At 65.1% G+C, this 55,035-nt stretch carries 54 protein-coding genes and 1 tRNA gene (2 of these 55 cut by a window edge); 30 read left to right on the forward strand and 25 right to left on the reverse strand.

Annotation, left to right across the window (positions count from 1 at the left end):
- From ACSC1P_RS08160 to ACSC1P_RS08170, 3 genes are all read right to left on the reverse strand, one after another.
- Positions 1-1,135, reverse strand: the 5' portion of a protein-coding gene (locus tag ACSC1P_RS08160) for an AMP-dependent synthetase/ligase (RefSeq protein ID WP_435359645.1). 806 nt of this gene lie to the left of the window's left edge; the window shows 1,135 of its 1,941 coding nt (coding positions 1-1,135); it begins with the start codon at positions 1,133-1,135; its stop codon lies beyond the left edge, outside the window.
- Between the two features lie 102 nt (positions 1,136-1,237).
- The gene (locus tag ACSC1P_RS08165) at positions 1,238-2,143 is read right to left on the reverse strand and encodes an MBL fold metallo-hydrolase (RefSeq protein WP_435359646.1); all 906 of its coding nucleotides are present in this window, start codon (positions 2,141-2,143) and stop codon (positions 1,238-1,240) included.
- 59 nt (positions 2,144-2,202) lie between these two features.
- Positions 2,203-3,306, reverse strand: a complete 1,104-nt coding sequence (locus ACSC1P_RS08170; RefSeq protein WP_435359647.1) for an outer membrane protein assembly factor BamB family protein — start codon at positions 3,304-3,306, stop codon at positions 2,203-2,205.
- Positions 3,307-3,754: 448 nt separating this feature from the next.
- On the opposite strand from ACSC1P_RS08170, the gene serS reads away from it, so the two are divergent.
- Positions 3,755-5,107: a serine--tRNA ligase gene (serS, locus tag ACSC1P_RS08175; RefSeq protein ID WP_435359648.1), complete on the forward strand. Its 1,353-nt coding sequence runs from the start codon at positions 3,755-3,757 to the stop codon at positions 5,105-5,107.
- A 75-nt stretch (positions 5,108-5,182) separates the two neighbouring features.
- Here serS and ACSC1P_RS08180 read toward each other — a convergent pair whose 3' ends face one another.
- Entirely contained in the window at positions 5,183-5,587 is a 405-nt protein-coding gene (locus ACSC1P_RS08180) for a hypothetical protein (protein WP_435359649.1), read from the reverse strand.
- A 150-nt stretch (positions 5,588-5,737) separates the two neighbouring features.
- Between ACSC1P_RS08180 and ACSC1P_RS08185 the strand changes: the two genes are divergently transcribed.
- The gene (locus tag ACSC1P_RS08185; RefSeq protein ID WP_435359650.1) at positions 5,738-5,971 is read left to right on the forward strand and encodes a hypothetical protein; all 234 of its coding nucleotides are present in this window, start codon (positions 5,738-5,740) and stop codon (positions 5,969-5,971) included.
- Positions 5,972-5,993: 22 nt separating this feature from the next.
- Here the strand turns inward: ACSC1P_RS08185 and ACSC1P_RS08190 are convergent, their stop codons facing one another.
- Both ACSC1P_RS08190 and ACSC1P_RS08195 read right to left on the reverse strand, forming a co-directional pair.
- Positions 5,994-6,317, reverse strand: a complete 324-nt coding sequence (locus tag ACSC1P_RS08190) for a nuclear transport factor 2 family protein (RefSeq protein ID WP_435359651.1) — start codon at positions 6,315-6,317, stop codon at positions 5,994-5,996.
- A gap of 59 nt (positions 6,318-6,376) precedes the next feature.
- Complete coding sequence (locus tag ACSC1P_RS08195) at positions 6,377-7,264, reverse strand: redoxin domain-containing protein (protein ID WP_435359652.1); 888 nt, start codon at positions 7,262-7,264, stop codon at positions 6,377-6,379.
- A gap of 471 nt (positions 7,265-7,735) precedes the next feature.
- Between ACSC1P_RS08195 and ACSC1P_RS08200 the strand changes: the two genes are divergently transcribed.
- The 5 genes from ACSC1P_RS08200 to ACSC1P_RS08220 all read left to right on the forward strand — a co-directional run bounded on the left by ACSC1P_RS08200 (position 7,736) and on the right by ACSC1P_RS08220 (position 11,906).
- Positions 7,736-9,475, forward strand: coding sequence for a Rieske (2Fe-2S) protein (locus ACSC1P_RS08200; RefSeq protein WP_435359653.1), 1,740 nt, complete (start codon positions 7,736-7,738; stop codon positions 9,473-9,475).
- Positions 9,476-9,517: 42 nt separating this feature from the next.
- Positions 9,518-9,658, forward strand: a complete 141-nt coding sequence (locus tag ACSC1P_RS08205) for a hypothetical protein (RefSeq protein WP_435359654.1) — start codon at positions 9,518-9,520, stop codon at positions 9,656-9,658.
- Between the two features lie 53 nt (positions 9,659-9,711).
- Positions 9,712-10,128, forward strand: a complete 417-nt coding sequence (locus ACSC1P_RS08210; protein ID WP_435359655.1) for a hypothetical protein — start codon at positions 9,712-9,714, stop codon at positions 10,126-10,128.
- 70 nt (positions 10,129-10,198) lie between these two features.
- The gene (locus ACSC1P_RS08215) at positions 10,199-10,702 is read left to right on the forward strand and encodes a DUF367 family protein (RefSeq protein WP_435359656.1); all 504 of its coding nucleotides are present in this window, start codon (positions 10,199-10,201) and stop codon (positions 10,700-10,702) included.
- A gap of 244 nt (positions 10,703-10,946) precedes the next feature.
- Positions 10,947-11,906: a branched-chain amino acid transaminase gene (locus tag ACSC1P_RS08220; RefSeq protein WP_435359657.1), complete on the forward strand. Its 960-nt coding sequence runs from the start codon at positions 10,947-10,949 to the stop codon at positions 11,904-11,906.
- 9 nt (positions 11,907-11,915) lie between these two features.
- On the opposite strand, the gene ACSC1P_RS08225 is transcribed toward ACSC1P_RS08220, so the two are convergent.
- The 3 genes from ACSC1P_RS08225 to ACSC1P_RS08235 all read right to left on the reverse strand — a co-directional run bounded on the left by ACSC1P_RS08225 (position 11,916) and on the right by ACSC1P_RS08235 (position 13,913).
- A complete protein-coding gene (locus ACSC1P_RS08225) occupies positions 11,916-12,263 on the reverse strand; it encodes a nuclear transport factor 2 family protein (RefSeq protein WP_435359658.1) in 348 nt (115 codons plus the stop codon).
- A gap of 92 nt (positions 12,264-12,355) precedes the next feature.
- Complete coding sequence (locus tag ACSC1P_RS08230; protein ID WP_435359659.1) at positions 12,356-13,018, reverse strand: DUF502 domain-containing protein; 663 nt, start codon at positions 13,016-13,018, stop codon at positions 12,356-12,358.
- A 55-nt stretch (positions 13,019-13,073) separates the two neighbouring features.
- Positions 13,074-13,913, reverse strand: coding sequence for a proline dehydrogenase family protein (locus ACSC1P_RS08235; RefSeq protein WP_435359660.1), 840 nt, complete (start codon positions 13,911-13,913; stop codon positions 13,074-13,076).
- A 111-nt stretch (positions 13,914-14,024) separates the two neighbouring features.
- Between ACSC1P_RS08235 and ACSC1P_RS08240 the strand changes: the two genes are divergently transcribed.
- The 4 genes from ACSC1P_RS08240 to ACSC1P_RS08255 all read left to right on the forward strand — a co-directional run bounded on the left by ACSC1P_RS08240 (position 14,025) and on the right by ACSC1P_RS08255 (position 18,580).
- Complete coding sequence (locus ACSC1P_RS08240; protein ID WP_435359661.1) at positions 14,025-14,570, forward strand: CDP-2,3-bis-(O-geranylgeranyl)-sn-glycerol synthase; 546 nt, start codon at positions 14,025-14,027, stop codon at positions 14,568-14,570.
- A gap of 408 nt (positions 14,571-14,978) precedes the next feature.
- Positions 14,979-15,509 carry an orotate phosphoribosyltransferase gene (pyrE, locus tag ACSC1P_RS08245; RefSeq protein ID WP_435359662.1) on the forward strand — a complete coding sequence of 177 codons (531 nt, stop codon included), beginning with the start codon at positions 14,979-14,981 and terminating at the stop codon, positions 15,507-15,509.
- 290 nt (positions 15,510-15,799) lie between these two features.
- Positions 15,800-17,734, forward strand: a complete 1,935-nt coding sequence (gene thrS / locus ACSC1P_RS08250; protein ID WP_435359663.1) for a threonine--tRNA ligase — start codon at positions 15,800-15,802, stop codon at positions 17,732-17,734.
- 129 nt (positions 17,735-17,863) lie between these two features.
- Positions 17,864-18,580 (forward strand): phosphoribosyltransferase family protein, encoded by a 717-nt coding sequence (locus ACSC1P_RS08255; protein WP_435359664.1) that lies wholly within the window; start codon positions 17,864-17,866, stop codon positions 18,578-18,580.
- A 14-nt stretch (positions 18,581-18,594) separates the two neighbouring features.
- Here ACSC1P_RS08255 and ACSC1P_RS08260 read toward each other — a convergent pair whose 3' ends face one another.
- Entirely contained in the window at positions 18,595-19,221 is a 627-nt protein-coding gene (locus ACSC1P_RS08260) for a hypothetical protein (protein ID WP_435359665.1), read from the reverse strand.
- A 125-nt stretch (positions 19,222-19,346) separates the two neighbouring features.
- Here ACSC1P_RS08260 and ACSC1P_RS08265 point away from each other — a divergent pair, with 125 nt between their 5' ends.
- Positions 19,347-19,625 carry a hypothetical protein gene (locus tag ACSC1P_RS08265; protein ID WP_435359666.1) on the forward strand — a complete coding sequence of 93 codons (279 nt, stop codon included), beginning with the start codon at positions 19,347-19,349 and terminating at the stop codon, positions 19,623-19,625.
- Between the two features lie 126 nt (positions 19,626-19,751).
- Here ACSC1P_RS08265 and ACSC1P_RS08270 read toward each other — a convergent pair whose 3' ends face one another.
- Positions 19,752-21,671, reverse strand: a complete 1,920-nt coding sequence (locus ACSC1P_RS08270; protein WP_435359667.1) for a DEAD/DEAH box helicase — start codon at positions 21,669-21,671, stop codon at positions 19,752-19,754.
- 348 nt (positions 21,672-22,019) lie between these two features.
- On the opposite strand from ACSC1P_RS08270, the gene ACSC1P_RS08275 reads away from it, so the two are divergent.
- A complete protein-coding gene (locus ACSC1P_RS08275) occupies positions 22,020-23,468 on the forward strand; it encodes an NCS2 family permease (protein WP_435359668.1) in 1,449 nt (482 codons plus the stop codon).
- Here the strand turns inward: ACSC1P_RS08275 and ACSC1P_RS08280 are convergent.
- Positions 23,456-25,825, reverse strand: coding sequence for a DUF2298 domain-containing protein (locus ACSC1P_RS08280; protein ID WP_435359669.1), 2,370 nt, complete (start codon positions 25,823-25,825; stop codon positions 23,456-23,458). The two genes, ACSC1P_RS08275 and ACSC1P_RS08280, sit on opposite strands and share 13 nt — an antisense overlap.
- A 242-nt stretch (positions 25,826-26,067) precedes the next feature.
- Here ACSC1P_RS08280 and ACSC1P_RS08285 point away from each other — a divergent pair, with 242 nt between their 5' ends.
- Entirely contained in the window at positions 26,068-26,328 is a 261-nt protein-coding gene (locus ACSC1P_RS08285; protein WP_435359670.1) for a glutathione S-transferase N-terminal domain-containing protein, read from the forward strand.
- Between the two features lie 183 nt (positions 26,329-26,511).
- Positions 26,512-28,164 (forward strand): histidine kinase N-terminal 7TM domain-containing protein, encoded by a 1,653-nt coding sequence (locus tag ACSC1P_RS08290; RefSeq protein WP_435359671.1) that lies wholly within the window; start codon positions 26,512-26,514, stop codon positions 28,162-28,164.
- 20 nt (positions 28,165-28,184) lie between these two features.
- Here ACSC1P_RS08290 and ACSC1P_RS08295 read toward each other — a convergent pair whose 3' ends face one another.
- On the reverse strand, positions 28,185-29,186 hold the full coding sequence (locus ACSC1P_RS08295; RefSeq protein ID WP_435359672.1) for a transcriptional regulator: 1,002 nt from the start codon (positions 29,184-29,186) through the stop codon (positions 28,185-28,187).
- 402 nt (positions 29,187-29,588) lie between these two features.
- On the opposite strand from ACSC1P_RS08295, the gene ACSC1P_RS08300 reads away from it, so the two are divergent.
- The gene (locus tag ACSC1P_RS08300; RefSeq protein ID WP_435359673.1) at positions 29,589-30,878 is read left to right on the forward strand and encodes a TiaS agmantine-binding domain-containing protein; all 1,290 of its coding nucleotides are present in this window, start codon (positions 29,589-29,591) and stop codon (positions 30,876-30,878) included.
- 11 nt (positions 30,879-30,889) lie between these two features.
- On the opposite strand, the gene ACSC1P_RS08305 is transcribed toward ACSC1P_RS08300, so the two are convergent.
- The 4 genes from ACSC1P_RS08305 to ACSC1P_RS08320 form a co-directional block, all read right to left on the reverse strand.
- Positions 30,890-31,297: a DUF7994 family protein gene (locus tag ACSC1P_RS08305; protein WP_435359674.1), complete on the reverse strand. Its 408-nt coding sequence runs from the start codon at positions 31,295-31,297 to the stop codon at positions 30,890-30,892.
- A gap of 108 nt (positions 31,298-31,405) precedes the next feature.
- Positions 31,406-31,933 carry an NUDIX hydrolase gene (locus ACSC1P_RS08310; protein ID WP_435359675.1) on the reverse strand — a complete coding sequence of 176 codons (528 nt, stop codon included), beginning with the start codon at positions 31,931-31,933 and terminating at the stop codon, positions 31,406-31,408.
- Positions 31,934-31,948: 15 nt separating this feature from the next.
- A complete protein-coding gene (locus ACSC1P_RS08315; protein WP_435359676.1) occupies positions 31,949-33,067 on the reverse strand; it encodes a threonine synthase in 1,119 nt (372 codons plus the stop codon).
- A 41-nt stretch (positions 33,068-33,108) separates the two neighbouring features.
- Complete coding sequence (locus tag ACSC1P_RS08320) at positions 33,109-34,065, reverse strand: succinylglutamate desuccinylase/aspartoacylase family protein (RefSeq protein WP_435359677.1); 957 nt, start codon at positions 34,063-34,065, stop codon at positions 33,109-33,111.
- A 210-nt stretch (positions 34,066-34,275) separates the two neighbouring features.
- Here ACSC1P_RS08320 and ACSC1P_RS08325 point away from each other — a divergent pair, with 210 nt between their 5' ends.
- From ACSC1P_RS08325 to ACSC1P_RS08335, 3 genes are read left to right on the forward strand one after another with little or no spacing between them, the layout of a single operon-like run.
- Positions 34,276-35,622, forward strand: coding sequence for an MFS transporter (locus ACSC1P_RS08325; protein ID WP_435359678.1), 1,347 nt, complete (start codon positions 34,276-34,278; stop codon positions 35,620-35,622).
- A gap of 51 nt (positions 35,623-35,673) precedes the next feature.
- Complete coding sequence (locus ACSC1P_RS08330; RefSeq protein ID WP_435359679.1) at positions 35,674-36,573, forward strand: DUF7536 family protein; 900 nt, start codon at positions 35,674-35,676, stop codon at positions 36,571-36,573.
- Between the two features lie 39 nt (positions 36,574-36,612).
- Complete coding sequence (locus ACSC1P_RS08335) at positions 36,613-36,735, forward strand: hypothetical protein (protein WP_435359680.1); 123 nt, start codon at positions 36,613-36,615, stop codon at positions 36,733-36,735.
- 7 nt (positions 36,736-36,742) lie between these two features.
- Here the strand turns inward: ACSC1P_RS08335 and ACSC1P_RS08340 are convergent, their stop codons facing one another.
- On the reverse strand, positions 36,743-37,963 hold the full coding sequence (locus ACSC1P_RS08340) for a potassium channel family protein (protein WP_435359681.1): 1,221 nt from the start codon (positions 37,961-37,963) through the stop codon (positions 36,743-36,745).
- A gap of 506 nt (positions 37,964-38,469) precedes the next feature.
- Between ACSC1P_RS08340 and citZ the strand changes: the two genes are divergently transcribed.
- Positions 38,470-39,606 carry a citrate synthase gene (gene citZ, locus ACSC1P_RS08345; protein WP_435359682.1) on the forward strand — a complete coding sequence of 379 codons (1,137 nt, stop codon included), beginning with the start codon at positions 38,470-38,472 and terminating at the stop codon, positions 39,604-39,606.
- A 230-nt stretch (positions 39,607-39,836) separates the two neighbouring features.
- Positions 39,837-42,221 carry a PAS domain S-box protein gene (locus tag ACSC1P_RS08350; protein WP_435359683.1) on the forward strand — a complete coding sequence of 795 codons (2,385 nt, stop codon included), beginning with the start codon at positions 39,837-39,839 and terminating at the stop codon, positions 42,219-42,221.
- Here ACSC1P_RS08350 and ACSC1P_RS08355 read toward each other — a convergent pair.
- Both ACSC1P_RS08355 and ACSC1P_RS08360 read right to left on the reverse strand, forming a co-directional pair.
- Positions 42,138-42,329, reverse strand: coding sequence for a hypothetical protein (locus ACSC1P_RS08355; protein ID WP_435359684.1), 192 nt, complete (start codon positions 42,327-42,329; stop codon positions 42,138-42,140). The two genes, ACSC1P_RS08350 and ACSC1P_RS08355, sit on opposite strands and share 84 nt — an antisense overlap.
- A gap of 90 nt (positions 42,330-42,419) precedes the next feature.
- Positions 42,420-43,787, reverse strand: a complete 1,368-nt coding sequence (locus ACSC1P_RS08360; RefSeq protein ID WP_435359685.1) for an MATE family efflux transporter — start codon at positions 43,785-43,787, stop codon at positions 42,420-42,422.
- Between the two features lie 53 nt (positions 43,788-43,840).
- Here ACSC1P_RS08360 and ACSC1P_RS08365 point away from each other — a divergent pair, with 53 nt between their 5' ends.
- Together ACSC1P_RS08365 and ilvA are read left to right on the forward strand one after the other, a co-directional pair.
- Positions 43,841-44,245, forward strand: coding sequence for a gamma-glutamylcyclotransferase family protein (locus ACSC1P_RS08365; protein ID WP_435359686.1), 405 nt, complete (start codon positions 43,841-43,843; stop codon positions 44,243-44,245).
- A 234-nt stretch (positions 44,246-44,479) separates the two neighbouring features.
- Positions 44,480-45,691, forward strand: coding sequence for a threonine ammonia-lyase (gene ilvA, locus ACSC1P_RS08370; RefSeq protein WP_435359687.1), 1,212 nt, complete (start codon positions 44,480-44,482; stop codon positions 45,689-45,691).
- Between the two features lie 21 nt (positions 45,692-45,712).
- Here the strand turns inward: ilvA and ACSC1P_RS08375 are convergent, their stop codons facing one another.
- Both ACSC1P_RS08375 and ACSC1P_RS08380 read right to left on the reverse strand, forming a co-directional pair.
- Positions 45,713-46,036 (reverse strand): hypothetical protein, encoded by a 324-nt coding sequence (locus tag ACSC1P_RS08375; RefSeq protein WP_435359688.1) that lies wholly within the window; start codon positions 46,034-46,036, stop codon positions 45,713-45,715.
- 126 nt (positions 46,037-46,162) lie between these two features.
- Entirely contained in the window at positions 46,163-47,038 is an 876-nt protein-coding gene (locus ACSC1P_RS08380) for a hypothetical protein (RefSeq protein ID WP_435359689.1), read from the reverse strand.
- 80 nt (positions 47,039-47,118) lie between these two features.
- On the opposite strand from ACSC1P_RS08380, the gene ACSC1P_RS08385 reads away from it, so the two are divergent.
- The 4 genes from ACSC1P_RS08385 (at position 47,119) to ACSC1P_RS08400 (ending at position 48,325) form a co-directional block, all read left to right on the forward strand.
- Positions 47,119-47,550 (forward strand): PaaI family thioesterase, encoded by a 432-nt coding sequence (locus ACSC1P_RS08385; RefSeq protein ID WP_435359690.1) that lies wholly within the window; start codon positions 47,119-47,121, stop codon positions 47,548-47,550.
- Between the two features lie 52 nt (positions 47,551-47,602).
- Positions 47,603-47,983, forward strand: a complete 381-nt coding sequence (locus tag ACSC1P_RS08390; RefSeq protein WP_435359691.1) for a RidA family protein — start codon at positions 47,603-47,605, stop codon at positions 47,981-47,983.
- Positions 47,980-48,180 (forward strand): DUF7981 family protein, encoded by a 201-nt coding sequence (locus tag ACSC1P_RS08395; protein WP_435359692.1) that lies wholly within the window; start codon positions 47,980-47,982, stop codon positions 48,178-48,180. Before ACSC1P_RS08390 ends, ACSC1P_RS08395 begins: the two co-directional genes overlap by 4 nt.
- Before the next feature lie 63 nt (positions 48,181-48,243).
- A tRNA-Ser gene (locus ACSC1P_RS08400) sits at positions 48,244-48,325 on the forward strand.
- Between the two features lie 185 nt (positions 48,326-48,510).
- On the opposite strand, the gene ACSC1P_RS08405 is transcribed toward ACSC1P_RS08400, so the two are convergent.
- Positions 48,511-49,950: an FAD-binding oxidoreductase gene (locus tag ACSC1P_RS08405; RefSeq protein ID WP_435359693.1), complete on the reverse strand. Its 1,440-nt coding sequence runs from the start codon at positions 49,948-49,950 to the stop codon at positions 48,511-48,513.
- 133 nt (positions 49,951-50,083) lie between these two features.
- Here ACSC1P_RS08405 and ACSC1P_RS08410 point away from each other — a divergent pair, with 133 nt between their 5' ends.
- Complete coding sequence (locus tag ACSC1P_RS08410; RefSeq protein ID WP_435359694.1) at positions 50,084-50,809, forward strand: SOS response-associated peptidase; 726 nt, start codon at positions 50,084-50,086, stop codon at positions 50,807-50,809.
- Positions 50,810-51,025: 216 nt separating this feature from the next.
- Positions 51,026-52,669, forward strand: a complete 1,644-nt coding sequence (gene thsB, locus ACSC1P_RS08415) for a thermosome subunit beta (RefSeq protein ID WP_435359695.1) — start codon at positions 51,026-51,028, stop codon at positions 52,667-52,669.
- A gap of 132 nt (positions 52,670-52,801) precedes the next feature.
- Here the strand turns inward: thsB and ACSC1P_RS08420 are convergent, their stop codons facing one another.
- Together ACSC1P_RS08420 and lrp are read right to left on the reverse strand one after the other, a co-directional pair.
- Positions 52,802-53,110, reverse strand: a complete 309-nt coding sequence (locus tag ACSC1P_RS08420; RefSeq protein ID WP_435359696.1) for a thiamine-binding protein — start codon at positions 53,108-53,110, stop codon at positions 52,802-52,804.
- 221 nt (positions 53,111-53,331) lie between these two features.
- Positions 53,332-53,790 carry an HTH-type transcriptional regulator Lrp gene (lrp, locus tag ACSC1P_RS08425; protein ID WP_435359697.1) on the reverse strand — a complete coding sequence of 153 codons (459 nt, stop codon included), beginning with the start codon at positions 53,788-53,790 and terminating at the stop codon, positions 53,332-53,334.
- A gap of 125 nt (positions 53,791-53,915) precedes the next feature.
- Between lrp and glnA the strand changes: the two genes are divergently transcribed.
- On the forward strand, positions 53,916-55,035 hold the 5' portion of the coding sequence (glnA, locus tag ACSC1P_RS08430) for a type I glutamate--ammonia ligase (RefSeq protein WP_435359698.1). 233 nt of this gene lie beyond the right edge of the window; the window shows 1,120 of its 1,353 coding nt (coding positions 1-1,120); it begins with the start codon at positions 53,916-53,918; the stop codon falls past the right edge of the window.

Consider the following 55,035-nt stretch of genomic DNA (forward strand, 5'->3'; position numbering starts at 1 on the left):
CGACGTTCCCGCCGAGTGCGTCACGGACCTTTTGGAAGACGAGTTTGTCGGCGACGCGTGCTTTCGCTCGCAGGGCGACGCCGGGGTCCTCGGTCGTGTGGTACTCCTTGCCCACGTCGGTCGCCCACTCGAAGATGCGAGTGCGGGTCGAGGACGACTCGGCCTGCTCGCGGATGGCGTCGTATATCTTCTCGTACACGCGAGGCACGCTCGTCGCGCAATTCGGCTTGACCAGCGAGAAGTCGGCCTGCAGGGTGTCGGGACTCTCGGCATAGGCGACACAGGCACCGGCCGCGAACATCTCGAAGTGCCCGGCAAGGCGCTCGAACACGTGTGCCAGCGGGAGGAACGAGACGGTTCTGGTCGTCGCGTCGATGCTCGGGAGGTCGCTCTTGTCCGGACGCGGGCCGTACCGCTTCCGAATCTGGTTCACGTTCGCCCGGAAGTTGCCGTGGGTCAACTGGACGCCCTTCGGCTTCCCGGTCGTCCCCGACGTGTAGATGAGGCTCGCGAGGTCGTCCCACTCTCGCTGGTCTATCCAGCCCTGATAAGCCTCCTCGTCGAAGATTTCGGCCCCGCGGTCGTGGACCTCGTTCAGCGTGTAGATGTCCTCGCGGTCGTGGTAGCCCTCGATCCAGTCCATCACGACGATGAAGCCGAGGTCGAGGTCGTCTTCGACTTCGAGGACGCGGTTCATCGCGTCGGCGTCCTCCACGACGACACCATCGGCGTCGGGGTCGTCGAGCAGGTACTGGACCTGTTTCTTCGACGAGCCAGAGTAGACCGTCGTGACGACGGCGCCCGCTGCCAGTAGTGCGAAGTCACACTGTGCCCACTCCATCCGAGTGTTCGCGAAGATACCCACCCGGCTGTCGGCTTCGACACCGAGGTCACGGAACCCCGCAGCGAGGTTCCGCACGATAGAGCGCATGTCGTCGTAGCTGATGGCTCGGTACTCCTCGTCGGGCACCTTCGGGAGGACCGACTCGGTCATCGAGCGATGGTACACGCCGCCTTTGTACATCTGGGCCGGTCGCTCGGCGTGTCGCTCGGCCGCGTCCTCGAACATCCGGGCGAGTGTCGTCCGGCCGACGACCTCGTCCTCGTACTCCAGTTCTGCGTCCCGCCAGTTCATACCACGGGGCAAGGACGCAGGGGAGATAAAAACCAATGAACTATGTGTCGGTTTGTCCGCGTCGGCCCGCGACTGCCCACATCGGGCTCGCGCCCGATGCGCTCACTGCCCGTCCAGATACCGCAACACGCCGCGGACGTTCATCGCCGTCTCACCCGACGCCTTCTCTTCGCCCCAGACGTCGAGCAGTTCCGGGTCGTCGGCGAAGTGCGCGACGACTGCCTCGTCGTCTTCGAGCTCGGCACGGACCGCTTCGACGGTTCCGACCCACGACTGGAGTCGTTCTTCGTACGCGTCGAGCAGGTCGTCGGCTGGGGCCGGGCCGAAGTGTGCGAACAGGAGCGTCGACGGGTCGATTTCGCGGACCGTCTCCACGTCCGCGAGCGCCTGTTCCATGTCGAACTGCGGCGGCGGCGTCGTCTCGCGCACGTCGTCGATAGCTGGGACGTAGATACCGGCCGCGTCGGCGGTGAACACGGCGTCGTTGTCCGGGTCGTAGAAGACGTGCTGGTGTGGCGCGTGGCCGGGTGCCTCGGTCGCGTGCAGCGAGTGGTCGCCGAGTTTGATGACGTCGCCGTCTTCGAGCGCCTGGATGCGGTCTTCGGGGACCGGCTTCGGCTCGGTGTACCACTCTATCTGGTCGCCGACGGCCGACTTCGTGCCTTCCCAGAGTCGCGATGGGTCGACGAGGTGCCGGACCGCGCGCTCGTGAATCGCGACGGTCGCGTTCGGGCACGCCTCAGCGAGGTAGCCAGCCCCGCCAGCGTGGTCGAGGTGGACGTGCGTCGGAATCAGATATTCGACGTCCTCGCGTGCGATATCGAGTTCGTCCAGTGCGTCGAGGATGTACTCGTAGTTGGTGCCGATGCCGGTGTCGACGATGGCCGGCTGTGCCGCGTCGAGGATGTACACCGCACCGTACTCCGTGGTGCCGTACATGCCTGTATCGAGGTAGTAGCAGTCAGTACACTCGCCTGTCGTGACTTCCTGCATGTCGCCTGGGTCCATACCTATTCGCGCGCGCTCTGCGGGGAAAAAGTTTGACTCGGGGGGTGCAAGGCACGCCGTCAGGCTGTCAGCGCGACGACTGAATCGGCCCCCGTAACGGCGACGACCGCGCCGTCGAGCGTGACGACCGGATACTCGACGACTGCATCGAGGTCGACCGACCAGCGGACCGCGCCGCCAGTGAGCGCGACCGCGGCGACGCCCGACTCGGTACCGACGTACACCGCGTCGCCCGCGACGACAGGGACCGAGGCGGCACCCACGTCGGCAGTCCAGTTGCGCTCACCACCTGGCGCGAGCGACCGGAGGACACCGTCTTCACCAGTCAACAGTCGCGCACCGTCCGTGATTGCGGGCGAACCGAGGATGCTGGTCCCCGTCTCGATGTTACGAATCTGTTGGCCCGTCTCTGCGTCGAGCGCGAGCAGTGTGGACCCGACCGTGGTGAGGACGAGGTCGCCAGCGACGACCGGGTCACCGGGACGTCCCCCGACACTCGCGCGCCACGACACCTCGCCGGACCCGGCTTCGAGACCGAGCAAGTCACCGGCGGCGGTTCCGGTGTACACGACGCCCCCGAGGGCCGCCGGCGCAGTCACCGGTTCGCCGCCGAGCGACGACCGCCAGCGCTCGTTCCCGCTCGCGTCGACAGCCCGGAGCGTCCCCGATTCGGTCCCGACGTATGCCACTGGCCCCGTCGTCTTCACCGCCGTCACCAGTGGCGAACCCGCGTCGAAGGTCCACTGCTCGGCTCCATCTGTGGGAGAGCGCGACCGGAGCGAGCCGTCAGCTCCGGGAATCAGCACCCGCTGTGAGGCCGCCGCGAGGGTCGCACCCGGTACCGATTTCGCGGGCTTCGACCACGTGATGTCGCCACCGGCCGTGTCGACCGCGACCGTCGACTGAGCCGTCGGGACGAACGCTCGCCCGTGGGTCACGACCGGACCGGCCCGTGCTGCCCCGTCGAGGTCAGTCGACCACCAGACCGACGGCTTCTGTCGGGGACCGTGAGCACTGTCGAGGTAGCCCGAGTTCCGGGCGTCGACGCCCCGCTGTGGCCAACTGCCGCGAATCCGACCGTCACCGCCGGCCCCCGACTGCTGGCCGAGACAGCCAGTCAGTGCGGCCGTGGCGACCCCCGCAAGTACGTCTCGTCGGCGCATTCGTCTGAACGTCTGCCGGAGGGGACATGAATGTGCGCCGAATGGTCGGCTGGAACCCGAGCGTCTTTCGAGTCGACCCAACCGGCATGGCGCGGGTTGACCAACGTGTCGCGCCATCGGCGCGACCGTGAGGAGCGCGCGAGGGATGACGAGCAGCACGAACGAAGCGAGTGGTGTGAGGAGTCGGTTGGGGTGGTTGTGGCGAGGGACGGGAGGGGTGGTGCGGTCATGTTCCGCCAGCAGTCGGGAACTGCTCGTCGAACACGAGACCAGAAACGACGAGCACGAACACCACAATCGACGACTCACGAAACGACGACCGACAGCACAGCCGAACCCACAATAGGTTACATCAGACGTAAACGCTACTTCAAACGCACAGTCGCTTTGCCACGCGAGACCACGGTTCCGATACGGTTTTCCGCCGGCCTCGTGAACGATTCGGCAAATGCTTAACCGCCGGTACATCCGGGAGAATCCCGACGTGGTTCGCCAGAGCCTCGACCAGCGAGGCTACGACGTGGACCTCGACGAAATTCTCGCCATGGACGAGGAGTGGCGCGAACTCAAAGCCGAGGGTGACGACCTGCGTCACGAACGCAACGAGGTCAGCTCCAAAATCGGCCAGCTCAAACAGGAGGGCAAGGAGGAGGAAGCGCAGGAGGCCATCGACAGGTCCGGCGAACTCAAAGCAAAGCTGGAGGACATCGAGGACCGCACCGACGAACTCGACGAAGAACTCGACCTGCGCCTGCTCGAACTGCCCCAGATTCCGCACGAAGACGTGCCCGTCGGCGACGACGAGGCAGACAACGTCGAGGAGCGCCGCTGGGGCTTCGACGACCTGCGCGACCTGCCCGACGAGGTCACACCGCACTACGACATCGGTGAAGACTTAGACATCATCGACGAGGCACGCGGCGCGAAGGTCAGCGGCGCGGGCTTTTACTTCCTCAAGGGCGACGGCGCGCGACTGGAACACGCGCTCATCCAGTTCATGCTGGACGTCCACCGCGAGCAGGACTACGTCGACGTGTTCCCGCCGGTGCCGGTCAACTCCGAGTCGATGACCGGGACGAGCCAGTTGCCCAAGTTCGAAGAGGACATGTACGGCATCGAGGGCGACGACCTCTGGCTCTGCCCCACCGCAGAGGTGCCAGTCACGAACATGTACCGCGACGACATCCTCCTGCGCGAGGACCTCCCGCTGAAGCATCAGGCGTACACCCCGAACTTCCGGCGCGAGGCCGGTGAACACGGGACCGAGACCCGCGGCATCGTCCGCGTCCACCAGTTCAACAAGGTCGAACTGGTCAACTTCGTCGAACCCGACGAGAGCTACGACCGACTGGAGGAACTCACGACCGAAGCCACCGTCGTGCTCGAACGCCTCGGCCTTCCCTACCGCGTGCTGACGCTCTGTACGGGCGACCTCACCTTCGCCTCCGCGAAGACGTACGACCTCGAAGTGTGGGCCCCCGGCACCGAGAGCGAGGACGCCCCCGAAGGCCTCGGCGGCCGTTGGCTCGAAGTGTCCAGTGCCTCGAACTTCGAGGACTTCCAGGCCCGCCGCGCGGGTATTCGCTACCGGCCGGAACACCACGAGAGCGCGGAGTACCTCCACACGCTCAACGCCTCCGGCACCGCCGTCGGCCGCGTGATGGTCGCGATTCTGGAGTACTACCAGAACGAGGACGGCACCGTCGACGTGCCCGAAGCCCTGCGCCCGTACATGGGTGGACAGGAAGTCATCGAAGGCCACGAGAAAGTCGGTGAGAGCGCGCTCGGCAAGGGCGAGTAGGCAGACCCGCGTCGACTCTAAATCGCACGACTTCGTCCCGTTCGCGCGGAAGACATTCTTGAAGGTCCGTCGTAGTTACCGGCCAGGTAGATAGTTCCACGCGACTCCGACGACGATGGAGAGTCCACCACCACCGAACAGGAAGACCACGTAGACGAGCGCCATCGATTCGGCAGTGGACAGGGTGCCCGTAAAGAGTGGTATCGCCAGCCTTGCACCGAGATAGGTGAGCCCGAGTCCGAACAGCAACGCTAGCAACTGGACCGGGCGCGTACTGAAGACCGAGTCCAGTAGGTCACTCACCGTCAGCGAGTAATAACTCGAGAGAAAGAGTATCCCGACCCCACCGTGGAGCAGTGCCGCCTCCCGGGAGATCGTCTCGCTCTCCTGCCCGGTGACGACCAGATGGCCCAGTCCGAGCACCGCCACCAGTGAGAAGATGCCGCCGAGCAGGAGCGTATGGGAGTCCCCGTGTTCCATACACGATGGAGAACAGGAGCGCAGTAATATTTCAGAGACCATGAAATTTAGGTCGACGACGATTTTTACCGTCGACAGCAGACTGGAACCCTGGCGCGACCCACACGATGCCGATGCTTATCCCGGTAGGCGCCGAATCACGAACCGACAATGTGGGCACCCGTCTTGCAAATCGGTGCGGTAGAAGTCCTCGTCATCCTCGTCGTGTTCGGCTTCTCGGCCGCCGTCGTCTTCGTCGCGGCGGTCATCGGCCGCAGCGCGTTGTTCGGGGAGAACGAGGAATCCGTGCCAGAGAACGGGTCCGACCACCCCTACAGCGACGAGCGTGCGCCGGACGCGACCGACGCCCGAGAGGTGCAGGAACGCGAACACGACGACCAATAGCGAGTCTCCCTTTCTGCCGTCGCTATCGCGTGTACGTCTGCAGCGAGTGGATTCGCTCGCCATCGAGTTCGAACACGTCGACGAAGCGGACGAGCACCTCGTCACCCTCGACGACGCGACCCCTGACCGCGGGACCGTTCTCACCGTCGAAGACGGCGTCGAGTTCGTGATTCGTCTCCCGATTTGGGCGGTCGTCGCGCATGAACGCGACGAACGACTCGCGGTCGTCGAAGGCCCGGTCCGGTCGCTGCTGGGTGAACTCGGACGTGAGCACGTCGCGGAGGGCGTCGTAGTCGTGCTCGTCGAGGGCGCGGTAGTACGTGGCGACTGGCTCGGCGAGGTCCATACCCCCGCTTCGGTGGCGCGCGCAAAGAACGGTCGGGCTATCCGCGTCGTGGCCGCCCGCTACTCGAACGAGGTGTTCGGAAACAGACTGCTCGGCTTCCGCAGTGCCGCACCTGTCCCAGCGGATTCGTGCGGAGCCTCGGCGTCGCCGCGGTACTCGACGCCGAGTTCTCGTTCGTCCGCCGCGAAGTGTTCGGCCGAGGTCGCGTACCACTTCGCCGCACGTCGGTAGTCGTCGCTCCGGTCGCGTCCGGCCTCGGCGGCCGCTTCGACCTCGTCCGACTCCGAGAACCGCTTCGCGGAGCGGAAGCTCTCCGCCGCCGCGTCGAAGTACGCGACGGCTTCGTCGAAGCCGTCCTCGGCACCTTCCCACGCTTCTTCCTCGTAGAGCGACCACGCCGTCTCGAATCGCTCGCGGCCGCCGCGGTGGTGTTCGTAGGCCCGGGCGTACCGCTGGATTGCGGTCCGGTCGTCGCGCACGTCGTCGACCGCGGCGCGAATCTCGCCGAGGTCCGGCACCACGGTCTGGTCCTCGGTCGTCCACGCGTAGCGGACGCGCTGTCGGTCGTCGACGACGAACACGGACCGCTGAGGGATGTTGCGGTGGCCGCGCCAGTCGGCCATGCAGACGCCGTACTCCGCGGCGACCTCGCCGACTGAATCCGCCAGCAGCGGGTAGGTGATGTCGTTCGCGTCGGCGAACTCGCGGTGGCTGTACGCCGTATCGCCGGAGATGCCGAACAGCGTGAGGTCCGTATCGAGGTTGAGCAGGTCGATGTCCTGCATCGTACACAGTTCGGCGGTGCAAGTCGGACTGAAGTCGGCGGGGTAGAACACGAGCACGACGACGTCCTCGCGCAACGCCTCTGTCAGCGAGAACTCGTCCAGCGAGCCGCGCTCGACGCCGGGCAGGGAGAAGTCGGGGGCTTCTGAGCCAACCGAAAGCATGGCCGTCGGTTCTGTGTCAGTGAACTTAGCTCTGGTCGCCGTTTTCACTCGTTGCCGGAACGAGAGTCGGTAGTCTCTGTGCTGTCGCTTCGGTGGTTCTGCTCGGTGAACAGGTCGCGAATCTCGGACCTGCCATCGTCCCGTTCCCGTTCAACAAGCAGTTCACGAATCACGACGGTACATGACCGCCGCCACACCCTCCCCAACCGACTCCGGTCCTCGGCCTCCGGCCTGCGGTCCTCATCCCGGGTGAGAGCAAGCGCTCACTTGCCGTCGTTCGCAGGCTCACGACGACCTCGCGCGATACCAGTTCGCGGTCTCCGACACGCGAACCAGCGCGCACCATGCCGGTCGTTTGGATGACGTTTGCTCGTGAAAGCCCCACTCCACGTCGACGCAAGTTTCCCTCAACCAGCGTACAGTAACTCATTTCAGGGAACCGTTAACCCCGAACCGGCCCAACCTCGATGTATGGCAACGAGTGACGATACGTACGTCCCCATCGCGTCCCTCGACGACCTCCAGACCGAGGGCCGAAAGTTAGTCAACGAAGCCGGCCGCGCAATCGCCCTCTTCTACCACGAGGGCGAGGTTCGCGCCGTGGACAACCGCTGTCCCCACATGGGCTTTCCCTTGACCGAAGGCACCGTCGACGATGGCGTGCTCACCTGTCACTGGCATCACGCGCGCTTCGAGCTCTCCTGTGGCGATACGTTCGACCCGTGGGCCGACGACGTGCTGACCTACCCGGTCGAAATCCGCGACGGACAGGTGTACGTCGACCCGCATCCCGAGCCGGACGAACCACCGGCAGCGCACTGGGCGAACCGGCTCGAAACCGGTCTGGAGGAGAACCTGCGGCTGGTCGTGGCGAAGGCGACCATCGGCCTGCTGGACGAAGGCGTCGACCCGACTGACCCCATCGCACAGGGTGTGGAATTCGGCACGCGGTTCCGCACGATGGGGTGGGGCAGTGGCCTGACCATCCTCGCGGCGATGGGGAACCTCTTGCCCACCCTCGACGAGCAGGACCGAAAGCGCGCGCTGTACACCGGTCTCCGACACGTCGCGATGGACTGCTCGGGCGAAGCCCCGAACTTCGAACAGCCCTCGTTTTCGACCAGCGATGTCTCGCCCGAGCGCCTCGAATCGTGGTTCCGCGACAACGTCGAAGTCCGCGACTCTGACGGGGCCGAGCGCGTCCTCCGGACTGCCGTGGCGACCTGTGACCGCGAACAGGTCGAGCAGATGCTGTTCGCCGCGGCGACCGACCACCGCTACCTCGACACCGGCCACACGCTCGACTTCGTGAACAAGGCCGTCGAGACGCTGGACACGGTCGGCTGGGACGCCGCGGACGACACGCTGGCGAGTCTGGTCGACGCGCTGACGCAGGCAGAACGCAGCGAAGAGCGCTCCTCGTGGCGACAACCGGTCGATTTGGCGACGATGCTCGACGAGGCGTTCGACGAACTGGACGAGTTCGTCGCCGCTGGCGACGGAAAGTCGTGGACCGAACCCGACGACTTCCAAGACACCCTGCTCGGCGACGACCCGCAAGCAATCGTCGATGCACTTACGGAGGCCATCACCGCGGGCGCGACGACCGAGCAACTGGCCCACAGCGTGACCCACGCCGCGGTCACCCGAGTCGCCCGCTTCGGCACGAGCAACGAGTTCTCGGACTGGAACACGGTGCACCACACGTTCACATACTCGAACGCGGTTCACCAGGCGACCCGGCGCATCGACGCGACCGAACTGTACCGGGGCGTCTTCGACGCGGCGACGAACGTCTACCTCGACCGGTTCCTCAACACGCCACCCGCAGACATCCCGCAACCCGGCGAGAGCGACCGCGACCCCGGCGAGATTCTCGACGACCTCGCGGCGACGTTCGACACGGAAGGCGAGGTGAACACGGCCGGGAAACTCGTCGGTGAGTTCTTCGACGCGGGTGGCGACCCGTCCGACCTGAAGCGACGGCTCGGCCACTGCCTGCTTCGCGAAGACGCGAACTTCCACACGCTGCAGGCCGTCGAAGCCGGGTTCCGCCAGTTCGACCTCGCAGACGACGAGAACCGCGGCCGAGTCGCGATGGTCGCCGTCGCTCGCTACATGGTGGCGCACTTCCCGACCCGGCGCGAGGCCGAGCAGACGTACACTATCGCGTCGCGCCTGCTCCGCGGCGAGTCCATCCACGAGGACTGACGGAGGCGAACGTTTTTCCGAGGCACTCGACAAGTCTCGGCCATGATGTCGCTCGGCCAGAAAGTCGTCGCCTTCGCCACCATCGGCTTTCTGAACCTGCTCGTCCTCGTGTTCCTCGGCTGGTTCGTCCTGTTCTCGCTGGTGCCGTCACTCATGCTGGCGGCGGCCATCGCCAGACAGTGAGTGCGGCGACGACTGACGCGACGCTTTTGTTCCCCGCCTCCGTCTGCCCGGACATGCTCCGGTTCGAACTCGTCGGCGTCTACGGCGGCTGGGAAGCGGCCGTGACCGGGCCGTCAGACCACGTCCAATTCGGCGTCGTCACCGGCACCGACCAGCGCTTTCAGACCTACGGCTCGCTACACTCGCTGCTCCGCTTGTACGACCTCGCACATCTGGAGCGCGCCCAGCACCCACGATTTCTCGGCTACGAAGTGACCGACCTCGGGAGCGGAATCGTCGTCGACTTCCAACTTCACCAGGTCGAGACGACCTACGAGGAACTCCGCGAGGCATTGGAAGCGTTCTTTGGCGCAGTATTCGCCGAGCTCGACGACCAGACCGTCGGCGACCGCGACGACCACATCGACACCATCCACGAACGCGACGAGGTGCTGGTCGACCTCCACGACCTCCGCCAGCAGGTCAGGTGAGCAGGCACGGAACAGTGCCGCCGCTCGCCAGCCCGAGCCGTTTTTCTCCCTCGACTGGATACGCTCTCCTGTGAACCTGCACGTCCGCTACGAGGGCGACGACGACCCGAAGAAGTGTACGGCGCGCAAGCTCGCGCGGTTCGACCTCGCCGAGTTGCACCGCTCGAACCGGGCGACGCCGTACGGGGTCGTGCTCAATCCGCACGCCGAGCAGGCGCTCTCGCCGGCCGACGCGGACGTGACGAACGTCGTCGCGCTCGACTGCTCGTGGGAGACCGCCGAGGCAGCCATGTTCGAGATGCGCGGTGAACACCGTGCGCTCCCGTTCCTCGTCGCAGCGAATCCGGTGAACTTCGGCCGGCCGTTCAAGCTGACGACGGTCGAGGCGCTGGCCGCGGCGCTCTGCATCCTCGGGGACCGAGAGCACGCCGAAGAGATTCTGGCCAAGTTCAACTGGGGCGAGACGTTCCTCGAACTGAACGACGAACCACTGCGGCGCTACGCCGAGTGTGCCGACTCGACCGAGGTCGTCGCCGTACAGGACGATTATCTGGCCGACGAAGCCGAGGAGTAGTGTCGGCTCTGCTGGACCCGAAATGGGGGGCGAACAGGCGACGTGGCACGGAACACGCGAGGGGTCGCCGCACACCCGCTGACCCTCGCGTGGCGAGTGTTATTGCACGGCGACGCTGGCCGCGCCATCGTACTTGAACCGTTAGCCCGGGAACAGTAACTGGTGAGTGCTGTCGCCATCGGGCGATTCGTGCCGCGGCAAGTATCGCGGTATCTTTATTGCCGTCTCGTCTGCATTCAAGACTATGGCTACGTTCGACGAGATGCGCGAGGAGAACGACGCACTCGACACAATCTGGATGGACGGGGAGTTCGTTGACTGGGACGACGCGCAGATTCACGTGCTCTCGCACGGGATGCACTACGGGACTGGCGTCTTCGAGGGCGCACGCTGTTACGACACCGAGGAAGGCCCGGCACTGTTCCGCTGGGAAGAGCACCTCGACCGCCTGTACGCCTCCTGCAAGCCGTACGACATGGAGATTCAGCACGAACCCGAGGAACTGACCGAGGCGACGAAGACGCTCATCGCCGACCAGAACCTCCGCTCGTGCTACATCCGACCGCTCGCCTACTACGGCTACAAGAGCCTCGGCGTCTCGCCTGGTGAGTGCCCGACCCGAACGATGATCGCCGTCTGGCCGTGGGGTGCCTACCTCGGCGAGGACGCACTGGAGAACGGCATCAAGGTGAAGGTGTCCTCGTGGCGCAAGCACTCCTCCAGCCAGATTCCGACGAACGCGAAGACGACCGGTCTGTACGTCAACAGCCTGCTCGCCGGTGAGGAAGCCCGCCGCAACGGCTTCCGCGAGGCCATCGTCCTCAACAAGGAGGGCAACGTCGCCGAGGGTCCCGGCGAGAACATCTTCCTCGTCCGCGACGGCGAAATCTTCACGCCCGGACTGGCCGAGAGCATCCTCGACGGCATCACGCGTAACACGCTCATCACGCTCGCCGAGGAGGCCGGCTACGAGGTCCACGACGGCGCGACCATCTCGCGCGGCGAACTCCACACCGCCGACGAGCTGTTCTTCACCGGCTCCGCCGCGGAAGTCACGCCCATCCGGCAGGTCGACAACATCGAAATCGGCTCGGGCACCCGCGGCCCGGTCACCGAAGAACTCCAGCAGCGCTTCTTCGACGTGGTCCACCGCCGCACGGACGACCACGACGAGTGGTTCGACTACGTCGACGTCGAAGCGTAAGCCCGCTTCCTACGCTTCGCCGAGCCAGAGCCGCCGAATCAGCCCGTCTGTGACCTGATACACGGCGAGTGCGTCCATCGGTTCTTTCAGCCCGGTCACGTGTTCTTGATGAACGACGTATTCGCCGAGTGCGATGCTCGATTCAACCTCGCAGTGCAGGTCGGGCGCGTTCTCGAACAGGTAGCCGTACACCTCACGTAACTCGGCGTGTCCCGCAGCTTGTACCGCGCCGTCGTCGAGGTTTGCGGCGACAGCGTCTTCCGCGAAGGTGTCGAGAAACCCGTCGATGTCGCCGTCGTTGTACGCGGCCAGTTGCCGGTCGACGACCGCGTTCGGTGTGTGTTCGTTTTCTGTCATGCTGTGACGATGTGACTACAGGAGTGTGGCTCTTTGGGTGCGTGTCGTCTGGCAGCAACAGCCAGAATCGTTCGGTACCGTGAGAGGGTAGACTACTCGTCGTCGTCGCTACTGCCACCGGCCAGTTCCTCGATACCGACCTGTCCACCCATCCGGTCGGCGTCGCCGAACCCGGCAGAGAGAATCCGGGTGAGGGCGTCTTCGACCTTCTCGTCGGTTTCGGTGATTTCGTCGGGGGAGACTTCGATGACGAATCCGGTAGTGATGTTCGGTGCAGTCGGGAGGAAAATGACTTCGCGGCCGTCTTCGGTCGTCTTGCCGGTCTTGAACGCGGTCATGCGCATGCCGTCCCACGTCGTAACTTTCACCGGTGTCTGGAGGGCGTCAGTGCCGCCGAGGGCGGTTTCGGCCGCCATCTTCGACGCGTTGTAGACGACGCGCAGACCTGGGACGCGGTTGGCCACGTCGTCGATGATGCCTTCGAACATGCCACCGACGGCAGTCCGCATGAGGTAGCCAACGGAGAAGACGAGGACGACGAAGACGGCGAGGACCGCCATCACGCGCAGTGGCTGGACGAGGAATTCGGCGGTCTGCTGGGCCAGCCCAAACGTCATCAGCAGTTGCACGTCGATGACTCTCTCCGGCGTCACGGCTGCGATACGCGTGTACAACCACGCGATGACGAACAGCGTGACGAGGATGGGCAAGACGACGATGAGACCCGAGGCGAAGTCCCGCTTCCACGAGGACATATATGAGCGTGGTATCTGTCCGGGGGGTTATGGTTCTGTTCCTATGCGTCTGTGATTACCGCCCGAGGACGGCCCGAACCGCGAACGTCAGGTTCTCCTTTCGCTCGCGGACTCGGCGGTAGAAGTACTGGAACCACTTCCCGCCGTAGGGGGCGTACTGCCACACTTCGACGCCCGCTGCAGCGAGGTCGACCTGGGCGTCCTCGCGCACGCCCATGAGCATCTGTACCTCGTAGGGCGTGCTGTACTCCTCGTGCAGGCGCGCGGCGAAGTCTATCATCTCCGGGTCGTGGCTGCCGACCGCGACGCCGTCGTCGAAGTGCTCGAACATGTATTCGAGGAGTTTCTCGTACTGCTCGTCGACGCGGGACTTCTCCTTGTAGGCGACTTCCTTCGGCTCGTCGTACGCGCCTTTGACCAGTCGGACCTTCCCCGGCAGGTCGGCGAGACGCTCGATGTCGTCTTCGGTCCGATGGAGGTTCGCCTGCACGCAGATACCGACGTTGCCGTCGGTCTGCGTGGTGTACTTCTCGAACGCGTCGAGCGTCGCGTCGGTCGTGTGGCGGTCCTCCATGTCTATCCAGACGAAGGTACCGTGTTCATTCGCGCGCTCGACGATGTCGCCGAGCAGGTCGTCGAACACGTCTTCTCCGGCGTCCAGCCCGATTTGCGAGGGCTTGACCGAAATGCAGGCGTCGATGTCGCTCTGGCCGATGTCCTCGACCAGTTGGACGTACTCCTCGGCGTCTTCGGACGCCTCCTCGCGCGTCTCGTAGTGTTCACCGAGCAGGTTGAGGATGACGTTCACGCCGTCGGCGTTGAGCCGTCGCGCGTGGTCGATTGCCTCCGCTGGCGACTCGCCAGCGACGAACTTCGAGGCGATGGGGGGAATCATGTGATAGCCTGCGAACCGGCGATATAAGAGGGTTGATGGTCTGGGTCGCGGGCTTCGCGTCCCCGCGGTGAATCACCGGGCGTTAAGAGCCCCGGACTTTTTCGACTGCGTATGGACCTCGTGGCGACGGTCGTGACCGCGTTCTGGGCGATGCTCCCCGCATACGTCCCGAACAACGCGGCCGTCCTCTTCGGTGGCGGTGCGCCCATCGACGGCGGCCGGACGTGGAACGGGCGGCGGCTACTCGGCGACGGCAAGACGTGGCGTGGGACCGCGGGCGGGACGCTGACCGGCGTCCTCCTCGCACTGGGGCTGTCGGCAGTCGCCGAACCAATCGGTGAGGCAATCGGCGTGTCGCTCCCGACGTTCCCCATCCCGGTGGCCATCGCCCTGGCGTTCGGTGCGATGCTCGGCGACATCCTCGCCTCGTTCGTCAAACGTCGCACCGGTCGCGAACGCGGCGCGTCGTTCCCACTCCTCGACCAACTGGATTTCGTCGTCGTCGCGCTCGTGCTGACTGCACTCGTGGACCCGGCGTGGTTCGGCGAGGTGTTCACGTGGCCGGTCATCGCCACCGTCGTCGTGATGACGCCGTTGTTGCACTTGGGCACGAACGGCATCGCGTACGCGCTGCGGCTGAAAGAAGAGCCGTGGTGATCATCGACTGAGAGCGAGTTTGTTCTTTCCCGTGTGAACCGTACCATCGTTTCGTCTTTCTCTGTCGTTCGGGTCTGCTGGTTCAGCTAGTCGTTCCCGACTGCCGGCGGAACGTGACCGCTGTGTGCTTTCGTCGTCGGTACCGGTCTCTGTTTCGCACAACAGGTCACGACTGCCGGCGGAACACGACCGCACAGCCCCTCCCGCCCCTCGCCACATCCTCCCCATCCGATTCCTCACTCGCTCCGCTCGCTCGTCATCCCTCGCGCGACTACAACTCGTGGGCCTCGCATTCGCTCGGCCACACTCGCCAGCGCGCGCCAGAGTGTCTGTGAAGACATCGTCGGCCCTGTTTCTGTAGACACGAATCCACCGCGTTTATGCCCGGTCGTCACCCTGCTGTGAGCAATGGCGACCGAGGAACTCATCGCGGCCCTGAAGGCGGCCGACGCGGTCCAGTTCGGCGAGTTCGAACTGAGCCACGGCGGCACGAGCGAGTACTACGTCGACAAGTATCTGTTCGAGACGGACCCGACCTGTCTCGAACTCATCGCCGAGGCGTTCGCCGAGCGCGTCGCAGACTCCGACGCGAAGCTGGCCGGCGTCGCACTGGGCGGTGTTCCGCTCGTCGCCGCGACGGCACTGAAGGCGAAGCGACCCTACGTCATCGCCCGGAAGAAGCAGAAGGAGTACGGAACGGCCAACCTCGTCGAAGGGCGATTGGAGGAAGGTGAGGAGGTCATCGTCGTCGAGGACATCGCCACGACTGGGCAGTCCTGCGTCGACGCCGTGGAAGCACTCCGTGACGCTGGCGCAGAGGTCAACCGCGCGCTCATCGTCGTCGACCGCGAGGAAGGTGGCCGCGAAAACCTCGCCGACGCTGGTGTCGAGATGGAAGCCCTCGTGACCGCGAGCGAACTGCTGGCCGACGCCGAGTAGTCGGCGACCACGGGACGACGAACCGAGAGTCGCCGCCACCAGCAGCCAGCACCATCGGCTACCTGAAAACGCAAGCAAGCAAGCAGAACGGGCGCAGGAGATACTGTGTCAACCATTGACGCGGTAATACGGTCGCGCGAAGCGCAACCCTTTTCCCGGTAAGCCGGATATGAGATAGTACGATGGTAGGTGTCTGCTTTACAGGTCGGGTTACGACCCGCTAAATCATCACTTCACCTACCGATTCTCGCGTTGGCAGACACCGACCAGCTCGAGGAACGTCACCACCCATGTCTCAATCAGAACAACAGATAGCGGTAGTGCTGCCAGACGGTTCGGAACTCGCAGTCCCGAAAGGGGCGAGTGTCGAAGACGTCGCGTACGAAATCGGCCCCGGTCTCGGCAAGGACACGGTCGCCGGCAAGATAGACGGCGACCTCGTCGCCAAGGAGGCACCGGTCCACGATGGCGCAGCCATCGAGATCGTCACTGACCAGTCCGACGAATATCTGGACGTCATGCGCCACTCGGCGTCGCACATCCTCGCACAGGCCGTGCTCCGGCACTACCCCGACGCGAAGCTCGCCATCGGGCCGCCGACGGAGGAGGGGTTCTACTACGACTTCGGCGACCTCGATGTCGATTCGTCCGACCTCGCCACGCTCGAAGACGAGATGCGTGACATCATCGACGCCGACCTCGACATCGAGCGCGAGGAAGTCAGCTACGCCGAGGCACGTGAGCGACTCGCCGACGAGCCGTACAAACTCGAACTCCTCGACGAACTCGAAGAAGCGGGCGAGGCCGTCACCTTCTACAGTCAGGGTGACTTCTCTGACCTCTGTGCCGGCCCGCACGTCGGCTCGACCGGCGACATCGGCGCGTTCGACCTGCTCGAAATCGCCGGCGCGTACTGGCGCGGCGACGAGGAGAACGAGATGCAGACGCGTATCTACGGGACCGCCTTCGCCAAGGAGTCCCATCTCGAACAGTTCCTCGACCGAAAGGAGGAGGCCGAGCGACGTGACCACCGCAAAATCGGCGGCGAGATGGACCTGTTCTCGATTCAGGACGTGACCGGCCCCGGGCTTCCGCTGTATCACCCGAACGGAAAGACCGTCCTGCGGGAACTCGAACGCTTCATCGAGGAGATGAACCTCGACGCGGGCTACGAGTACGTCGAGACGCCCCACGTGTTCAAGACGGACCTCTGGAAGCAGTCGGGCCACTACGAGAACTACCACGACGACATGTTCCTGTTCGACGTGGGCGACGACGAGTACGGCCTGAAGCCGATGAACTGCCCGGGCCACGCGGCCATCTACCACGACCACTCGTGGAGCTACCGCGAACTGCCCATCCGCTACGCCGAGAACGGGAAGGTCTACCGCAAGGAACAGCGCGGTGAACTCTCCGGCCTGTCTCGGGTGTGGGCGTTCACCATCGACGACGGCCACCTGTTCGCCCGGCCCGACCAGATCGAGGTCGAAGTCGAGACCATCATGGACATCATCATGCAGATTCTCGACACCTTCGGGCTGGAGTTCGAAGTCGCGCTGGCGACCCGCCCCGAGAAGTCCGTCGGCAGCGACGAAATCTGGGAGCAGGCGGAAGAACAGCTCACCGCCGTCCTCGAAAAGCGCGACATGGACTACAAGCTCGAAGAGGGCGACGGCGCGTTCTACGGGCCGAAAATCGACTTCGCGTTCACCGACGCCCTCGGGCGTAAGTGGGACGGCCCGACGGTCCAACTCGACTTCAACATGCCCGAGCGTTTCGACCTCTCCTACGTCAGTCAGGAGAACGAGCACGAGCGCCCGGTCATGATTCACCGCGCGCTGTACGGCTCCTACGAGCGCTTCTTCATGGTGCTCATCGAGCACTTCGCGGGCAAGTTCCCGTTCTGGCTCGCCCCCGAGCAGGTCCGCATCCTGCCCATCTCGGACGACAACCTCGACTACGCCTACGAAGTCGCCGAGGAGTTCGGCGAGTTCCGCACCGAGGTCATCGACCGCGACGCGACCATCGAGCGCAAGATTCGTGGTGCGCACAACGACCGCGTCCCGTACATGATCATTGTCGGCGACAACGAGGAGGAAGACGGCACCATCTCCGTGCGCGACCGACAGGAGCGCCAGGAGTACGACGTGCCGCGCGAGGAGTTCCTCGCCCACCTCCAGAGCGAGTACGGCGAGAAGCGCGTCGAACCCGACTTCCTCGACTGAGGCTGGTCTTCGGCGGTTTTTGCCGACTTTTTTGTTACTCACCCTTGCCCAGAGGTATCCACCCCTGTGGATAGCTACATCCCACAGAGATTCGACGTATTCATACTTGTGCAACCGTGTAGGGTGGCCATGAACCGCGCAGAGAAGGCGGCGCTCCAGCTCCGTGCCGTCGACGTCCTCCAGATGTTGAAGGAGACGCGCACCTACGACGAACTGGCCGCACTGACGGGGCTACCCGCTGGCGACCTGAACCGCTACGTGAACGGGCACGTCCTCCCGAGTGCAGACCGTGCCAGAGCGGTCGTCGAAGGCGTCGGCCGCGACGAACTGGCCGAGGAACTCGGCGCGCGCATTCGGGTCGACGACGAGGGCTACGTAGACAACAGTGCGGCCGTGTTCGACCAGGCGTTTCTGGACCTCGTCGCACCGGTCGCGGCGGACGCGTTCGCGTTCGACCGGCCCGACGCCGTACTGACGGCAGCCACCGACGGTATCACCCTCGCGGCGTCGATGGCGAGCTACTTCGGCGCGGACTGTATCTACGCGAAGAAGTCGAAGGAGACCGCTGTCGAGGAGTTCATCGAAGCCCGTCAGCGACTCGCCTCGGGTATCGAACTGACCTACTACCTGCCCGAGTCGTCGCTCGATGCGGGGTCGTCAGTGCTGGTCGTCGACGACCTGATTCGCTCGGGTGAGACGCAGGAACTCCTGCTGGACATCGCCGACGAAGCGGGTGCAGACGTGGCGGGCGTGTTCGCGCTCATCGCCGTCGGCGAAGACGGGACCGAGCGGGCGGCGGAGTTGACCGACGCGCCGGTCGGGGCATTGGTCGAAGTCGAGCCCTGACAACCGGGTCCGGCTTACTGCTTCACTGCGACGTAGTTCGTGATGTCGTTGCCGGGTCGAATCGGGGCCGAGTCGACTATTTCGTACCCCATCGCCGCCAGTTGGTCTTCGACGGTATCACGAGAACAGCCGAGGTGTGGGTGTGCCTCGACCGTGAGGAGGCGTGGCTCGAACTCGATTGCTTCGAGAATCGGCAGTTCCGCTCCTTCGCAGTCGAGGTCGAGCACGTCACACGGCGGAATCTCGGAGGGAGCGACTGACTGCCCGTCTGGTGAACCGAAGATACGCTCACTCGACTCCGAGACTGGACCGACCGCGGCGGATTCGATACTCACCAGTTCCGCCACGCGATTCACCGCGACGGTTCGTTCCAGCAGGTATCGCATCTTCGCACTGGGTTCGTACACCGTCACGTCGCCCTCGAAGTGGGTCATCCGGGCTGCGACGACGGTCGTGGTCCCCCATCCACCACCGACGACCACGACCGAATCACCGCGTCTGACCCGTCGCCGGAGTGCTGAGACCACGGTTCCTTCGTGGTCTGGAAAGTCGTCCGATTCGTCGTCGAATTCTGTTCCCGGAACCGCGACGCCGTTCAGGACCCTCGTCCGTTCCGCTGGCTCCTCAGTCGCGTCTATCATGTTCGAGCATTACCCAAACGTGGGAAAAAGCGTTTTCCGCCCGTGTGAACACCCGTCACAAATCCCACTCGACCAGCGCTGCTCTGGTCCATATACTTATCATAGAAAAGATAATACAAGAAGACATGGACGGAGATGGCGGTGGTGGCGACGGATCGGACCTCGTAACGGAGGGGCGGACGGAAGACGGAGTCGTACGAGACAGGTGGAGCGACGACTCCACCGATTCCACGGAATCGAAACTCCAGTCACTTGGGTATCAAATCGGCGGTGGCGATGGGAGCAACGAGATGGGTGGAGAGACGGATACGTTGGCTGCCCTGATTGGGTCTAGCATCCTCAAGGTGACAGTGGCGCTCCTCAGCGTTGCTGGAGCGGCCCTTCTCTTACTGTATCTCCTGTGAGACCACGACCTTGACAGCCAAAACGTGGTGAGCCTGGGAGATGCAGGCTCTGTCTATCGGTCTTCTTCCGACCTCGCAACCAAACTCAGCAGAGATGAGGTGACGAAAAACACTACCTCTGCATCCTCACAAATCCCGCTCGACCAACTGCTCTCGCGTCTCCCGAATCACCTTCGCAACCCGAGAAACATCCTTGCCGTCATCTTCGATGTACTGCGCAAGCGACTCGGTCGCCGCGAGCAACCACGCCCCACGCTCCGCAATCCGGCGAACGTCGCCCGGCCCGACGCCATACCGTTCCGCAACTGCGTCGGCCTCGTCGCCCTTTGCCCACGCATCGAGCATGTGCGCCGTCTTGAACACGTCCAGCCACGACTGGAAGTCCCCGTCGAAGTCCATGACGGACTTGGCGAGTTCGTTCTCGCGGCGCATCGCAGCGTCCGTGAGGCGACCAGCTTCCTCGTTTCTGGTGTAGAGTTCGGGCATATCGGTCGTGTCGCAGACGAGTTCGAGGACGGTGAGTGACGTGATTCTGGGCAGGTCGCTGGCGCGCTCGATGGCGTCGATGACGGATGCGCCCGTCACGGGGTCGACGTACACCCGCGAAACGAGTTCGCCGAGTTTCGTCGCGTCGAGACCGTCGCGCCGGTTCAGCATCCCGGCCGCTTCGAGGTAGTCGAGCACATCGTCGACGACCGAATCGAGCGCCCGGCCGGTCTGCTGGTGGCCGTAGAACGTCTCGTCGAGCAGGTCGAGGACCTCGGTTCGGGAACTGGCGAACCCCGAGGCGACCGAGGAGAGGACGTGAGTTCGCAGGGCGCGCTCGCTGTCGAGTTTCGACGTGACGCGCTCTGGGTCTGCGCCGATGTAGCGGTCTCGCACAGTGTCGGCTTCGCCTGCACCCGCGACGAGCATCGCCTCGCCGTAGGGGTCGAGGTGGGGTCGCCCGGCCCGCCCGAACATCTGGTGGACTTCGAGCACGGGCAGGGGTTCCATTCCGCTCCCGTCGTAGCGTTCGTGGTCGCGGACGACGACCCGCCTGGCGGGGACGTTCACACCTGCGGCGAGCGTCGGCGTCGCGCAGATGACCTTCAGGTCGCGATTGCGAAACGCGTCTTCGACCAGTCGACGATGGTCGGCGGAGAGACCGGCGTGGTGGAACGCGACGGCGTTCGCGGCACACCGCGCGAGTTCCATCCCGGTGTCCGTGGCCGCGCTGACCCGCAACTCTTCGGCGACTTCCGGTGCCGAGTCGAACCACTCGTCGACGAACTCCGCGGCGAGTGCTTGCGCGGCCTTGCGCGAGGAGACGAACACGAGACATTGCCCGCCGTCTTCGATGGCCTCCCGAGCGAGCGCGATGGCTGGCTGGTCGCCGCCGGTGTCTACGTCGCGCGATTCCCCGTCGTCGAATGCGAGTACGTCGTCGGCGAACACGCCCGTCCGGAGGTCGACCGGCCGCCAGTCTGAGTGGACGAGTTCGGCGTCCAGCCAGTCTGCGATTTCACCCGCGTTGCCGACCGTCGCAGAGAGCCCGACGAGTTGGATTTCGGGCGTGAGCCGCCGAAGCTTCGCAATCGTGACTTCGAGCGTCGGCCCGCGCCCGTCGGCGTCGAGCAGGTGTATCTCGTCGACGACGGCGCAGTCGATGGCCTCGACCCACGCCGCACCGTTGCGAATCGCGGAGTCGACTTTCTCACTCGTGGCGACGACGATGTCGTGTTCGGCCAGTTCCTCGTCTGTCGCGTCGAAGTCGCCCGTCGAGATGCCGACCGAGATATCGGGCAGTTCGCAAAACTCGTCGTACTTCTCGGTCGCGAGTGCCCGCAGGGGGACGACGTACAGCGCCGGGCCGTCGCTCGTGAGCATCGCCAACTGCGCGACGAACGTCTTTCCCGAGGCTGTGGGGACCGCGGCGACGACGCGGCCGCCCTCGCAGACACCCGCGTCGACGGCCGCAGCCTGTGGCGGGTAGAGTGACTCGATACCCGCCGCGTGGAAGTGGTCGACGAATCGGTCGGCGAGAGGCAGGTCCGCGACATCCATTGCCATGGAGTTGTGCCCGATGGTATAAAAAGTCGAGTCGTGGTGTCAGTGTGAGAGGTTTCGGTCCAGTGTGCCAGTGCAGACCCGGAATGTGGCCTGTTCCGGCTGAACCAGCCTTCCGAATCGTTCGGTTGGTGTGATACGTCGCCCGAATTTGTCCCTGTCTCGGTCGTCACGGTGGCTGAGCGCGTCGAAGTGGTTCGAGTCGAGTCGGTCTGGCACCGGTCCATCGTCGACTCCAGATTCTCGCACGTAGTACACCGAAAATATTCACGATTATGTATACAACGGTGCTGAACTTCCGCAAGCCTTTAATTCATCAATTTGGTTGTTGGCCATACGTGTATCATGGGTTCCAGTGAGAGCACGGCGACGCAGTCAGAATCCACGGGAGGGGGTTCGAGCTGGTTCGCCGACTACTTCGGCTTCGCTGAGCACGGGACAGACCTCAAAACAGAAATCGTCGCGGGTATCACGACGTTCCTGACGATGAGCTACATCGTCGCCGTCAATCCGGCCATCATGGCGAACGCGGTGACCATTCCGGGCTACAGCACCGGGCAAGTCATCCAGATGCTGGCCGTTGTGACCATCCTCGCGAGCGTCACCGCGACACTCGTCATGGCGTTCTACGCGAACAGACCGTTCGCACAAGCACCGGGACTCGGCCTGAACGCGTTCTTCGCGTTCACCGTCGTCATCACCCTCGGGATACCGTGGCAGACGGCACTCGCCGCGGTGTTCGTCGAGGGACTCCTGTTCATCTTCCTCACGGCAATCGGCGCGCGTGAGTACATCGTCCGACTCATTCCGGAGCCGGTGAAGTTCTCGGTCGGGACCGGTATCGGCCTGTTCCTCGGCATCATCGGGCTACAGGCGATGGGTGTCGTCGCGCCCGACGAGGCGACGATGATCACGCTCGGCTCGCTCGCACAGAGCCCAGTCGCCATCGTCTCTCTCCTCGGACTGTTCCTCACGCTCGGCCTCTACGCCCGTGGCGTGCGCGGTGCCATCATCGCCGGCATCGGTCTCACCACGATAGCCGGATTCGCGCTCTCGTTCCTCGGCTACGGAGCCGGCGCGCTCTCGGGAGAGTTCATCACCGAAGGGGCGTTCAACGCAGGAGCGCTTCCAGCGGCGACGTACGACATCACGCCGCTCGCCGGCGCGTTCCTCGAAGGGTTCCAGAACGTCGAGGCGTTCACGTTCGCACTCGTCGTCTTCACGTTCTTCTTCGTCGACTTCTTCGACACCGCGGGCACGCTCGTCGGCGTCGGGCAGGCTGGTGACTTCCTCGACGAGGACGGCAACCTGCCGGACATCGACGAACCGCTGATGGCCGACGCGGTCGGCACCACCGCTGGTGGCATGCTCGGCACGTCGACCGTTACGACGTACATCGAGTCCGCGACGGGCGTCGAAGAGGGCGGTCGGACGGGCATGACGGCACTCGTCGTCGCTGGCCTGTTCCTCGTCTCGCTCGTGTTCGTGCCGCTCGCGGCGGCGATTCCGCAGTACGCCTCGCACCTCGCGCTGGTCGTCGTCGCCATCTTGATGCTCAGAAACGTCGTCGAAATCGAGTGGGACGACCTCACCCACGCGGTGCCGGCCGGGCTCACCATCATGGTGATGCCGTTCACCTTCTCCATCGCGTACGGTATCGCAGCGGGTATCCTCAGCTACCCCATCGTGAAGACGGCCGCGGGCCGCTACGACGAGGTCAGCGCCGGCCAGTGGGTGCTGGCCGTCGCGTTCCTCGGCTACTTCATCGTCCGCACGGGCGGCTACCTCGCCTGAGACCGCTCCCCTTTTTCGGGCGGACAGGTTACGTTCGCAGCGGCGCACATCGTCGTCTCGTCCACGGCGTAGATGACTACGTCTCCACTCTCGTGGGCGACCGAGATGCCCTGCTTTTGCGCGAAGGCGTGCCGGCCGACCACGTCGTCACCGCTGCCAGCCTGTTCGTACCGGCTCCGTTCCTGCGGCCCGACGTAGATGTAGCGCACGTCGTACTTCGCCAGCAGCCGGGCCGACTCGGACCACTCGCCGGCGTACATGGTCGCGGTGTCGCCGATTCGCTGCCGGAAGGCCTCGACACCACGATAGCCGGCTTCGTGCTCCCAGCCGACGACCGTCGGCAAGCCGGTCAGGGCCGACGGCGCGGACTGCCACTGGTAGGTCTCGCCGCTCCCTTCAGTGAGAATCGTCGGCGTCCCCTCGCGGTCGTTCAGCCACTCGATGGCGGTCGCCTCGTCCGAGTGGTACACGCCGACGAATTTCGTGGCGTCGAGCGTCTGGTCGTCGAGGCTCTCGCCCTCGATTCGTGGCTGGACGTTCTGTGTCCCGACGAGGACCGGGAAGGCGGCGGTGGAGACGAGGAGGACGACGAGCACCACCGCGCGCAGGGCCGTCGTCGGTTCTCTGAGCGGTAGTCGTCGCGTCGGTGACTCCGTTGCGATGGCGGCTCGTATACGACCGACCCAGCCAGCGAAGACGGCACCGCCGGCGAGCCCCCAGAGCACCCACACCTGCAGCGAGACCTTGTACACCGTATTCCAGCGTAGGTTCGCGCCGAGTGGCCACACCCGTGCGTAGGCGAGTTCGATGACGAGCAGCAGGCCCGCACCCGCGACGACGAGGACGTTCGCGTAGTCGTGGTCGACCCGCGAACAGACCCAACCGGCGAGGACGAGTGGCCCGACGAGCGTGAGTGCCGGGAAGGAGACGAACAGGCCCGCCAGTGCGGCGGCGGCGAGACTGGCGACGGCCACAGTCCGTGTGCGACTCGCCCCTGCCCACGACCCGAGTCTCGGCAGCAATCCGCCGAGGAACGGGACGAGGAAGACACCCCACGCGATGCCGAAGGGAACGAGCGCGCTCCGGTCCGGCAGGAAGCCGACACCGCGGCTGATGGGTGTGTGGTCGAGGAGGAACGGTGCGGCACTAATCACGGCACCGACCCCGACTGCGCCAGCGACGACACCAGCCACGACGAGTCTGGACGACTCTCGGACGAGGCGATTGTCGCTCACGAGCGAACCGAGTCGACCCGATTCAGAGCGCGACGCCAGCGGGTGGTCACCCGAGAGCGCGACGGTGAGGAAGACGAGGCCGAGCGCGGTCGGCACGCTCCAGAGGTTGGTCAGCGCGAGGATGCCGGCGACCGGTGCGACGGGAGCCAGCGAGAGCCAGCGACGCTGACTGTCTGCCGGCGCGCTCCACCAGGCGAGACAGCAGCCGACCACGAGCAGGGTGAACACCGGCGCGACGACGTGGGCGTGCAGGTCGCCGTTCACGTACTCCCACGACGGCGAGACGACGAGCGTCCCGTCGAGGACGTAGCGCGTGTGCCAGTCGGACCAGTTCGCCAGCCCGACGGTGTCGTGGTACGCCGCGGGGTACGATTGCCGGATACCGGCGACGACCGCCCGGCCGTACTCGACACCGAACGAGTCCGGAAGGAGCCCGAAGAGGAGTCGCAGAATCGGCGCAAGGTTGTTCCCGAACGCGACGACGAACGCGGCGAGCACGCCAGCGACTCGTCGAGAGTGGCCGCGCATCGTTCCGAGCCAGCCACCCAGTCCGTACGCTCCGGTGGCGATGCAAGCGAAGAACGTCGGGAGGACGAGGTTGTAGGCGTACTTCGCCTCGACGCCGGAGAGCATCGACAGAATGCCAGCGACGAGGTGTGCACCGTAGTAATAGCGCACTCGCTCACCGGCGAACCAGAAGTCTTCCGGAGGGAGGTACTCAGCCCGCGGAATCGCTTTGAGTAGCCCGTAGTCGAGGAACTTCTCGCCCCCTTGTGGGATGACCGCCGGGTCGGCGAGTCGAACGACGAGCATCGCGACGAAGGCGATGGCGAACACCACGGCTGGTTCGAGGGCGACACGACGGGGCGGCAGCGACGTGACTCGCATCGCCAAGACGCTCAGTGCGGCGAGGACGACCACACCGAAGACGGCCGTCCACAGCCCGAAGGTGACCTGTCCGACCCAATACGTGACGAACGTCACGACGGCGAGCGAACAGGGGAGTGCGAGGGCAGCACCACGGTCCGGTGCGCGATGGAAGACGACCGCGGCGAGGGGGTAGCCGACGAGCGTACACAAGGCGACGACGACGAGCCACGCCACGAGTGGGCGTAGCAGCACGTCTATCTGACATATCTACCGAAGTTACAAGTGTCTTCTGTACCGACGGCGATGGCCGTCGGTTTGTCAGTCTATCCCACTTCGAGTCGGTCGCGCTGTTCCACCACGGGTTGGTCACGCTGTCCCACCGCAGGTCGGTCGCGCTGTCCCAGCGAAGGCCGGTCGCTCCGGCCGGTGGTCTGGCGTGCGACGTACACAGGACCGGGTCCCTCTTTATGTCGGCGGACCTATCGCCGCCCACGATGCCGAACCTCGAACTGTACGAACTGCCGGGTTGCCCGTTCTGTGCGAAGGTGAAGTCGAAACTCGACGAGTTAGACCTCGAATACGTCTCTCACGAGGTACCACGGTCGCACGGCGAGCGGACCGACGTGAAAGAAGTCAGTGGCCAGACAGGTGTACCCGTCCTCGTCGACCCGGACAACGGGGTCGATGGCATGCCCGAATCGGACGACATCGTCGCTTACCTCGAACGAACCTACGGCGACGGTGCAAGCGCCTAAACTCGCCGAATAAGAATCACCGACTACCGACCGCACGGGCGACTGGTAGTTGCCGCTATCCGTGCGTATCGAGCCAGTAAGTTGATTATTCCGGCCTCGGTAGCACTGTGCGATGTGGCCACCTCGCAAGTGTGAGTGTCCCTCGAACCGCGAGTTGGCTTCGCCGTATCTACCACGAGAGTCATGGCAGGAGTAAACCCGTACTTCGGGTCGCTGGTCGTCGTGACCATTCTCCTCGTCTCCATCTTCGTCGTCGGCTGGCAACGCCGAGACGAACCGGCCGTCGAACCGTTCCTCGTCTTGACGGCCGGTGTCGTGCTGTGGACCGTCGGCTACGCCCTCGAAGTGCCGACCCAGACACAGCAGGCGTACCTCGCCTACGACCAGGTGATGTGGCTCGGCGTCGTCCTCGTTCCCCCAGCGTGGCTGGTGTTCACACTCGACTACACTGGCCGGGAGTCCGTGCTGACCAGACCGGTGCTCGCCGGACTGGGGGCGGTCACGGTCCTCGATTACACCCTCTACACGTGGAATCCGAACGGCGCGTACTACACCGTCGAGTCGTTCGCGGCGGCACCACCAGTCGCCAACATCGAGTTCGTGTTCGGCCCGCTGTTCTGGATTCACCTCGTCCTCCTCTACGTCGAAACACTGGTCGGTGCCGCACTGCTGGTCGAACTGCTACTCACCTCGACGGTGTACCGGCGTCGTGCTCTCGCCTTGCTGGTCGTCGTCGCCGCACCGTCGATTGCGAACCTCGTCACCATCTTCGACCTCGTCCAGACACCGCTCGACATCACGCCGTACTCGTTCGCCGTGTCCAGTCTCGCGGTCGGCTACGTGCTGTTCGACCAGCAACTGTTCGACAGCCTCCCCGTCACGCGGGCGCTCACCGACGAGGCCATCGTCGCCGCGCTCTCCGGCGGCATCGTCGTAGTCGACGCCGAGGAGCGCATCGTCGACTACAACGAACCCGCGGCCGACCTGGTCGAAAACGGTGCGCCCGTCCACGGTACCGACCTGTGTACGATTTTACCGGCAGTCGCCGACACACTCGACGAGTCGGCCGAAGCACACCGGAGCGTCGACACCGTCATCGGCAGCGGCAGTCGCCACTACGCGGCGACCGTCTCCACGGTCGAGCGACGGGACGGGACCGCGGTCGGGTACGTCGTCTCACTCCACGACGTGACCCAGCGGGTGCTGCGCGAACAGCGCCTCGACGTACTCAATCGCGTCCTGCGACACAACGTGCGACAAGAGGCGACGCTCGTCCTCGGCCACACCGAGGGGATGGCCCCCGAGCAAGCCGTCGTCGTCAACGACGCCGTCGAGAACCTCGTCGCCCTCAGCGACCGTGCCAGACAGGTCACGGCTGCGCTGGACGAAGACCACGACGGCCAGCACGATGTCGTCGACCTCGTGCCGACCGTCACCGATGCCGTGCAGGCGGCCCGTGACAGCCATCCAGACGCAGTCGTCACGGCCGCGTTGCCAGACACTGCCCTGGCAAGCGCACACCCAGCAACCCGACGCGCCATCGACGAGGTACTGGACAACGCCGTGCGACACGACCCCGAACCGACGCCGAGCGTCGACGTGTCCATCGACGTGACCGGCGAGGTCGTCACCGTGAGCGTGGCCGACGAGGCCCCGCTCATTCCCGAGAGCGAACGAACCGTCCTCCGCGACGGTGGGGAGACGGCACTCGAACACGGTGACGGACTCGGCCTCTGGCTGGTCAGCTGGATCGCCCGCTCCTCGGGCGGTGACGTGCAGTTCGACCGGACCGACCGGGGGAACGTCGTCCGCCTGTCGTTCCCGGTCGCGTCCTGACTGAAAAGCGTGTCAGAACCTTACGCGGGTTCTTCTTCGACCTCGGTCCGCTCGCGGATGAGGTCTCGCAGCTCGTCGGCGTCGCGCAGTTGTTCGACCTCCTCGCGCTCGATGATGGCCGTGCCGTGGACCGACGTGCGCTTCGAGCGGTCGACGAAGTAGACCGAGCGCGTGCGGGTGATGTCCCCGATAGAGGACATGATTCTGGCCCGTTTCTCGGCGGCCTTGGTGAACGTCGAGTTCCCGGTGAGGATAGTGTCCTCTCGGACTTCGCGCTCGGTCACCGGCCCCTCGTCGGCCTCGCTGTCCTCGCTGACGGTCTTGAACGGCGAGCGAAGTGTCGGGTGAACGTCGAAGCCGACGCGGGTCATCACCGTCACGATGGGTTCGTCGTCCGGGTCCGCCTCCGGGTCGTCCGGCGTCGGTTCGGCCTCGCGCACGTCGTCGGCCCCGTCGAGCACGTCGACCGGCGCGGTCAGCGGTGCGTCGAACAGGTCTTCTAAGCGCATCGCCACCTCGACCGAGGCGTTCATCCCGTCCTCGTACTTGGAGACGGTGCGCCGGGAGACACCGAGTTCTTTGGCTAACTGCCCGAGGCTCATGTCGTTGGCCTCGCGCTCGTCGGCCAGCAGGTCGCCGTCGAGTGTGACGTACAGTCCACCCGGTGCCGCGTAGATGAGCGGCGGGACGTTCTCGACGAACAGCGATACGGCCGTGTCCGGTGCTAACACCGGCACGCCGTGTCTGAAGTACGTGACGTCGGATTTCAGGTCCTCGTCGCGGCTCCGGAGTCCGATGACCAGCGGCGTCGCATCGAGGTAGTGTCCCAATCGGCGCATCTCCGCGCCCGTCGCCGCGTCGAAGGCATCGACGTTCGACAGAATCTTCAGCAGGAGCAACTCCTCGCCGCGGCGTGCCGCGAGGTCGAAACTCTTGGGACGAATCGAACACCGGTCACTCACGAGGAAGCCCGCGTCTTGCAGCATCGCCGTGAGGTTCCCGACCAGTGCATCCCGAGACATACGGGAGTGTAAGCGATTCCTCGCATATAGGTGTTGTGTCGTCGATAGTCGGGTCCCTCGGGCGGTTTTTGGCCGGTTTAGCGGTGTGAGCGACAGGTGAATCCGAGGTACTCGATGGCGCATCGTTTCCGGTGCAAAAGTGGCCGACGCAATCACTGTGGCGCGCGCTGGTGAGCGTGTCGAAGACCGCGAACCGGTATCGCGCGAGGGATGACGAGCGAGACGAAGTCGAGCGAGGAATCGGATGGGGAGGGTGTGGCTGCGGTCATTTTCCATCGGCAGTCGTAAACTGCTTCGCGAAACGACCGGTTACGACGGCGACCACACCGATTGGGGCTACTGAAGCAACAGACGCAGATAGAGTCGAAACCGAGAAACCGACCCACTTCTTCACACCGACCAATGACGGTCATCGGCCTCGACGATACCGACTCGCGCACCCGCGGGATGTGTACGACCTACGTCGCGAACCGGGTCGCCACGCGCCTCCGCGACGACGGTGCGAACGTCGAGCGCCTGCTTCTCGTCCGGTTGAACCCTGCTGTGGAGTTCAAAACGCGCGGCAATGCGGCACTCGCGATTCACACCGATGCCGACCCCGAAACCGCCGAGCGAGTCGCCCGCGAGGAACTCGACAAAGCTGCCGAAGTCGACGACCCACGAACGAATCCGGGGCTGGTCGTCGCGCCCGACGCACCCGAAACGGTCCCCGACGCTGTCGCCAACTTCGCCCGAGACGCCCTCCGCGAGATTCTGCCGGTCGAACGAGCCACCGAACTGGCCGACGAGGCTGGCTACCGACACGCTGGCTGGAAGAACTCGCAAGGAATCGTCGGCGCACTCGCTGCAGTCGGCGCGTGGGCCGCCTTCGACGACTGGACGTACGAACACATCAGCTACCGCGAACCGGACCGCTGGGGCACCGACCGCCACCTCGACTACGACTCGCTGTTCGACGCCGCAGACGAGCAGTACCCGAAGGCGTGGGACACCGTGGACCGCGTCGAAGGCGAGGCGGTCTGCGTGCCGCACACGCCGTGTCCCATCCTGTACGGGATTCGGGGCGACGACGCCGAGGCGTGCCGGAATCTCGCCGGTGCAGTCGACAGCGAACCAGTCCACGATTCCGCGCTGTTCGTCACGAACCAGGGGACCGACGCGCACCTCGCGCCGGGCGAACTCGGTTCACTGGCCGAAGACCGCGCCTATCGCGTCGCCGGAACCGTCGCTACGGAACCTGAGACGCGCCGCGGCGGCCACGTGTTCTTCGAACTCGCGGAGGACGCCGACGGCGACGGCAAGTCCCCACAGTCGATTCGCTGCGCCGCTTTCGAACCGACGAAGCGATTCCGTGACCGGGTTCGTGCGCTCCGCGAGAACGACCGACTCACCGTTTGCGGCGAAGTGAGCGACGGGACACTCAAACTGGAGAAATTCGCGGTCCGCGAACTGGACGAGACCGAACTGACGACGCCAATCTGTCCCGACTGCGAGCGAACGATGAAGTCCGCCGGACGGAATCAGGGCTATCGCTGTCGGGACTGCGGGACGAGTGCGCCTGGCAAGGTCGAGAGTCCGGTCGCACGCGACCTCGAAATCGGCTGGTACGAGGTGCCGCCGTGTGCCCGGCGACACGTGGCGAAACCACTCGTCAGGGGTGGCTTCGACGCGCCGACGCACCACGAGCGGTGAGAACGCCCCCCTCAGACGCCGAGTTCCCGGTCCACGTCGATCTCGATGTTCACCCGGTCGCCACCGCGAAGCAGCATGTACGAGAAGTACGTGAGCGAGAACAGGATCGCCAGCCCACAGACGAGCATGAGCAGCTCTTCACCCGACGCCGTTCCCGAAACGAGTGCCGAGGCATACTGGAGCGGAAGCGAGAGGCCCGACACGAGGAATCCGATGGCGAGGAAGTGTCGCCACGAGACGGCGAGAGGACCGACAGTGAGTTCGGCGACAGTGCCCGCGAGGAGTCCGCACACACCGGCGAATGCCATGATGCCGATACCCGGCTGGCTGAGTGTCGCTTCGAGGCCGAAGATGGCGAGGAAGACACCCACCAGTCCCAGACACAACAGTCCCCAGTAGCGGAAATACGACTGCTTCATACGCTTCGTTCGACAGGACTGCCCGTAAGTGTTAGTGCCGAATCCGGGACGAGAACGAGTGACAGCACCCGGAAACCCTTCGTGACTCCACAGGAGAGCGGCCGACGGTCACTGCCCGAGCAGTGACCAGGCCGCCTCCAGTCGCGCCGCGTGGTCGCCGTGCAGCTCATGCTCACTTGCAGCGAAGGACTCGGGCGTGAACCAGTCGACTGCTTGGACTTCGGACACGACCGTCGGCTCGCCGCGAACTCGGTCGGCCGAGACCGCGAAGCCGATGGAGACGATGTGTTTCCCGTCGCCGTGGGCCTCCGCGAAAGTGTCGAGTAAGGTGAGGTCGGCCGGGTCGACTTCGACGCCGGTCTCCTCGCGGAGTTCTCGGGCCGCAGCGACCGCAGGTGCCTCGCCGACTTCCATGTGCCCGCCGGGGACGGCCCAGTCGCCGACGCCCGGTGGGACACCACGCTGGGTGAGGAGCACGCCCTCGTCGCCGACGACCCCGACACCGGCACACGGCGCGGGGTTGTGCCAGACGACGCGCTCGCAAGCCGAACAGAAACGACGGTCACGCCCGTCGACGCGTCGCTCGGTGAGTTCGTCGCCACACTGTGGACAGAACGATGCAGGATACGAGGCCATAGCACTGGAAACGACTCAGAGCGTCGTCAATCCGCTGCCCGTCAGCGGGACGACGACGTCCTCGTCCTCGTCGATGACGCCGAGTTCGCGGTACTTCGTGAGCGCCGCAGGTGCGACGGCGCAGGTCGGTTCGACGTAGAAGCCGCGGCGATGCAGCGCGTCGAGCGTGTTCTCGACGATGTTCTCGCCGAGTGCGATGCAGTCGCCGCCGGTCTCGCGGATGGCGTCGAGCAACTGATTTTTTCGAGCGGGTTCTCGAATCTGGATGCCGTCGGCCATCTCGTTGGGTTCGTCGTCGCCGCGTTCCTCCGCCTCGACCTCGCCGTGGAAGGTGTCCGCGATGGGGGCGTATCCCGCGGCCTGTGCGCCGAGAATGCGCGGCATCGAGTCGATGATACCTGCTCGGTTGAGTACGTCGAAGCCGCGGTAGGCCCCGAGCAGGAGCGTGCCGTGCCCGACCGGAGTGACGAGCACGTCCGGAACGTCCCAGTCGCGCTGTGCTGCGAGTTCGATAGCGAACGTCATCGTCCCGGCGTAGAACGCGGGGTTCCAGGCGTGGCTGGCGTACCAGCCTTCGCCTGCTTCGACGGCGTCGACAGCGGCGCGGGTCACGTCTTCTCGGCTACCCTCGACGCGAACCGGTCGGGCACCGGCGCGCTGGATGGTCATCAGCTTCGACTGCTTCACGTCGGCGGGGACGTACACGTCTGCCTCGATGCCGGCACGGGCGGCGTACGTCGCGATTGCTGCACCTGCGTTCCCTGAAGAGTCCTCGATGACTTTCTCGACGCCGAGGCCAGCGGCGCGCGAGAGTGTCGTGGTCGCACCGCGGTCCTTGAACGAGCCAGTGGGCGAGACGTACTCCAGTTTGAACTCGGCGTCCCAGTCGGGGGCGTCGACGAGCGGCGTGAAGCCCTCGCCCAATGTGACGCGCTGGTCGACCGGCAGGAACTCGTGGAACGTCCAGAGACCGCGTCTGGTGTCCAGTTGGCTGACGGGAAGCGGATTGCCGTCGGGCAGCGGCGGCATCTGGAGGTCGAGCGCGTGGCCGTCCGTCAGACAGCGCCACGGTTCGGCCGCGCCTGCTTCGTACTCGGTACCACACTCGGGACAGTAGAGATGCTGGGTCGTCATGTCGTCGTAGTCGTCGGTAGTCGTCGATGGTCGTCGTCTCGTCAGTAGTCGTCGAGGTCGGTGCCGACCGAGCAGACGTATTCGCCGGTCGCGACTTGCGGGAGTCGGCGGGTCCGCCAGAAGATGCCGTCGGAGTCCGCGGTGATTTCGGCCTTGCGCTGGCCGAAGGCGTCGGTCACGCGGAAGATGGTGTCACCGCGTTCGACGTGCTCGCCGAGGTCAGGCAGGAACTCGACCAAGCCACCCGCGGGCGAGCCGTACTGGTCGAAGCTCTTGGCTCTGGTCTGCGTCTCGACCGCCGCCTCGTCGTCGAGGAAGTCGTAGTACCGCAGGACGTTGAACACGCCCTCGACGCCGAGACGGATACTCTCGTGGTCGAAGCCGACCGTGCCGCCGAGTTCGGGGTCGATAGTCGGAATCCCCTCGTCCGGGCCGGCGCGAGCGAGTTGCCCGTCCGGTCCCTTCTGGTCGAGTATGTGGCCCGTGCCGAACACCTTCGCCAGTTCGAGACACTGCTGGTGGAGGCGGTGTCGCCGGCCACAGCGAACTCGCGTCTCGTTTATCATCCGGCTGTCCGACCCCTGATGCAGGTCGAGGATGAGGTCCGCGTCGCGGGCCGCGTCGAACGTCGCCGCGGCGAGTCGCTCCGACGACGTGCCGTCGTGGTCGCCGGGGTAGGTCCGGTTCAGTTTCGTGTCGTCGATGGGGTTGCGGTGGGAGTCTATCTGGAAGCCGTGGTAGTTGACGATGCCGACGATGCGAATCTCGCCAGCCAACTCCGTCGGGTCCAGTTGCGGGAACACCTCCCGTATCACGCCCACACCGTTCAACTCGTTACCGTCACTTACCGCCTGCACGTACAGCGTCCGCCCGTCCCGCTCGCCGTTCACGACGGCGACAGGGAGGCCGACCGGGCTGCCGTCGCGGGTCTCCCCGACGGTGAGCCGACCCGTATCGACCTCGCCGGGTTCCGCGCTCGCGCTTCCCAAGGTCGTCATTGCCCTACAGATAGGTCGGTCTCCTTTTAGGTGTTCGGACTACCGGCCGACATGGCGGCCATCGATGAGTATGGTGAGCGGACACCCACGAACGAATCAGTTCGGCCCCCGCCGACGTTCGTCATCGACAGGCCAGTCTTCGAACGCGATAATAGCCCACAGTAGCCACCGACCGAACCGATTTTGGTCTCGTCGGTCCCACAGTCTCGCGTGCCTGAGAGTGACACACCCGGGGCGTTCACGTACTTCAAGCAGTTCTTCGCGCTCGAACGGGACGTGTTCGTCCTCTCCGTAGCGATGTTCGCGTTCAGCCTGGGCTTCCAGATGACCGGCCGATACATGGGCGAGTACATCTACGCGCTGGGCGGCACCTCGCTCGTCGTCGGCCTGTACGGGAGCTTCGGAAACCTCATCTCGGCGGTGTACCCCTACCCCGGCGGAGCCATCTCCGACCGAGTCGGCTCGCGGACCGCGCTGACCGCCTTCGGCTTCGCGTCGGCGCTCGGCTTCGGTGTCTGGCTGCTCGCACCGAACCTCGCACTCGGCCCAGTGCCGGCGTGGGCGTGGCTGTTCGTCGGCCTGCTGCTCGCGCAAGCGTGGAAGTCGTTCGGACTGGGCGCGACGTTTGCCATCGTGAAGCAGGCCGTCGACCCGGACCGCCTCGCCACCGGCTTCGCCAGCACGGAGACCTTTCGGCGCGTGGCCTTCCTCGTCGGGCCACTGACTGCCGCCGGACTCGTGGCCAGATACGGCTTCGACCTCGGCTTTCGGTACGTCCTCGCGGTCGCACTCGTCGTCGCGCTCGTCGCCACGGTCTGTCAGTGGTTGCTGTACGACGCCGAAGGCGATTCCTTCGGGAAGGAGTTTGAGGGGGTCTCCCAGATTCGTTCCGACCTCGCAGGCCTCCCTGACCCGCTTCGGCCACTGCTCGTCGGCGACACGCTCGTCCGGTTCGCCAACGGGATGGTGTACGGCTTCGCCGTCATCGTCATCACGCGCTACCTCGAAACGGACGCGACCGTCTTCGGCGTCTACCTCTCACCGGAGGCACTGTTCGGCGTGTTCGTCGCCGTCGAGATGGCCGTCGCCCTCGTGACGATGGTGCCCGTCGCCAACCTCGCCCGGCGGGTCGGCCTCGTCCCCGTCGTCGGCCTCGGCTTCTTCGTATACGCCGTCTTCCCGGTGATGCTGGTGAACGCCCCGAATGGTGGCCTCACCATCGCGGGAACCTCGTTCTCGGAAGCGGTCGTCGTCGGGGCCATCTGGGCCTTCTCTGGACTTCGATTCGCCGGACTCCCGGCGCACAAGGCACTCATCGTCGGGCCCGCCGAGAAGGACGCCGGAGGCCGCGTCACGGGGTCGTACTACCTCGTCAGGAACGCCATCACGATTCCGAGCGCCTTCGTCGGCGGTGTGCTGTACGGCATGGCCAACGTGACGCTCGCTGGAGCGACTGTCACTGGGCCACAAGTCGCGTTCACGCTGGCGACCGTCGTCGGCCTCGTCGGGACGGTGTACTTCCTGTGGCGTGGTGAGGAGTTCGCCGCGTACGCCTGAACGGAGTTCCAGACCGACGCGAATTTGTGCCTCTCGGCCTAACCCTCGCGCGTGAGTGAGAACACCGACGTGACCGACGACCGCCCGGACCGCCCACCTGCTCTCCGATTCTTCGAGGCGCTGGGCGTCCGCCGACACGCGAAGTGGGGGCTGTTCAGTGGCGTCGTCCTCGCGTTCGTCCTCGTCGTGTTCTTCGTCGTCCTCCCGTCGCTCCAGTCGGACGTACAGCCGAGAACCGACTCGCCGGCGCTGTTCGCCGTCCTCGGCTTCGTCATCGTCGTCTCGACGGCCCTGTTCGTCACGACCGTGTTGACCGCGCGAACCGTCGCCGGGTACGTGATGTCGCCGCCGAAGTGGATTCGGCGGGCAGGGATTGTCGGCGCACTCGGCGGGGTCGTCTGGGTCGGTCTGGCTGCCCTCGCCTCGACCGCCGTGGCCGCGGGGTCGGGGCCGAGCGCCGGGCTACTCTCGGCCACCTCGCTCCTGCTCGCGCCCGGCATCTGGGCGGTGTACACCCGACTGAAGTACGATACGGGCGACCTCGCCAAACTCGCCGTCGTCGCTTCCGGAGTCGGCCTACTCGGTGTCCACGCCGGGGCACTGCTTGTGGCCGACCCGGTGTTGTCGACGACCGCCTCGCCGCTCGTGACCCCGTTCTCGGTCGGGCTCGGCCTGTTGCTCGTCGGGACGGCGACGTTCGGGCTTGTCGCACGCGAGGCACTCGGCACGGTCGCACTGGTCGCCGTCGGCGCGTGCGTCGTCTCGGGTGTCGGCTTCGGCCTCGTCGCGGCCGATGTCGCTGGCGGTGGTAACTGGCTCGCGTTGCTTACGGTGCCGCCGGTCGGCCTCGCGTGGCTGGCACTCGGCATCGGCTGTCGCAGTAATTCGGTGCCTGCCGGGTGGTCGCCAGACGATGAGCGAGACGAGTCGCTGGGGCAGTTCGTCGACTGACCTGTCCGAAATTTTACTGTGGGGGGTCGTAGTGAGAGCATGGCTCCCGCGTTCCTTGGCGGCGGCGGTGTCGTCTCGGTAGAATTTCTGGTCCTCCTCCTCAACGTCGTGTTCGTCTACTTCCTGTATCGAGTGTACACGGCGTTTCGTCGACGAGGGTAGAACCGGACTACTCGAAGTCCTCTAAGGAGTCGTCGCCCGCGATTTCACCGAGTCGAGTCGCCCCGGCCCGGGTGCCCTTCGCGATGAACACGTCGCCCGCGTGGAGTCTGGTTTGTGGCCCGGGCGAGAGTTCCCACTCGTCGCTGTCGGCCCCGGTGTGGCGCACCGCGATGACGCGCATCCCGGTCTCGGTCTTGACCATCTGCTCGCCGAGCGTCGTCCCGGCCAGCGGCGCACCCTGCCCGACCGTGAGTCGGACGATGACCTCGTCGGACTCGAAGACGGCCTCGGCGACGACCGGGTGGGTGCCCATGCCGCGCAGGACGCCCTCGGCGATTTCCAGTGCCGCGTCCGAGATGACCTCGGTCGACTCGGCGAGGTGCATCAACCCGCGGAGAGCGACCGGGTCGTCGACCCGGCTCGCGGCCTGTAACACCCACGCCTCGAATCGCGATTCGAGTGCATCGACCTCGGCTTCGAGTTCGGCGACCTCTTCGGCCAGCGCGTCGCTGTCGTAGAGGACAGAGCTGTAGGCCACGTCGACCGCGAGTTCGCTCATGTTCTTCATCAGGACGATGGAGTGGACCGCCCGTTCGAGGTCGTCGATACCGGGTTCTTCGACATCGGGCGCGACGAACTCCGCGCCAGTCGCGGTTTCGTACACCGCCGCGACGTTCTCCTCGGTTCCGCGGAGCAACAGCACGTCGCCCGTGGCGAGGGTCGTCTCGGGGCCCGGACTCAGCAACCAGTCGCCGTCAGAGCGGCGCAGCGCGATGACTCTGACACCGGTTTCGGTCTCCAGATTCAACGCGCCGAGCGTGTCGCCGACGAACCGTGAGTCGGTGTCGAGGCGCGCACGAAGCACCGTCTCGACCGCCTCGGGGAGACTCGTCCGAATCGCATCGGGCAGGCCCATCTCTTCTAAGACGACCTTCGCGATGTCGCCGGTCGCATCGCTGACTTTCTCGGTCGCGCCGACGACGCCGAGGACCGGTGCGAGTTCCTCCGCGTCTTCCGGCGAGCGCGCCGCCATCATGAGGCTCATCCGGGCGCGCATCTGGAGCACGTCCATCCGGTCTTCGAGTTCGAGGACCTCCTCCGCGACCTCACGACTCCCCAACAACACGGCCGAGAACGAGAGGTCGATCATCAACTCGGCGGTGTCTTTCATCTCCGCGAGCACTTCCTTGACGCTCACGGGTTCGTACTCCACGTCGCCCTCGTCCATGGCGCGACGTTGGCCCGGCCGCGAGAAAAGCGTTGCCCGGGGCCGACTACCGGGGGGTTCCGAGCCGCGCAGCCACTGTATCATGTCGTGAAAGGAGGCTTGCAGGTGGCTTGACCGTATCGCCGGTCGACCCGTCGGCGTCGACTGGTTGACGAACTATCGTCGACGACGGAATCGAACCGACCGCTCTGGCGCGCGTGGACGAGCGAGGCGAGTGCAGCGAATCGGTTGGGGAGGCTGTGGCGGCGGTCATCTACACCAGCACTCGTGGCCCACCATCCAGAACCACGGACGGTAGCCGTAGAGCCAGAACCGATAGCCTCGAAGCAAACGGGATAGCAACAGCGGGAGGCCATCGAATCGACACCGATCCAAAACGGTGACTGTGCGCCACATACCCACGCCAGAAACCAGCAACATAGACCGCGAAACCCCGGAAATCGCCGGTTCGCAGGAAGGGCCGTAAACGGCAATGTTTTTTGGGGCAGGTCTGCAAGCCTCAACGTATGTCTGACGACCTCAAAAAAGGGCTGGAGGGCGTTCTGGTTGCCGAATCCGAACTTAGCTTCATCGACGGCGACGAGGGCCGCCTCATCTACCGCGGGTACGCGATCGAAGACCTCGCCCGCGACGCCAGCTACGAGGAGGTCCTGTACCTCCTCTGGCACGGGAAACTACCGAATCGCTCGGAACTGGACGAGTTCACAGCGACGATGGCCGAAGAACGGCACATCGACGAGGGCGTCATGGCGACGGTTCGCGAACTCGCCGAACAGGACGAAGAGCCGATGGCCGCGCTTCGCACGACCGTCTCGCAGCTCTCGGCGTACGACCCCGACGCCGAGGCCGACGTGACCGACGACGATGCAAACCTCCGCAAGGGACGACGCATCACCGCGAAGATTCCGACCATCCTCGCCGCGTTCGTCCGCGTCCGCGACGGTGACGACGTGGTCGAACCGCGCGACGACCTGAGCCACGCCGCGAACTTCCTCTACATGCTGAACGGCGAGGAACCGGACGACGTGCTCGCCGAGACGTTCGACATGGCGCTCGTACTCCACGCCGACCACGGCCTGAACGCCTCGACGTTCACCACGATGGTCATCTCCTCGACGCTCGCCGACCTGCACTCGACGATTCCTGGCGGCATCGGCGCGCTCTCGGGCAGCCTGCACGGTGGCGCGAACCAGGACGTGATGGAGGCACTGCTCGAACTGGACGAGTCCGGCAAGGACCCCATCCAGTGGGTCGAAGACCGCCTCGACCGGGGCGAGCGCGTCCCCGGCTTCGGTCACCGTGTCTACAACGTGAAAGACCCGCGCGCGAAGATTCTCTCCAGCAAGTCCGAGGAACTCGGGAAGGCTGCGGGCACGAGCCAGTGGCACGACTACTCGGTCAGCATCGAGGAGTACCTCGGTGAGGAGAAGGGCCTCGCGCCGAACGTCGACTTCTACTCCGCCTCGACGTACTACCAGATGGGCATCCCCATCGACATCTACACGCCCATCTTCGTGATGAGCCGTGTCGGCGGCTGGATTGCGCACGTGTTCGAGCAGTACGACGACAACCGTCTCATTCGGCCGCGGGCGCGCTACGTCGGTCCGTCCGACGCCGAGTTCGTTCCCGTCGACGAACGATAGACGACAGTCACCCGCCGCCCAACTCTCCGCGAGGAGGAAACGGAGCGAAGCGACGTTTCCGACGAGCGTTTTCGGACGACGTTTTCACGAAATCGAGCGTTCGACCCTCGACATCGAGGGTCCTCACGCCCGGCAGCAAATTCGATGTCGCGTGACACGACGGTGGCCGAAACCACTTAGTCGGAGAGTGTCGTGTTGTTGCCATAGTTATCCGAACACAGGAGCGCAACATGGGCGACCCAGCCAAACTGGTCGTCTGCTGTGTCGACGGCGACGAGGCCCGACGGGCCAAACTGGCCGACGCCGTCGTCGACGCTGCTGGCGACACGACCGACGTGTCGGTGCTGTCGGCGGGAACGGCCGATGCCGCGGCCGACCTCGTCACAGACCCCGTAGAGCGAGTGCACTGCGTCCTGAGCGCCGCACAGCTCCCGGATTCGTCGGCAATCGGGTGCGTGGACGCAGTCCGAGCCGACACTGACGTGCTCCCGGTAATCGTCGTCGCGCCAGACCACCTCGTGGTCGCCGACGAGGCGCTCGCGGCGGGTGCGACGGACGTCGTCGCCGGCGGGAGCGAGCAAGCCAGACGACTCGCCGCTCGCCGGGCAATCGCTGCCGGGCGTGAATTCCGCACCAAGCGACAGGAGCCAAAAGAGACGCCCGTCGACAGTCTGTTCGAGAACACGAGCGACGCCATCGTCGTCGCCGACCTCGACGGCGACAGCGCGTCCATCAGGCACGCGAACGACGCTTTCGCCGAGATGTTCGGCGGCGACTCGGCCGAGCTGGCCGGACAGGACATCGACGAAGTCGTCCATCCACCGGACCGCCGTGATATCGGCTACGAACTCAATCAGCGCGTGGCCGACGGCGAATACGTCGAGACGGAGGGGAAGCGAATGACCGTCGATGGGGCACGCGACTTCTTACTCCGGAGTGTCCGACTCGGCGACGGCAGCGACCGGGCGTACTTCGTCTACACCGACATCACCGAGCGGAAGCACCGAGAGAAAATTCTGCACCTGATGCACGACGCGACGCGGGAGATGATGGTCGCAGAGACCAAACCCGACGTGGCCAAGCGGGCGGTCGCGACCGGGCTGAACGTCCTCGGTCTCCCGAAGACGACGGTGTACCTCGTCGAGGGTGGCCGACTCGAACCGGTCGGGACGACCTGCAGCGACGGGCCGACGCCGATTCGTCTGGACCGCGAGACGCCACTCGGTCGGCAGTTCGCGACGAACGAGACCAGTGTCTGTTCGGTCGCTCGTGGCGAGGACGAACGGACGGTCCTCGTCGTCCCACTGGGCGACCACGGCATCCTCGTCGCTGGCGACCTCCCACAGGACTCGGTCGACGACGCGACCGTTCAGGTCGCCGAGTTGCTGGCGACACACATCGTCTCGGCGCTGGAACGGGCCGAGCGCGAGGACTTGCTGCGCGAGCGCGAGGACGAACTCAAACAGCAGCGCGACCGCTTCGCGGCACTGTTCCAGAACGTCCCCGACCCGGCGGTGTCGTACGTGTTCGACGCAGAGGGCACGATGCAGGTGACGGCGGTCAACGCCGCGTTCGAGGAGGTGATGGGCTACGACGCCGAGACGGTCGTCGGCAGCGACCTGGACGGGTTCATCGTTCCGCCCGGCGACGGCGACGAGGCGACCGGACTCAACGACGACTTGATCGCCGGGAACTCGATGCACGTCGAAGTCAGACGCCAGACCGCGAGCGGGGTCCGAGACTTCATCCTCCACGGCGTCCCGGTGACCCTCGGCGAGCGCAGCGTCTTCGGCTTCGCCATCTACTCCGATACGACCGAACAGAAAGAACGCGAGCGACAACTCCGTCGCCAGAACGAACGACTCGACGAGTTCGCCAGTATCGTCAGTCACGACCTTCGGAACCCGCTGACGGTCGCGCGGGGCCACCGCGACCTCGTCGCGGCCGAGGTCGACCACGACTCACTCGACGAAATCGCGTGGGCGCTCGGCCGAATGGAGACGCTCATCGAAGACGTGCTCACGCTCGCCAGACAGGGCAAGTCCGTCGAGGACCCCGAACCGATTTCGTTCGAGCGCGTCGTCACGGGAGCGTGGGCCGCCTGTGACACGCCCAGTGCGACACTCGACCTCGACGGCGAGTTCCCCAGCGTGTTGGCTGACGGTGAGCGACTCGCCGCGCTGGTCGAGAACCTCGTCCGCAACGCCGTCGTCCACGGGCGCGAGGACGCGACGGTGACGGTCACGAGACTGCCTGACGGGTTCGCCATCGCGGACGATGGTTCGGGCATCCCCGACGACGAGGTCGACGTAGTGTTCGACCAGGGATACACGACGGCGACGGAGGGGACTGGGTTCGGCCTCGCTATCGTCGAAGACATCGCCAAAGCGCACGACTGGACGGTCGAACTCGACTGCGAGGTCGACGGTGCGCGATTCGTCTTCTCCGGCGTCGAGTGGTGTGACGATGCGGGTACGTCGGCGGAGCCGGCAGAACCGACGACGCCAGTCGAACCGGAATCGCCGGGGGAGTCAGCCGAACCGGCGGTAGACGGTGGCACCGACGGCGAGGACGACACACCCGGCGGCGATGACGAGCGGGATGGGGCCGTCTGAGGACTGGAAGTCCCACCCGAGAGCGACCCAGCCGAGGAGTGCGACGGCGAAGACGAGCAGGCCGACGTACTGCAGTGTCTGGGAGTCGCTTCGGCCAGCACCCGGCATCAGCCAGTCACCTGCGTTCGGGGGCGGCAGTCGATGGACATACGTGAGAACAAATAGTGTCCAGAATAATTAATTTTCTGTATTTTTATATCAGTCGGTCGCACTCCCACGCTCGGCCATCATGCTCGCGGCGCGACTCGCCCAGTTCCCGCGCCAGAAGCCGACTGTGACGACGAGGCCTGCCAGCCCGTAGTAGCCGACGATGCCGCCGTAGGCACCGAGGACGCCGTAGTCGAGCGTGATGCCGACGACGTAGCTGAAGCCGAGGAAGAAGACGAGCAGGCCGAGCACGCGGCCGACGAACGGAAGGCGCGTCTCGCTCCCCCCTTGTAGACAGCCCGAGAAGACAGTGAAGGCGACGAGACCCGGCGCGGCCAGTCCATAGGCGCGGGCGAAGCCGACCGCGTAGTCGACCGTCGCCGGGTCACGCGTGAACACGCGGACGAACACCGGTGCGCCGACGACGAGGACGAGGCCGATGACGCCGACCGTACAGAGGCCGAGCAAGCCGGTCGCGAGGCCGTCGCCGCGGGCGCGCTCCGGGTCGCCCTCCCCAAGCGCCTGCCCGACGACGACGCTGGCGGCGACGCTGTAGCCGCGCGAGAGCGGCCCGGTCACCTGCTGATAGATGCGACGGCCGACCTGGAAGCCCGCGTTGACCTCGGTGCCGAAGCCGAGTAGGAGCGCGTTGAAGGGAAATTCTGCGAGTGTGTTGGCGAAGCCGTCGGCGATTCTGGGCACCGAGACGACGACGAGTTGCCGGGCGACGATGGGATTCGATGGCCAGACGAAGCCCGCACTGGTGCGGCCGGTCCAGAGCAGGAGACAGAGGACGACTGCCGTGAAGACGTTGCTACCGGTGGTCGCCAGCCCGACGCCGACGATTTCGAGTCGTGGGAAGCCGAGCAACCCGAGGCCGAGAACGATACTCCCGACGATGTTCAGGCCGTTCGAGATGACGTTGACGTACATCGGTCGGCGTGTGTCGCCGGTTCCCTGCATCGACCGGGCCGCGACGAGTGAGACCTGTCTGGCCGGTGCAGTGGCGAAGACGATGGCGAGGTAGGTCCCGCCGAGGTCTGCGACCGTCTCAGATGCACCGAGCACGCCGATGGCTGCGTTCCCGAAGAGGAACCCGACGATGGCGAACGGAATGCCAGTCAGAAAAGCGAGTGCGACCGCCTGTGTGACGGCCTCGTCGCGGTTTGCCTCCGCGCCGGAGCCGGTGTCCTGACTGGAGAGTGCGATGGCCCCGCCGCCGAGGCCGAGGCCGATTCGGAGCGGGAATCTGGCGTAGAGGTCGGCGAGGCCGATGGCGGCGATGGCCGCGGGCGAGAAGAGACCGGTGACGAGCACGTCCGTCGTGCGCATCGCGGTGCGCGTGGTCTGTTCGACCATGACGGGCCAGGACAGGCCCAGTACGCGCCGCCAGACGCTCGTCACGCGGCCTCTGTCCATGCCTCGGGTTCCCACCCTCGGGCCTTTTAGCCGTCGGAAGCGGAAGCCGGTGTATGGACGTGTTCGTCTACGGGACGCTGACCGAGTCCGCACAGGTCGACCGACTGCTCGACGACTGGCAGTTCGGCCCGCGCGTCGAGTTGCGCGGCTGTCACCGCGCCGACGGAGAGTATCCGACGCTGGTGCCCGGCGGCGACTGTCGCGGGAGAATCTTGCAGACGAGTGAGATGGACACGCTCGACCGGTACGAAGGCGTCGAGCGTGGGCTGTACACGCGGGTTTCGGTTCCGTGGGAGAGGGACGACGAGGCAGTTTCCCGCGACGTGCAGGTGTACGTCGGCGACCCGGAGCGACTCGACGTCGCGGAACCCGTCTCGTGGCCCGGCGAGGGACCGCTGTTCGAGCGCGTCGAGACGTACTGTCGAAGCGAGTGTACGGTCGCCCGACTCGACGACTGACGAGCGGCCGACGCCTGTCTGACAGCCAACTTTACCCGCCGCAGTCTATCGATTATACTTCCACTCCGCTTGGATGGCCTTTATGTGCGTGCCCACTCGCTGTACACCTGCACGTCACACGCGTGCTTCCCCCGTATATTCCTCTTTCAGACAGCGCCCACCGAGCGATGACCATCGGCTGGCTGGCGCAGTGGTGCGAAAAAGATTACCAGTGGGCACACCGACTGGCAAAATATGCTCGAACTCGACGACGTGTTGGAAGCCCTGCCGCGAGTCCGCGAGACATCGCGACACACACCCATCGAGTACTCGCACACCTTCTCGGACATGACGGGTGCGGACGTCCACCTGAAGATGGAGAACTTCCAGCGGACGGGGTCGTTCAAGATTCGCGGGGCGACGAACCGAATCATGACACTTTCGGACGACGAGAAAGCCGCCGGGGTCGTGACCGCCAGTGCTGGAAACCACGCGCAGGGCGTCGCACTCGCCGCGACGCGCTCGGGTGTCGACGCGAAAATCGTCATGCCGGAGTACGCACCGATTTCGAAGATAAAGGCGACGCAGAGTTACGGCGCCGAGGTCGTCCTCCACGGGGCAGACTACGACGAGGCCGCCCGGAAAGCCCACGAACTCGAAGAGGAAGAGGGCCGAACCTACGTCCACGCCTTCGACGACCCGTACGTGATGGCCGGACAGGGGACCATCGCACTGGAGATTCTGGAGGACCTGCCCGAAGTCGAGACCATCGTCATCCCGATCGGTGGCGGCGGCCTCATCGCCGGGATGGCGACCGCCATCAAGGCGAAGAACCCGGACATCCGCGTCGTCGGCGTACAGGCCGAAGGCGCGTCGAGCACCGCCCAGTCGCTCCAGAAGGGCCAGCGCTTCGAGTTGGACCACGTCGACACCATCGCAGACGGTATCGCCGTGCGTGAGCCCGGCTCGCAGACGTTCGAGGTCATCCGCGAGCGCGTCGACGAGGTCGTCACCGTCTCGGACCCAGAAATCGCGATGGCCCTGACCTACGTCCTCGAACGCGGGAAGACGCTGGTCGAGGGAGCCGGCGCGGCCCCGCTCGCAGCAATCCTGTTCAACAAGTTCGACTACGACGACGGCGAAGTCGTCGTCCCCGCGATGTGCGGTGGCAACATCGACCTGAACATGCTCACGACGGTCATCATGCGCGGTCTCGTCGCCACCGGCCGCTACGTGAAGATTCGGACCGTGCTGCGCGACCGACCCGGGTCGCTGGAGACGCTTCTGCACATCATCGCGAAGAAGAAGGCCAATATCTACGCCATCCAGCACGACCGCACCTCGCGGCAGATCGGCATGGCCGACACCGAGGTCGAAGTCGACCTCGAAACCCGCGGGCACGACCACGTCGAGGAGTTGCTGGAAGCGATTCGGGACGAAGGCTACGAGGTCGAAGTGCTGGTCTGAGTCGGTTACGGCAAACGCTGGTCAGTTCACCAGCGTGTTCACGAGCAACGAGAGCAGGCCGAGTGACGCCGCGACCGAGGCCATCGTCGCGTGCGTAAGTCCTTCTTCTTGCGCGCGGCGTCTGGCCGCGGCGGCGAACAGTGCAGCACCACCCGTGAGGACGAGCGCCGCGAGAGTCCGGTCGCGCAGTCCCATCTGCAAGAACGTGCTGAGCGCGACGACGAGGACGACGCCAACCGCGCCGAGCGTCACCGCGCGGCCCGACGCAGGGCCACGGCTCACCATGGAGAGGGTACCGGAGACGAGGAGCGCGATGCCCGCGACGACGAGGAACACGTCGCTCATCGACGACACCTCGGCTGTTCGCCAGCCACGGGGGGAGGGGCAGGCGTCTGAAGCCGCATCGCCCGGGCATAGGGGTGTCGGCGTCAAAGGTTGGTAGCCTATTCCCGCTGTGGCTGCGAGCCAGGGTCAGCACTCACCACGACGCCGGAGACCGTACCGCACTGTCAGGAACTGCCGACCGAACAGCCACATCTCGTGCGTGGCGACCACGTCGGCACCTGGTTCCGGTGGCTCCGGTGCGTCGGGCGCATCGACAGGCCACACTCGGAATCGCTGGCGCATCGGCAGGCGAAACTGGCCCAGTGGCGTGACGAGGAACAGCCCGGGGTCGCCCGCCGACTCGGTCGTAAGCTCGACCGCGCCCGCGTCGCCGAGGTGGTGCATCGACAGGACGGTCGACAGGTTCGCGAACGGGAGCGGGACGGCGATGTTGACGAACCGCTCGTCCTCGTCCCCGTCTCCCGTCCCTCGCGCCTCACTGGTGTGTGTCGCGTACATCGCGACGAAGACGCCCTCGCCGGTGTCTGCGTCGGTCCGAATCCACGCCCGGGCACCGTTCCGCGGGTCCGCCGTCGGGTCGAGTCGTTCGAGTCGGTTGTCGAGGTGGACGACCCGGTCGTCGGCCGGTGCAGGGAGGTTCAACTGTTCGAGCCGACTCGTCACGAGACTCGCCAGCCACGCGCCGGTTCGGAAGGGCCGGTGCCACTCGGCAGTGAGCGTCGCGTCGTACTCGCTCGTCCGTTCGTAGAAGTGCCTGACTGCGGGGGCGACAGCGTCGGGGTCGAAGTCCGGGCGGGCGAACTCGGCCATGTCGTCCATCTCGCCCGCTGGTTCCTCGCCGGTGCCGACGCCTTCCCGCGTGACCCAGTCACCGCCGATTCGGCCGCGAGCACGAAGCGGCGACAGTGGCACGTCGTCGGCGCGAGCGTTGGAGAGTCGTCCGAACGTGGCCGCAGCTACGGCCACACAGAGCGAGCCACCGACAGCGGTACGCGTTCGCATCTGTGCGTCGGTTGGAACCGCCCCGGCAAAGGCCGCGCGGTCGACGAACCGTATTTCGCACTGGCAGGTGAGGAATAGCTGTGAACGACGACCACTACCGCAAACTCGAACGGCTGTACGCCTCGGCCCCGGTCAACGACTTCTACGACCCCGAACTCACGATTCACGAGGGCGAAGCCGAACTGGTCACGCCGGTCTCTGAATCGCACTTCCACGCGGCGAACGCGGTCCACGGCTCCGTCTACTTCAAAGTCCTCGACGACGCCGCCTTCTTCGCCGCCAACTCGCTCGTCGAGGACGTGTTCGTCCTCACGACGGAGTTCAACATCTACCTCGAACGGCCCGTCTCCGACGGCGAGATTACCGCCGTCGGCGAGGTGGTCAACGACAACCCACGACAGCTCATCGCGGAGTCGGTCGCCTTCGACAGCGACGGGAACGAAATCGCCCGCGGGAGCGGGACGTTCCAGCGGAGCAGCATCGACCTGACGCCGGACGTCGGCTACGAGTGAACACTCTGGAATCCGAAGGGGTTTAAGTCGTTACCCTGCGTCGGTCCCGGGCATGAAGCGAACCATCAGCACTCCGGACGCACCGGAAGCAGTCGGTGCGTACAGCCAGGCGACGACGAACGGCGACCTCGTGTTCACCGCGGGCCAGATTCCGATGACCGCAGACGGCGAACTCCTCGACGAGGAGTCCATCACGGTCCAGACACGCCAGTCGCTGGAGAACATCACCGCCATCCTCGAAGAGGAGGGCTGCACGACGGAGGACGTCCTCAAGGTGACCGTCTTCATGGACGACATCGAGGACTTCGACGAGATGAACGACGCGTACAAAGAGTACTTCCTCGACAACCCGCCGGCCCGCTCGGCGGTCGAAGTCGCCAACCTGCCGAAGGGCGTCGGCGTCGAAATCGAGGCCATCGCGTCCAGCGAGTGACGCCGCGCGCGAAGTCCGCCCTGCTGTGGGGTGCCGTCGGCACCTTCGTGTTCCTCGTGCTGTATCAGGGCTACGTCGCACTGGGGAACGACGGCGTCGGGTTCCTGTCGGCACTGGCGGTCGGTGTCGGCGTCGGCGTCGGCGTCGCACTCGGCGCGTACCTCGGCGAAGTCCGACTGGTCGGTCGCGGCCGGTAACTCGTCGCACGCCCCACACCGAAACAAAGGCGTTAAATGCAACACCGGGCAACTGTCGGGTGAGCCAGGATGGCCGAATGGTAAGGCGCACGCCTGGAAAGCGTGTTCCCTTTCGGGATTCAGGGTTCAAATCCCTGTCCTGGCGCTTCTACTGAATTCGACCGACGAGCGGAGCGAGTCGCGAATTCAGTGAAGCGACGACGAAGGGATTTGAACTTCTCTCGCTCGTTTCACTCGCTCGAACGTTCAAATCCCTGTCCGGACGTTCTCGAAGCGTAGACACCACGGGCGGGCAGATTTCTGTCGTGCGGTTTGCAGCGAGTAACGCCCTCAGTCCGCCGCCGGCGTGCCGACACCCGGACGGACGTTCTGGTTGCCCTGGAACACGTTCTCTGGGTCGTACTTGGTTTTGACCGCGACGAGTCGGTCGTAGTTCTCGCCGAACAGTGTCGTCGCTGGGTCTTCGAGCAAGCCCGGGAAGTTCCCGTAGCTGCCGCCGACGCCCTCGATGGCGCGGAGTTCTTCGACCGTCGCTCGCGCCCACGCCACGTTCACGCCGTCGGCAGCGGCGTCCTCCCAGTTGGCCTCAACCGTGACCATGAACGGTTGCTGGCGGTGCCAGAACGCGGTCGCATCTGGGGCCACGTCGGTAATCGCGCCGCCGAGGTGCCACACGTCGACGGTCGAGAGCGTGGAGGGGGCACGGACACCACGACGGACGACGACTTCGACGACCTCGGCGGTGAGTTCGGGGACGTACACCGATTTCCAGTAGTAGCGCAGGCCGTCGGGATAGTCCTCGTCGAGCATCGTCTGGAGGTCGGTGTAGGCCATCTGTGCGCTAAAGTCCGCGATGGGGGTCGCCACCTCGCGGAGGGACCGGAACGTCGCCTCGGCGATGGCTTCGGGACCGTCGTAACAGCCGAGGAAGGCGACGGCTGGCTCACCCCAGGCGCTTTCGGGGAACTCCGCGAGTTCGGGGACGTGGGCGACGAACGGGAGGACGCTGGCTTCGCGCGGGGCGGTCCGGACGAACTCGTGGAACGCCTCGAACGCCATCGGCGCGTCGCGGCCCTGGTACCAGACGAAGAGACCGAACACGTCGTCGATTGGATGGAGGTGGAACTCGAAGCTGGTGACGACGCCGAAGTTGCCGCCGCCGCCGCGGACCGCCCAGAAGAGGTCTGAGTTCTCTGACTCGCTGGCCGTTCTGACGGTCCCGTCAGCCGTGACGATTTCGACCGATTCGAGGCCGTCGCAGGCGAGGCCGTACTCACGCCGGAGGTGTCCGAGACCGCCGTTGAGGGTCAGTCCGGCGACGCCGGTCGCCGAGACGACGCCGAGCGGTGTCACGAGGCCGTGTCGAGTGGTCTCTCGGTCCACGTCGCCGAGCGTCGCCCCGCCTTCGACGCGAACGCGCTTCGCCGCTGGGTCGACGACCACGTCGGTCAGCGACGTGAGGTCGACGACGAGTCCACCGTCGCAAATCGCGGTGCCAGCCACGTTGTGGCCACCGCCGCGGACCGCGAGTTCGAGCTCGTGCTCGCGGGCGAAGGCCACCGCGGCGACCACGTCCTCGGCCCCGGTACACTGGGCGACGAGCGCCGGGTATCGGTCTATCATCGCGTTCCAGATACTGCGTGCCTCGTCGTACACGTGGTGATCGGGTGTGACGACCGTGCCGCCGAAGTCGGCGACGAACGCGGCGACCGCGTCGGGCGGCAGTCGGTCGAAGACCACCTTCCCCACCGTGTGTGACGATTCAGACATACGGTGCGTAGGCGACGAGCGCCGATAAGCAAGTGTCGCGGAAAGACGTGACATCCGCCGCGAGTCTCGTATCGGAGTGAAAAAGACGCCAGCAAGCCGCCCGCTTTAGTCCCTCCCGCGCGTACGCACGAACATGTGTGGCCGCTACAGTCTGTTCGTCACGGCCGACGAGCTTCAGCAGCGATTCGGCGTCTCGGTGCCGGAGACGTACGAACCGCGGTACAACATGGCCCCGGGACAAGACCTCCCAGTGGTTCGGGCCGACACCGACGACGACCTCTCGTACGCGAACTGGGGGCTGGTGCCGTCGTGGACCGACGACCCGGACGACGCGCCGAAGCCCATCAACGCGCGCTCTGAGACGGTGCGAGAGAAACCGATGTTCCGTGGCGCGTTCGCCGCGAGTGACCCAGCAATGGCCGGTCGCTGTCTCGTCCCGGCCGATGGCTTCTACGAGTGGACGCAGGCGGGCGACGGGAAGCAACCGTATCGTGTGACCCTCGCCGACGAGGGCGTGTTCGCGATGGCTGGGCTGTACGCGGTGTGGGAAGGCATCGAACCCCAGACCGGACTGGACGCCTTCACCGGTGGCGGGTCGATCGAACCCGAGTCGAAGACGGTCGTCTCCTTCACCGTGTGTACGACTGAACCGAACGAATTCGTCGCCGACTTGCACGACCGGATGGCTGTGGTGCTCGCCCCAGACGAAGAACCGACGTGGCTCCACGGCGACCCGGACGAAGCCGCCGCCTTGCTCGACCCGTATCCAGCCGACGAGATGGACGCCTACCCCGTCTCGCGGACGGTCAACGACCCGGGGAACGACTCGCCAGCCGTGGTCGAAGAAATCAGCGGGTGACGTCGGGCACCTCCGGTGGCAGAGCTACGACAGTATATAAACTGTGGCGTTCGGCGAGCAGATTGCCGGAAGTGGGTGTGGTAAAGTGGAACATGATTTCCCCAATTCGGCGTTACGTCTGTCGGTTTGTGATGCACAGTAGAGAGAGACCATCTCGGACGAACGACGCAAACCACCCACATTTATATAGAAGCACAAACAATCCATCGGACGACTATGAGTCAGCGAATGCAGCAAGGTCAGCCGATGATCGTCATGTCCGATGATTCCCAGCGCGTCAAGGACCGTGACGCGCAGGACTACAACATTCAGGCGGCTCGCGCAGTCGCCGAGGCCGTACGTTCCACACTCGGCCCGAAGGGCATGGACAAGATGCTCGTCGACTCGATGGGCGACGTCACCATCACGAACGACGGTGTCACCATCCTGAAAGAGATGGACATCGACAACCCGACGGCCGAGATGATTATCGAGGTCGCCGAGACGCAGGAAGACGAAGCCGGTGACGGCACGACGACTGCCGTCGCAATCGCTGGCGAACTCCTCAAGAACGCAGAGGACCTCCTCGAGCAGGACATCCACCCCACGGCCATCATCAAGGGCTTCCACCTCGCCAGCCAGAAGGCGCGTGAGGAAGTCGACGACATCGCAGAGACCGTCGACGCCTCCGACGAAGCACAGCTCCGCAAGGTCGCAGAGACCTCCATGACGGGCAAGGGCGCAGAACTCGACAAGGAGCACCTCGCACAGCTCATCGTCGAGGCCGTCCAGTCCGTCACCGTCGAGGGCCAGGTCGACATGGACTTCCTCAAAATCGAGACGCAGACGGGGCAGTCCGTCTCGCAGTCCGAACTCCTGAAGGGCGCCATCGTCGACAAGGACCCGGTCCACGACGACATGCCGAAGACCTTCGACGAGGCGAAAGTCCTCCTCCTCAACGAGGCCGTCGAAGTCGAAGAGGCCAGCACGGACACCGAGGTCAACGTCACCGACCCGTCCCAGCTCCAGAAGTTCCTCGACCAGGAAGAGAAGCAGCTCAAGGACAAGGTGCAGGCCATCGTCGACTCCGGTGCTGACGTCGTCTTCTGCCAGAAAGGCATCGACGACCTCGCACAGCACTACCTCGCCAAGGAAGGCATCCTCGCCGTCCGCCGCGTGAAGAAGTCCGACATTCGCTTCCTGCGCGAGATTCTCGGCGCGAACATCGCCTCCGACGTCGACGACATCGAAGCCTCCGACCTCGGCGTCGGTGCCATCGAGCGCGACGACGAGGACGAGATGTTCTACGTCAAGGGCGCAGAGAACGCACACGGTGTCACGCTGCTCCTTCGCGGCTCCACCGACCACGTCGTCGACGAACTGGAGCGCGGCGTCACGGACGCACTCGACGTCGTCGCCCAGACCGTCACGGACGGTCGCGTCGTCGCTGGCGGCGGTGCCATCGAGGTCGAAGTCGCCTCGCGCCTCCGCGACTACGCTGACTCCGTCGAAGGCCGCGAGCAGCTCGCCGTCGAAGCGTTCGCCGACTCGCTCGAACTCGTCCCCCGCGTCCTCGCCGAGAACGCCGGGCTGGACTCCATCGACATCCTCGTCGACCTCCGTGCAGAGCACGAGAGCGGCAACAAGCGCGCTGGCCTGAACGTGTTCTCCGGCTCCGTCGAGGACACCTTCGAGGCTGGCGTCGTCGAGCCGGCTCACTCCAAAGAGCAGGCGTACACGTCTGCCACCGAGGCCGCGAACCTCGTCCTCAAGATCGACGACATCATCTCTGCCGGTGACCTGAGCACCGACAAGGGTGACGACGAGGGCGGCGCACCCGGCGGCATGGGCGGCATGGGTGGCATGGGCGGCGCGATGTGAAGTTAGGCTGACTCACATCTTCCCGCGACCTGCTGCACCGACCGCACTCGACACTCACACATCTTCTTTCGACGCCGATTCGACCAGTGACGACGTTGACTGGTGTCTGAAAAACGAAGAAGACAGGACCGACTACGGCTTCGCCGTCTTCGGGGTTCGCGCCTTCTCGACCGCTGAGATGCGACTCGCGGCGGTCAGTTCACGCGTCGGGTCGTCGTCGATTGAGAACGAGGTGACGACGCGACTGTCGGCGGCTGCTTCGTGAGCGGCCTGCACCGCGGCGAACGCTTCGGCGGCGGTCTCGGCCTCGATGATGGTGTCCATCGCCGTCGTCTCGTAGGTGACGCCCTGTTCGTCGAGGGCGTCGAGCGCGCGAGCGATGGCTTCGGACATGTGCGATTCTCCGACCGGCAATATCTCGAATCGAGCGATGACGGACATGATTGTGGGTGTTGCGACGTTCGCGGCTCACACTAGGTAGGGCACGGTGGCGAAAATCGCTTTCTTGGGCTATCGTGACGCCTCAGTCGCGAGAGTCGTCCGGACCGACAGCATCGTCGCTCGGAACTACCGCACCGCTCGTCGCACTGGCGGCGGTCGGAGTGCTCTTCGTCGTCGGCTTCGACCGGGTCGCGATGGCGGGGCAGCAGGAGTGAGCCGAGTTACTCCGACAGGTCGAGCTCGAACTGCTCGTTCTCACACACCGGGTTCAGCACGACCGACGTGTTCGACTCCTTGATTTCGGGGTCGGTGAGCAGGCGCTTGATCTGCGTGTTCATGCCGTCGGTGTCTTCGAACTTGCCGATGGCGATGACGTCGTAGTCGCCCGTGACCTCGTACACCGAGACCATCTGTTTCTCTTCTTTGAGGCGGTCGGTCACGTCGGGGAGCGCACTCCCTTCGACTTTGAGTTGGAGCACGGCGGTCACGTCGTAGCCGAGGAGGTCGTAGTCTATCTTGGGCGTGTACCCGCGGATGACGCCCTCGTCTTCGAGTGCCGAGACGTGGTTCGAGACGGTCGTGACAGAGACGTCGAGTTCCTCGGCAAGGCTCCGAAGGCTTGCGTCGCCGTTGTCGAGCAGCGCGTTGACCAACTTCGCATCGAGATTTTCGTACGTCATTACATCCACGTCCCATCTCCAGGCATTAGAATTTTACGAACATCCAGTTCTCATCGCGCTACCCAGAATTGCGTATAGGCGAAGGGTTTTAGTAATGGCGTGAGTCGGACTATACGACGAGAAAGATGACAAGCGGCAACCTCTCCACCGACGAGGAGGCAGTACTCGAGCGAATCGAAGAAGAGAACATCGACTTCCTCCGCCTGCAGTTTACCGACATTCTCGGTACCGTGAAGAACGTCTCCATCCCGGCAAGCCAGGCCGAGAAGGCGTTCGAGGAGGGCATCTACTTCGACGGGTCGTCTATCGACGGTTTCGTGCGGATTCAGGAGTCCGACATGCGTCTCGAACCCGACCCGGCGACGTTCGCTGTCCTCCCGTGGCGCAAGACCGAAGAGAGCGCCGCAGCACGCCTCATCTGTGACGTGATGGACACGTCGACGGGCGAACCGTTCCCGGGCGACCCGCGTGGGGTCCTCAAGCGCGCCATCGAGCGTGCAGAGGACATGGGCTACGACATCAACGCCGCACCGGAACCCGAGTTCTTCCTGTTCGAGGAAGACGAGGAGGGGCGCGCGACGGTGAAGACGAACGACGCCGGTGGTTACTTCGACCTCGCGCCGAAGGACCTCGCGTCGGACGTCCGCCGTGACATCATCTACGGCCTCGAATCTATGGGCTTCGACATCGAAGCCTCGCACCACGAGGTCGCAGAGGGCCAGCACGAGATCAACTTCACGTACGACGACGCGCTGTCGACGGCGGACAACGTCGCCACGTTCCGGTCCGTCGTTCGCGCCATCGCGGCCGAACACGAACTGCACGCGACGTTCATGCCCAAGCCCATCGCGAAGATCAACGGTTCGGGCATGCACACGCACATCTCGCTGTTCCAGAACGGCGAGAACGCGTTCCACGACGACGACGACGAGTTCAACCTGAGCGAGACGGCCAAGCAGTTCACCGCCGGTGTCCTCGAACACGCATCGGCCATCACCGCCGTCGCGAACCCGACCGTGAACTCCTACAAGCGACTCGTCCCGGGCTACGAGGCCCCGGTGTACGTCGCCTGGTCCGACCGGAACCGCTCGGCGCTCATCCGGAAACCGGCCGCACGCGTCCCGGCCGCGAGCCGTATCGAGCTTCGCTCGCCCGACCCGGCGTGCAACCCCTACCTCGCACTCGCCGTCATGATTCACGCCGGTCTCGAGGGCATCGAGCAGGGGCTCGAATGCCGTGAGCCGG

The sequence above is a fragment of the Haloarchaeobius caseinilyticus genome, from assembly GCF_051207395.1.
Classification (GTDB): domain Archaea; phylum Halobacteriota; class Halobacteria; order Halobacteriales; family Natrialbaceae; genus Haloarchaeobius.

What these genes read in the sequence shown, in the direction of transcription:
- ACSC1P_RS08205 (WP_435359654.1), top strand. Translation starts at nt 9,518, where the DNA reads ATGATGTCGCTCGGCCAGAAAGTCGTCGCCTTCGCCACCATCGGCTTT.
- pyrE (WP_435359662.1), top strand. Translation starts at nt 14,979, where the DNA reads ATGGCGACCGAGGAACTCATCGCGGCCCTGAAGGCGGCCGACGCGGTC.
- ACSC1P_RS08320 (WP_435359677.1), bottom strand. Translation starts at nt 34,065, where the DNA reads ATGACGACCTTGGGAAGCGCGAGCGCGGAACCCGGCGAGGTCGATACG.
- ACSC1P_RS08170 (WP_435359647.1), bottom strand. Translation starts at nt 3,306, where the DNA reads ATGCGCCGACGAGACGTACTTGCGGGGGTCGCCACGGCCGCACTGACT.
- thrS (WP_435359663.1), top strand. Translation starts at nt 15,800, where the DNA reads ATGTCTCAATCAGAACAACAGATAGCGGTAGTGCTGCCAGACGGTTCG.
- ACSC1P_RS08285 (WP_435359670.1), top strand. Translation starts at nt 26,068, where the DNA reads ATGCCGAACCTCGAACTGTACGAACTGCCGGGTTGCCCGTTCTGTGCG.
- ACSC1P_RS08310 (WP_435359675.1), bottom strand. Translation starts at nt 31,933, where the DNA reads ATGGCCTCGTATCCTGCATCGTTCTGTCCACAGTGTGGCGACGAACTC.
- ACSC1P_RS08390 (WP_435359691.1), top strand. Translation starts at nt 47,603, where the DNA reads ATGAAGCGAACCATCAGCACTCCGGACGCACCGGAAGCAGTCGGTGCG.
- serS (WP_435359648.1), top strand. Translation starts at nt 3,755, where the DNA reads ATGCTTAACCGCCGGTACATCCGGGAGAATCCCGACGTGGTTCGCCAG.
- ACSC1P_RS08340 (WP_435359681.1), bottom strand. Translation starts at nt 37,963, where the DNA reads ATGGACGAGGGCGACGTGGAGTACGAACCCGTGAGCGTCAAGGAAGTG.
- ACSC1P_RS08230 (WP_435359659.1), bottom strand. Translation starts at nt 13,018, where the DNA reads ATGTCCTCGTGGAAGCGGGACTTCGCCTCGGGTCTCATCGTCGTCTTG.
- ACSC1P_RS08335 (WP_435359680.1), top strand. Translation starts at nt 36,613, where the DNA reads ATGGCTCCCGCGTTCCTTGGCGGCGGCGGTGTCGTCTCGGTAGAATTT.
- ACSC1P_RS08295 (WP_435359672.1), bottom strand. Translation starts at nt 29,186, where the DNA reads ATGTCTCGGGATGCACTGGTCGGGAACCTCACGGCGATGCTGCAAGAC.
- ACSC1P_RS08300 (WP_435359673.1), top strand. Translation starts at nt 29,589, where the DNA reads ATGACGGTCATCGGCCTCGACGATACCGACTCGCGCACCCGCGGGATG.
- ACSC1P_RS08180 (WP_435359649.1), bottom strand. Translation starts at nt 5,587, where the DNA reads ATGGAACACGGGGACTCCCATACGCTCCTGCTCGGCGGCATCTTCTCA.
- ACSC1P_RS08355 (WP_435359684.1), bottom strand. Translation starts at nt 42,329, where the DNA reads ATGCCGGGTGCTGGCCGAAGCGACTCCCAGACACTGCAGTACGTCGGC.
- lrp (WP_435359697.1), bottom strand. Translation starts at nt 53,790, where the DNA reads ATGACGTACGAAAATCTCGATGCGAAGTTGGTCAACGCGCTGCTCGAC.
- ACSC1P_RS08200 (WP_435359653.1), top strand. Translation starts at nt 7,736, where the DNA reads ATGGCAACGAGTGACGATACGTACGTCCCCATCGCGTCCCTCGACGAC.
- ACSC1P_RS08195 (WP_435359652.1), bottom strand. Translation starts at nt 7,264, where the DNA reads ATGCTTTCGGTTGGCTCAGAAGCCCCCGACTTCTCCCTGCCCGGCGTC.
- ACSC1P_RS08255 (WP_435359664.1), top strand. Translation starts at nt 17,864, where the DNA reads ATGAACCGCGCAGAGAAGGCGGCGCTCCAGCTCCGTGCCGTCGACGTC.
- ACSC1P_RS08190 (WP_435359651.1), bottom strand. Translation starts at nt 6,317, where the DNA reads ATGGACCTCGCCGAGCCAGTCGCCACGTACTACCGCGCCCTCGACGAG.
- ACSC1P_RS08210 (WP_435359655.1), top strand. Translation starts at nt 9,712, where the DNA reads ATGCTCCGGTTCGAACTCGTCGGCGTCTACGGCGGCTGGGAAGCGGCC.
- ACSC1P_RS08225 (WP_435359658.1), bottom strand. Translation starts at nt 12,263, where the DNA reads ATGACAGAAAACGAACACACACCGAACGCGGTCGTCGACCGGCAACTG.
- ACSC1P_RS08315 (WP_435359676.1), bottom strand. Translation starts at nt 33,067, where the DNA reads ATGACGACCCAGCATCTCTACTGTCCCGAGTGTGGTACCGAGTACGAA.
- ACSC1P_RS08420 (WP_435359696.1), bottom strand. Translation starts at nt 53,110, where the DNA reads ATGTCCGTCATCGCTCGATTCGAGATATTGCCGGTCGGAGAATCGCAC.
- ACSC1P_RS08165 (WP_435359646.1), bottom strand. Translation starts at nt 2,143, where the DNA reads ATGGACCCAGGCGACATGCAGGAAGTCACGACAGGCGAGTGTACTGAC.
- ACSC1P_RS08270 (WP_435359667.1), bottom strand. Translation starts at nt 21,671, where the DNA reads ATGGATGTCGCGGACCTGCCTCTCGCCGACCGATTCGTCGACCACTTC.
- ilvA (WP_435359687.1), top strand. Translation starts at nt 44,480, where the DNA reads ATGCTCGAACTCGACGACGTGTTGGAAGCCCTGCCGCGAGTCCGCGAG.
- ACSC1P_RS08360 (WP_435359685.1), bottom strand. Translation starts at nt 43,787, where the DNA reads ATGGACAGAGGCCGCGTGACGAGCGTCTGGCGGCGCGTACTGGGCCTG.
- ACSC1P_RS08350 (WP_435359683.1), top strand. Translation starts at nt 39,837, where the DNA reads ATGGGCGACCCAGCCAAACTGGTCGTCTGCTGTGTCGACGGCGACGAG.
- ACSC1P_RS08235 (WP_435359660.1), bottom strand. Translation starts at nt 13,913, where the DNA reads ATGATTCCCCCCATCGCCTCGAAGTTCGTCGCTGGCGAGTCGCCAGCG.
- ACSC1P_RS08260 (WP_435359665.1), bottom strand. Translation starts at nt 19,221, where the DNA reads ATGATAGACGCGACTGAGGAGCCAGCGGAACGGACGAGGGTCCTGAAC.
- ACSC1P_RS08265 (WP_435359666.1), top strand. Translation starts at nt 19,347, where the DNA reads ATGGACGGAGATGGCGGTGGTGGCGACGGATCGGACCTCGTAACGGAG.
- ACSC1P_RS08275 (WP_435359668.1), top strand. Translation starts at nt 22,020, where the DNA reads ATGGGTTCCAGTGAGAGCACGGCGACGCAGTCAGAATCCACGGGAGGG.
- citZ (WP_435359682.1), top strand. Translation starts at nt 38,470, where the DNA reads ATGTCTGACGACCTCAAAAAAGGGCTGGAGGGCGTTCTGGTTGCCGAA.
- ACSC1P_RS08305 (WP_435359674.1), bottom strand. Translation starts at nt 31,297, where the DNA reads ATGAAGCAGTCGTATTTCCGCTACTGGGGACTGTTGTGTCTGGGACTG.
- ACSC1P_RS08185 (WP_435359650.1), top strand. Translation starts at nt 5,738, where the DNA reads ATGTGGGCACCCGTCTTGCAAATCGGTGCGGTAGAAGTCCTCGTCATC.
- ACSC1P_RS08220 (WP_435359657.1), top strand. Translation starts at nt 10,947, where the DNA reads ATGGCTACGTTCGACGAGATGCGCGAGGAGAACGACGCACTCGACACA.
- ACSC1P_RS08375 (WP_435359688.1), bottom strand. Translation starts at nt 46,036, where the DNA reads ATGAGCGACGTGTTCCTCGTCGTCGCGGGCATCGCGCTCCTCGTCTCC.
- ACSC1P_RS08410 (WP_435359694.1), top strand. Translation starts at nt 50,084, where the DNA reads ATGTGTGGCCGCTACAGTCTGTTCGTCACGGCCGACGAGCTTCAGCAG.
- thsB (WP_435359695.1), top strand. Translation starts at nt 51,026, where the DNA reads ATGAGTCAGCGAATGCAGCAAGGTCAGCCGATGATCGTCATGTCCGAT.
- ACSC1P_RS08380 (WP_435359689.1), bottom strand. Translation starts at nt 47,038, where the DNA reads ATGCGAACGCGTACCGCTGTCGGTGGCTCGCTCTGTGTGGCCGTAGCT.
- ACSC1P_RS08405 (WP_435359693.1), bottom strand. Translation starts at nt 49,950, where the DNA reads ATGTCTGAATCGTCACACACGGTGGGGAAGGTGGTCTTCGACCGACTG.
- ACSC1P_RS08240 (WP_435359661.1), top strand. Translation starts at nt 14,025, where the DNA reads ATGGACCTCGTGGCGACGGTCGTGACCGCGTTCTGGGCGATGCTCCCC.
- ACSC1P_RS08290 (WP_435359671.1), top strand. Translation starts at nt 26,512, where the DNA reads ATGGCAGGAGTAAACCCGTACTTCGGGTCGCTGGTCGTCGTGACCATT.
- ACSC1P_RS08365 (WP_435359686.1), top strand. Translation starts at nt 43,841, where the DNA reads ATGGACGTGTTCGTCTACGGGACGCTGACCGAGTCCGCACAGGTCGAC.